Below are 55,334 nucleotides of genomic sequence, written 5' to 3' on the forward strand. Positions count from 1 at the left end.
TGGAGGTATCAGAAGTGCGAATGCTGACATGAGTAACGACAATGGGTGTGAAAAACACCCACGCCGAAAGACCAAGGTTTCCTGCGCAACGTTAATCGACGCAGGGTTAGTCGGTCCCTAAGGCGAGGCTGAAAAGCGTAGTCGATGGAAAACAGGTTAATATTCCTGTACTTCTGGTTATTGCGATGGAGGGACGGAGAAGGCTAGGCCAGCTTGGCGTTGGTTGTCCAAGTTTAAGGTGGTAGGCTGGAATCTTAGGTAAATCCGGGATTCCAAGGCCGAGAGCTGATGACGAGTGTTCTTTTAGAACACGAAGTGGTTGATGCCATGCTTCCAAGAAAAGCTTCTAAGCTTCAGGTAACCAGGAACCGTACCCCAAACCGACACAGGTGGTTGGGTAGAGAATACCAAGGCGCTTGAGAGAACTCGGGTGAAGGAACTAGGCAAAATGGCACCGTAACTTCGGGAGAAGGTGCGCCGGTGAGGGTGAAGGACTTGCTCCGTAAGCCCACGCCGGTCGAAGATACCAGGCCGCTGCGACTGTTTATTAAAAACACAGCACTCTGCAAACACGAAAGTGGACGTATAGGGTGTGACGCCTGCCCGGTGCCGGAAGGTTAATTGATGGGGTTAGCTAACGCGAAGCTCTTGATCGAAGCCCCGGTAAACGGCGGCCGTAACTATAACGGTCCTAAGGTAGCGAAATTCCTTGTCGGGTAAGTTCCGACCTGCACGAATGGCGTAACGATGGCGGCGCTGTCTCCACCCGAGACTCAGTGAAATTGAAATCGCTGTGAAGATGCAGTGTATCCGCGGCTAGACGGAAAGACCCCGTGAACCTTTACTATAGCTTTGCACTGGACTTTGAATTTGCTTGTGTAGGATAGGTGGGAGGCTTTGAAGCGCGGACGCCAGTTCGCGTGGAGCCAACCTTGAAATACCACCCTGGCAACTTTGAGGTTCTAACTCAGGTCCGTTATCCGGATCGAGGACAGTGTATGGTGGGTAGTTTGACTGGGGCGGTCTCCTCCTAAAGAGTAACGGAGGAGTACGAAGGTGCGCTCAGACCGGTCGGAAATCGGTCGTAGAGTATAAAGGCAAAAGCGCGCTTGACTGCGAGACAGACACGTCGAGCAGGTACGAAAGTAGGTCTTAGTGATCCGGTGGTTCTGTATGGAAGGGCCATCGCTCAACGGATAAAAGGTACTCCGGGGATAACAGGCTGATACCGCCCAAGAGTTCATATCGACGGCGGTGTTTGGCACCTCGATGTCGGCTCATCACATCCTGGGGCTGAAGCCGGTCCCAAGGGTATGGCTGTTCGCCATTTAAAGTGGTACGCGAGCTGGGTTTAGAACGTCGTGAGACAGTTCGGTCCCTATCTGCCGTGGACGTTTGAGATTTGAGAGGGGCTGCTCCTAGTACGAGAGGACCGGAGTGGACGAACCTCTGGTGTTCCGGTTGTCACGCCAGTGGCATTGCCGGGTAGCTATGTTCGGAAAAGATAACCGCTGAAAGCATCTAAGCGGGAAACTTGCCTCAAGATGAGATCTCACTGGGACCTTGAGTCCCCTGAAGGGCCGTCGAAGACTACGACGTTGATAGGTTGGGTGTGTAAGCGCTGTGAGGCGTTGAGCTAACCAATACTAATTGCCCGTGAGGCTTGACCATATAACACCCAAGCAATTTGCTGCTCCTAGTTGAAGAAACGAAAGAGGCCAGATTGCGGTGTGTGAAGACGAAACGAACCGAAAGTTCGAGATACTCACAAAACACCAAACTATCGCATACCCAATTTGCTGAAGCGAGGCCAACCGGCCACGACTCAGTACCCGAATTTCTTGACGACCATAGAGCGTTGGAACCACCTGATCCCATCCCGAACTCAGCAGTGAAACGATGCATCGCCGATGGTAGTGTGGGGTTTCCCCATGTGAGAGTAGGTCATCGTCAAGATTAAATTCCGAAACCCCAATTGCGAAAGCAGTTGGGGTTTTGTTTTTGTCCGCAGGAAATGAAATTACTGCCCCAACCGCTCCAGCGTGTGCTCCAGGGGATCCAGTGACACACAGATAAAACCATCAAGCGGTCGATTGAGTTCCTCTACCAGCAGGATGGTTGCCCCCGTCGACAAGGCACACATCAGCAATACGGCGACAATGGTGCCGTTGCAGGGTGCAAACAGACCGAACGAGCCGAAGATAATCCCCAGCCACGTCACCAGGATCACCAGCATCACCGGTGGAATCGATTGATTGGCCTGCAACAGGGTCAGCCAGCGGGCGGCAAACACGGTGTCCATGTCTTGCAATGCCGAGGCTTTCAGCGTGCGCTGATCATCGTTGCCAGGCGTCAGTGATTCGACCTGGCGTTGCAGGCCTTCGGAGCGACGGATCATTTCGGGGCTATCGAGTTCTGCAATCTGATGGTGGTCGCGGGTCGCGAGTACTCGGGTGACTTCGGCGTAGTTGTGCTTGAGTTCGGTGCGGATGCCCTGGGTGTCGGTGCCGTAGCGGGCCAGCAAGCGGTCGAATTGAACCACTTTCGCCGCAGCGCCCTCCAGTTCGGCATTGGCCGTATCGAATGTGCCTTTGGCAGAGGAAACGAGCAGGCCGAGAACCAGCGCCGACATCGTTGCGATGAGGCCGGTGGCCAGCTTCACCACCGCCACGGAGTCGTCGCTCAGATGATGGCTCGGTAATCGCTCCCTCACGTACGAGCCCAGCAGTGCGCTGGCGGACAGACACGCGAAAACGATGAGGGCGATCACCACGTCATTCAAATTCAACCTCCGTTGACGCTGTCTTCCAGGGGAGATATCTACTGGTACTTGATCACGATGCCCTTGAGTTTGCGTCCTTCGATGGTCGTCACGTCGCGAGCCCACAGCGGCCCGCTGGCATAGGCACCCACCGCCTGAATGTGGTCATAGACCACCACCACTGCATCGCCACCGAGTTTGGCGGACTCTTCCCGCAGCTTCTGTTCGACTTCGGTAATCGGCGGGGCGGGGTCGATGCTGGCGTCGATCAACACTTCACCCAGGCGCACATGCGGACGCAGAGGCTCCGAGCGCAGCACGACTACATGGTCCGGCGATGTCGGTGCTGGATGTTCTACGCCGACATACGCGGTGGTCTGTGCGTCGACAGTGGCGCAGCCATTGAGGGTCAGCAGGCCGGTGATCAGTCCACCGGCCAGTAGCAAGCATTTGAAACGGGTGGGCCAGGACAGGTCGTGGGCCGGCATAGTGGGTTCGCTCCTCTGGTTCGCTGCTATCCATGTGGCTAGTTGACGGTAGCAGACGGGCCGGGAGTTGCCAGAACGCCCAACCTTTTCAGGTTGGGCTTTTTAGTGCCTTGAAGACGGTCAATCGACTGAGGTCTTTCACTGATCCTTTTCGCAATTGACCATCCACGACACACCAAAGCGGTCGACCAGCATGCCGAAGCGCGCCGCCCAGAACGTGGTCTCCAGTGGCATTTGCACAGAGCCACCGTTCGCCAGCGCATTGAAGACCCGCTCGGCCTCGGCAATGCTGTCGACGTTGAGTGAAATCGAACAGGCACTCATTTTATCCACGGGGCGATCCGGTGTGGTGTCCGACCCCATGATCGCCTGATCGCCCACGATCAGACGGGTATGGATGATCAGGTTGTGCAGATCCTTGGGGAAATGTTCACCAGCCGGCGTTTCGCCGAAGGTCAACATGGCTTCGATCTGACCTTGCAGGCACTGCGCGTAGAACGTGAAGGCCGCTTTGCAGTCGCCGTTGAAGATAAGGTAGGGATTGATTTTCATGGTCGGCTCCAGGTGTTCGAGTACATACATCGGTTTGGACGCCGGTTTTTTCGGCGAATTCCGATTGTGTCGAGCCGACAAGCAAAGCGCTAAATCTTTGTCGAAGCTTGTGTTTCTTTAGATGTTTTTTCAATAGGACGCGCGAGGCTTATCGCCTCCGGCACGCGCCGTGGCGCCAGCACACGTTCGATGGCACCGCTGACCATGCTCTCGAGCAGCTCATCACGTTCCTGCTCGTCCAGCACATGTGGCGTCAGCCAGCTGGGAGCGCTGTTGAGCAGGGCGCCAATGGCATGCCCGGCCGCCAGCTGACCTTGCTCGCTGAAACGCGACTTCGCGCCCAGCATCCTCAGCAACGTGCGTTCGTATTGCTCGCGCAATTGCCGGACCCGAGCCTGCTGCTCTTCGTTCAGGCAACCGCTGTCGCGCTCCACCAGGCGGAAATGCCAAGGCATCTCCCGATACAGGTTCAGATGGGCGCGGATCAGGCTGTTGAGCTTGTCGCGCTTGCCCGGGGCTTTTTGCTGGATACGTCCCAGGGTAGCCAGCAGTTCCTCGTAGAATTCCTCGATCAGGTCGAGCAGCAGATGCTGTTTGCTGGGGTAATGGTGATACAGCGAGCCCGGGGAGAGCCCCAGGCACGTCGCGAGCTCGCGCATGCCGACCTGGCCGAACCCCTTGCAGGCAAACAGCTCCAGGACCTTGTCCCGGTACTCGGCAAAGCGCGAGCAACGCTCAGGCATAGGCATGGAAGCCGCGCCCCGTTTTGCGTCCCAGGTAACCGGCGGCGACCATTTCCTTGAGCAGTGGCGCCGGGCGATATTTGCTGTCGTTGAAACCGTCATAGAAGGCTTCGAGGATCGACAACAGGGTGTCCAGGCCGATCAGGTCCGCCAGGGCCAATGGGCCGATAGGCTGGTTGCAGCCCAGGCGCATGCCGGCGTCGATGTCTTCGGCGCTGGCCAGGCCTTCCTGGAACACCAGGATCGCTTCGTTGATCATCGGCACCAGGATCCGGTTGACCACGAATCCCGGACGGTTACCCGCCGTAATCGCGGTTTTGCCTAGAGTGGTCGCCATGTCCAGCGCCAGTTGGTGGGTCACGTCACTGGTTTGCAGGCCACGGATGACTTCGATCAGGCCCATCACCGGCACCGGGTTGAAGAAATGCAGGCCGATGAAGCGCTCAGGCTGGCTGACACTGGCGGCGAGTTGGGTGATCGACAGCGACGAGGTATTGGAGGCAATGACGCATTCGTTGCTGACCTGCGCGGCGATCTGTTGCAGCACACGCAGTTTCAGGTCCAGATTTTCAGTGGCCGCTTCGATGACCAGTTGCGCGTCACCCAGGACGCTGTAATCGGTGCTGATGCGAATTTTGTCGAGGGTGGCCTGTTTCTGCTCCACCGTCAGGGTTTGCCTGGCGATCTGCCGGTCCAGGTTTTTACCGACCGTTGCGACGGCTTTTTGCAAAGCGCTTTCGGATATGTCCAGCAAGGTCACGTTGAAACCGGCCATGGCGCAGACTTGCGCGATACCGTTGCCCATGGTGCCCGCACCGATCACTCCGATGTTTTGCAGATTCATCTTCCCATCCTTCGATCAAACCCTGCGATACCTTGGCCGCGACGGCGGCCGAAGGCGTACTATTGCCGCGAGTCTAGAGCCGGCAGGGCGGTTGTCCTATGCCAAAACTGTTCAACGGCACTGATGTTTTTTGCCATTCGGGTGATGAGAGAGAAGCGAACCAATGCGGGAAAAGGACTCGGTTGCCGCCTATTTCGTGCAGGCAATGATCCATGGGCTGAGGGATGATCCGCAGCGCGTGACGGCCGTGCTCGAACAGGCGGGCATTGATCCGGCGGTCATGCACCAACCCACGGCGCGGGTGCCGGCCAACGCGTTTGCGGCGTTGTGGCTGATCCAGATCCGCGAGCTCGACGATGAGTTTTTCGGGCTCGACTCCCATGGCATGCCGCCGGGCAGTTTCGCCCTGATTTGCCGTGCCCTGATTCAGGAGCCCGATCTGCACAAGGCCATGCGTCAATGCCTGGCCAACTTCGGCTTGTTCCTGCGAGACTTTCGCGGCTCGCTCGCGGTGCGTGGCAAGCGTGCGGTGATCAGCCTTGAAACCCGCTCGACGGACAACGACGCCAGCCGGTTTGGTGAAGAAACCTTCCTGGTGTTGATGATCAGTCTGCTGTGCTGGCTGGGCGGGCGGCGCATTCCCATTGATCGTGCGGACTTCCGCCATTCGCGCCTGTCGCTGGGTGACGACCGCCTGCTTTGGGGCCCCAACCTGACCTTTGGTGCCGAGCGCACCGAAATCGAATTTGCCAGTCACTACTTGCGCCTGCCAGTGGCTCAAGACCTGGCGTCGCTGAAAGTGTTCCTGCGTACAGCGCCACAATGGCTGGTGATCCGCTTCCGTAACCAGCACGGACTGGCATCCCAGGTCCATCAGCGCTTGCGCGGCAGTCATTACAGCGAGTGGCCGACGTTGCAGGCCTTTGCCCTGGAACAGCACCTGAGCCCCAGCACCTTCCGCCGCAAACTGGAGCGTGAAGGCTGTTCCTATCAGGAAATCAAGGACGAAGTACGCCGAGGCGTGGCCTTTGAACAACTGCGTCAGAGCGATGCGAGCATCAGCGATATCGCCGAGCAACTGGGGTTCCAGGAACCCAGCGCCTTCCATCGGGCGTTCAAGAAGTGGACCGGGGAAAGCCCCGGGCGCTATCGCGCCCGTTATCAGGGGGAGCAGGGCGCAGGGGCCGCCATCCTTCAGGAACCCTGCGAGCCCTGAGCCATTGTCGGTCCGGTAGCAGGACTTCAGGGCCACCGGGTTCGGTGATTTCGATCAGGGTCATGGTCTGCGGGAGTGTCATTTCATTTACCTGCATTGAGCGTCAAGGATTCGGTCGAGCGACTGAGCAGTCGGCTGCCCAGTTCCAGCAACAGCGCTACAACGATGGCGCCGGCGGCAATCACGAACATCAAGGCATGATGGCCGCCACTGGCGTTGAACAGCACCGAGTAAGCGAACCCCGAGAGCGCCTGGAAAGTAGCGAACGACACGGTGGCGCGACTCCAGGCAACCTGTTGCTGATGATGCCCGGGGATCAGTTCATGCACCCGCGCCAACGCCAGCGGCACGATGCCTGGGGGGAAGGAGCCGAGGATCACCGCCAGTAAAGCCAGCGCCACGAACGAACTGCTGATCGATAAAAGGCCGACTGCCAGCGCCTGCAGCACCAGCACGATGCGGATACCGGTTTTCGCGCCCAGATGGTCTGCCAGAAAGCCGTAGCTCACCGGCCCGATAATCGCGCCCAGGCCGTACATCACCCAGATCAGCGCGCCGACATGTGCCCCGGCATTGAGCCCACGGGCGACGTAATCCACCAGGAACACCATGGCCGGCACCAACCCGGCCGCCATGAATGCGTATTGGGCGAACAGCAGGTAAACGTTCGGGTCGGTGGGGGACGACGGTGCATTCGACGGCGTTGCGGTAGTCGGGTGCGCAGTTGTCGGCCAGCCAAACCAACTGGCAGCCGTGAGGATCAAGGCCAGCAGGCCCAGGCCGAACCAGGTTTGCTGCAAGCCGAGGCTCAGCAGTGGCGGTACGATCGTCCCCGACCCGGCGATGCCCAGGCCGATACCCAGGAATATCGCGCCGCTGGCCAGGCCTTTGCGGGCCGCCGGGACCCGGGGCAATACGGTGGCCGCCACCAACACCATGATCGCGCCACCGGCAATCCCCGACAGCAGGCGCCAGCCGAAGAACCAACTCACCGACAACGGAAAGCCACAGGCGAAAAACGCCAGGGTCACCGCCAGCATCATCAGGCGCAGGGCGGTCTTGTTCGAGGTCCGGCGTGCCAGGGGATGGCCGATCAGTGCGCCGATCAGGTACCCCACCAGATTGGCGGCGCCGAGGTACACCACGTCACTGGCGGAAAACCAGTGGGCCTGGATCAGCGAGGGAATCAGTGGCGTGTAGGCGAAGCGCGCCAGGCCGATGCTGACCAGGCTGGCGCAGAGGCCGGCGAAGATCGGCAGCCAGATCGCGCCGGGCGCCGGGGTAAGGGGAGGCGATGAACTGTGCATGTGCATTGTCCTGTAGGGTCACTCTGGCCTTCAGCATATCGAGGTTTTACGAAGCATTAATGCAGCGATTACGCGCTATGCTGATGCGTAATTGCATCGTCAGGAGAACGTGATGAATTGGGATGACGCCCGGGTATTTCTCGCGGTTTGCCGCGAATCCACGTTGCGTGGTGCGGCGCGGGTGTTGGGGGTCGACCAGGCCACGGTCGGCCGGCGCATCACGGCGCTGGAAAAGTCATTGAGTGCGACCTTGTTCCTGCGCACATCCGAAGGTTATGCGCTGACGGCTGTCGGCGAAGCGGCACTCAAGGCCGTGGAGAAAATGGAGCATTCGGCGCTGGAGCTGGAGCGCCAGATCCAGGGCCTGGACGATCGCTTGACCGGCACGGTTCGGGTCAGTACCACCGACTCCCTGGCGATTGATTTCCTGATCCCGGCGATTGCCCGTTTGCATCGGCAACACCCGGATGTACGGGTGCAACTGGACGCCACCACGCAGATTCTCAGCCTGGCAAAACGCGAAGCGGACATCGCCGTACGCAACACCCGGCCGGAAAACCCTGACCTGATTGCCCGGCGTATCGCCCGTTGGCCGGTAGGGCTGTTTGCCTCGCAAGCCTATGTCGACGCCCACGGCGTGCCGGAGCCGGACTCGGCGTTCGCCGGGCATGACCTGGTGGTGTATCAGCCGTACTTGCAGGGCAACAAGGACCTGACGCTGGTCTCGGAACCGGTGGCGCGCGGGCGGATTGTCGCGAGCCTCAGTTCCAGCCTGCTGGTGCGTCGGTCGATTGCGGCGGGGATCGGAGTCGGAGAGATTCCGGTGTACATCGGGGAGAAGGAGGGGTTGGTCAGGTTGTGGCCGGAACGCTCGCGTCCGATGCCCTATGACATCTGGCTGGTGACCCACGCGGACCTGCGGCATACGGCCAGGGTCCGGGCGGTGATCGATGAGATTGTCGCGGGGTTCGCCGGGACCGGCGAGTAATTCCAGGTGGCACAAATCCTGTGGGAGCGAGCAGGCTCGCTCCCACAAAGGTGTTATGGCATTTGCGGCAGTTCCTGTGGGCGCAGGTCGAACACCAGCACTTCAGCATCCACGCCGTTGCTCAAGGTCAGCATCTGTTCATCACGAACCCGCACACCGTCGCCTTCCTGCAACAGCACACCGTTGAGTTCGACGCTGCCCCGGGCCACGTGCACATACGCGTAGCGGTTGGCGGCGAGCTCCAGGGTGGCGCTTTCCTTGCCGTCGATCAGGCCGGCATACACCCGTGCATCCTGACGCACCTTGAGCGAACCCTTGGCACCGTCCGGCGAGATGATCAGTTGCAGGCGTCCGCGTTTCTTCTGGGTGCTGAAATGCTCTTGCTGATAACGCGGTTTGGCGCCGCTGACGTCGGGCACGATCCAGATCTGCAGAAAGTGCACCGCCCGGGTGCTCGAGTGGTTGAACTCACTGTGAGCCACGCCGCTGCCTGCGCTCATCAGTTGCACGTCGCCGGGGCGGATCACCGAACCGGTGCCCAGGGTGTCCTTGTGTTCCAGGGCACCTTCAAGCACATAGGAGAAAATCTCCATGTCGCGGTGCGGGTGCTGGCCGAAGCCTTTGCCGGCGGCCACACGGTCGTCGTTGATCACCAACAGGTCGGAAAAGCCCTGCTCTTTCGGGTTGCGATAGCTGGCGAAGGAAAAGGTATGGAACGACTTCAACCAGCCGTGATTGGCCAGGCCACGATCCGAGGCTTTGCGAAGAGTCAGCATGATGAAATCTCCTGTGGGGACGTGAATTCGTCCGAGTGAGGAGAAGGTTAATGGTTACTGGCTGGTGCAATAAGTAGATGAAAATTGAAATACTGTCTCGAACAGGTTGACAGTTTATGAGGGCGAATCAGCTATTCTTTTCCAACCTTTACGTTGTACTTAGCCATAATGCATGGCAAGAATCCTGTGGGAGCGGCGGTGCGACGATTCGACTTGCTCGCGAAGGCGTCGTGTCAGGCTAAATGATGGTGAATGACACACTGCCTTCGCGAGCAAGCCCGCTCCCACAAGGATTGGTGTGCCGACCCTATTGATCCCAGTGAATTCCAATCCATGAAAACCGTGGCAATGGTGCTGTTTCCCGACTTTCTCCTGCTCGACATGGCCGGACCCATGGAAGTGTTTTCCATCGCCAATCGATACCTGAAACCCGACGATCACTACGTGCTGTCGACCATCGGCACCGAGCCCGGCGCATTGCGGGCGTCCAATGGCGTGAGCGTGCACGCCGACCGGCACATCGACCAGGCCTGCGAGGGTTTTGATTTGCTGTTGGTGCCCGGTGGTCCCGGTGCCTACAACGAAAGGCATCCGCCATTGCTCGACTGGCTCCGGCACAACGTCAGCCGGTCCGCCGCTTTTGGCTCGATCTGCACCGGGGCGTTCGTGTTGGGGCATGCGGGTTTGCTCGACGGCTATCGCGTCACCACCCACTGGCACTACACCGAGCGGCTGATCAAGGGCTTTCCGAAGGCGACCGTCGAGACCGATCAGATCTTCGTCCAGGACCGCAACCTGATCACGTCCGGTGGCGTCACCGCGGGGATCGACCTGGCCTTGTCGGTGGTAGCCCAGGACCACGGCAAGAAAGTCGCCCAGGACGTGGCCAAGGTGTTGCTGGTGGTCATGAAACGCCAGGGTGGGCAGGCGCAGTTCAGCCCGTTGATGGCGGCGGTGGCCCCTCATGAAACGGCGATTACCCGAGTGCAGAACCATGTGCTCGAACATCTGGATGAGACCTACAGCATCGAACGCATGGCCGGTCTGGCCAACATGAGCCCGCGTCATTTCGCCAGGGTGTTCGCCCGGGAAGTGAACATGACGCCGATGGAGTTTCTGCAAAGCGCACGCATCGACTGCGCCAGGAACCTGTTGGAAACCAGCGAGTTGCCGCTCAAGACCGTGGCCTTCAAAAGCGGCTTCGGCAGCGTGCGGCACATGCGTTTTCTGTTCAGTGAGAAACTCGGCCTGACCCCGACCCAATACCGCGAGCAGTTCAGCTAGCGCGCGTGTCCGTCATGCGCACCGCAATGGCCGTGACGCTCCCTCCGTGGCAGTTGTACCGTCACCGAGGCCTGCCAAGATACCGCTGAACTCATTGCAAGGACGGTGCGGAGCCTGGGCTGGAAACCAGGATTGCCGCGGGTGACAGCCCATGAACAGCCTCAGAGATTTGAACAGCGAAGCGGTGCTGCAATTCGGACCCTACGCTTTCCACCTCAGTCAGCGACTGGTGCTGCAGGGCGATCGACCGCTGCGCCTGGGCGGCCGCGCCCTTGACGTGTTGCAGGTGCTGGTCGAGCACGCAGGCTCGGTGGTCAGCAAGCAAGAGTTGATTGCGCAGGTCTGGCCGTGCTCCGTGGTCGAAGAGATCAACCTGCGGGTGCACATTGCCGCCCTGCGCCGCGCCTTGGGCGACGGGCAGAACGGCCAGTGCTACATCGTCAATATTCCCCAGCGCGGCTACAGTTTTGTCGCCTCGGTACAGCATTCGCCGCAGCCCGTAGCGTTCCCGAGCGAGACCTTGAAAAAGCCCCTGCACAACTTGCCGGCGCGGCTCACGCCGATCACCGGGCGCGATGCGGTTGTCGGCAGCCTCGTGCGGCAGTTGCCGGTGCGCCGATTCATGACCCTGGCCGGGCCTTGCGGGATCGGCAAGACCACCGTGGCGCTGCGCGTGGCCGAACTGTTGTTGGAGCACTATCGGCACGGTGTGTGGCTGGTCGACCTGGCGGCGATCGAAGACCCGGCGCACGTGACCGATCACCTCACACAAACCCTTGGGCTGGAAGTCGGTACCACGCTGGAGGCGCTGGCGCAGCGGCATGCCTTGTTGGTCCTGGACAACTGCGAACACCTGCTCGAACGCTGCCGGACGTTGATCGAGACGCTGCTGGCTGCGCTGCCGCGACTGTCGATCCTCGCCACCAGCCGCGAGCCGCTCAAGGCAGCGGGCGAAACCGTCATGCGTCTGCCACCGCTGGCGGTGCCGCCGGCGTCCGCGCTGCGCAGTGTTGCCGAGGTCATGGGCTATTCGGCGGTGCAGTTGCTCGTCAGCCGTGCCCGAACTCGTCAGCAAGGGTTCACCCTGCGTGAGCAAGACCTCAAGACCGTACGGGAAATCTGCCGACGCCTCGATGGCCTGCCGCTGGCGATTGAGTTGGCGGCGGCGCAAATCGATGCGCTGGCGCTGGTGGGGTTGCAAGCGCAACTCGATAACTGTTTTCAGTTGCTGTCCCAGGGTCGCCGCACGGCCGTGCCCCGGCACCAGACGCTCAAGGCTGCGCTGGACTGGAGCTACGAACGGTTGACTGCCGTAGAGCAAACCGTGCTGCAGCGACTGGCGGTGTTCAAGATGGCTTTTACCCAGGATGCCGCGATAGGGGTGATCAGCTGCGACGCGTTGCCGGTCGCCGAACTGATCGAGGTGCTGGACAACCTCACACTCAAATCACTGCTGTCCCAGGAGCAGGGCGGTGGTGTGACCCGTTACCGATTCCTCAACACCACCCGCACCTACGCCCTGGAAAAACTCGAACACAGTGGTGAGTTGCGCGCCCTTGAAACGCGTTATGCCGGTTACGTCAGTCAAACGAGCCGGCCTTCAGGCGGGCAGGTGGCATTGCAACTCGTCGAGTAGCCGGCGAACGGACATCAAGTCGGGCGTGGCGAAACCTTCGGTGTAGCGCTGGTAGATCGGGGCCAGCAGGTCATACGCCCTTTGGCTGTGTCCCTGACGCTGCCACAGTTGCGCCAGCGAGGTGGCGCTACGCAGCTCCCAGGCCAGGGCACCCTGGGTCTTTGCCACGTTGAGTGCCTTGAGCAGCACGGTTTCTGCCGTCGCGGCTTTGACCGGGCAATCCGTTGCCAGCAACGTGCTGGCCCAGGCCCGCAGAATCTCCGCCGTGCTCCAGTCCGAAACACCGCTTTGCGCACGTTCGAGCAGATCATGGTCGACACAGGTTGAATCCAGCGTGACCATGATGTCCTTGATCAAACCGACGCTTTGTCGACCGATGGGCTGCACCTCGGTGCCGCCGATCACCCGCGCGTAGTGTTGCGCCCAGTCATGGAACAGCAGCACCGAGTGTTTCTGCGCCTGTTGCAGCAGCAGGCGCAGGAGTTCGCGGGCGCTGCGGGTGTCGCCGTTGTAGTGGGCGATCAGGCAGCCGGCGAGCGCCAGGGTGTAGCAGATCGACGTGCCGTGGTTGATCTGGAGCGCGATGTCCAGTGCCTGCCGGGCTGCGCGCCAGGCCTGTTCCGGTTGGCCTTGCAGCCAGAGGATGCGTGCGTGGATGGTCAGCGCCGCGACGCTCTGGTCGTATTGCACGCCGAAGCCATGGGTGAAACGGTTGAGATGACCGCTCTGGGCCATGCGTTGCAGCACCTGTTCGGCATGCTCGCCGGCTTGTTGCTGATCGCCGCAGAAGTGCAGGGCGAGCACCCGCAAACGATGCATGCTCAGGGACATCAGGGCGTCGTCATGCAGCCCCAGCCGATCGAATTGCCGGCTCTGTTCCAGGGCCATCTGGTATTGGCCGCAACTGAGATTGACCGTCAGGTGTCCGGAAATCGCCCGCAACTGACCGGCCACATCATTGAGTCGGCTGGCCAGGACTCTGGCACTGACAAACGCGCCAATGGTTTCGGCGCTGGCGCCTTGAGCGTGATAACAGGCACTGCCCAGGGCCAGCTTGAGAGCCATCTGCAAGCGCGGGCAAGGTTGGGCAGACTGTTCGAGCAGGGCCAGCGCCTTGCGCACATAACCGCCGTGTTCCTTGAGCAGTGACAGCTCCTGCCACAGGGGCGTGGACGCCGCGGCCAGGCGTATCGCCAGTGCCTGCGGCCCTTGCGCGTGCAAACCCCAATCGAGGGCCGCGCGGATGTCCTCCAGGGCCCGACCATAGCGTTCGAGCCACAGGCCGGTCGGGGTTTTCTCCCAGTCGTCCTGCGCCTGTTGCATCAGCGCCAGGCAACGTTCGGCATGCCGCTCCCGAGTGCCGGGCAGGTCGGTGGTTTGCCCGAGTTTTTCCAGGGCATAGCTGCGGGTGGTGTCGAGCTGGCGGTAGAAGACATCCTCGTCGCCCACCTCGACGTTCAACAGGGACTTGGCGACCAGTTGGGTGATCGAGCCGAACACTTCGCGGGGTTCGATGTGTTCGCCGACAATCACCGCCGCTGCCGACTCCAGGGTGAAGCTGCCGCGAAACACACTGAGTCGGCGCAGGCAGGTCTTTTCGCAGGCGCTGAGCAGCTCGAAGCTCCAGTCCAGTGTCGCGCGCAGGGTCTGATGGCGTGCCAGGGGCGTCTGGCAGGGCTGGGTCAACACCCGAAAGCTGCTTTGCAGTTGCGCCAGCAAGCCGGGCAATCCGAAGTTGCCCACCTGCGCCGCCGCCAGTTCGATGGCCAGTGGAATGCCATCCAGTCGGTGGCAGATCTCGATCAACAGCGGCAGCTCATCGTCCGTCAGTTCAAAGCTGTCATGGCTGGCCATGGCCCGCTCGACAAACAGTTGCAGGGCGGAAAAGGTCATGGCCTGGGCGCGGTCGAGGACGGCGATGGGCGGCGGGCAGTCGAGTGATTCCAGGCGCTGGACGAATTCCCCTTCGGCCCGCAGGCTCTCGCGGCTGGTGGCGAGAATATGCACGTGCGGCGCACTGCGCAGAATGTTTTCGCAGAGCTGGGCGATGGCGTCGACCAGGTGTTCGCAGTTGTCGATGACCAACAGCATTCGCCTGTCGCGCAGACAGTCGGCAAGACCGCCCAGGGGCTGGTCGTCGTGCAGGGCCAGTTCGAGCAATGTCGCCAGGTGGCCGTCGATCATCAGCGGGCAGTTGATCGGGGCCAGGTCCAGCAGGCGAATGCCGTCCGGGTAACGACCGATCATTTGCTCGGCGACTCGCAAGGCCACGGTGGTCTTGCCGATGCCGCCGGGGCCGACGAGGGTGATGAAGCGCTGGCGTGGCAGTTGCACCACCAGATTGTCGACCAGCGTCCGCCGGCCGATCATGCGCGTGCGACGCACCGGCAGGTTATGCCGGCCCGGTGTGGGGGCGGTGGGCGCCGACAGTTGCTCGGCCTGGTCCAGTGAGTGCGGTGCGACGAAGCTGTACCCGCGCTGGGCCACGGTGACGATGTAGCGCTGGCCGGCCTGACCGTCGCCGAGCGCCTTGCGCAACGCGGCCATGTGCACCCGCAGGTTGATGTCTTCGACCACGCTGTTGGGCCAGACCCGAGCGATCAGTTGCTGCTTGCTGACCACGTTGCCGGCGTGCTCAAGCAGGATCAACAGGATGTCCATGGCGCGTCGGCCCAGGCGTAGAGGCTGGTCGGCCTCCATCACCAGGCGTTGGTCGGGGTAGACCCGGTAGGGACCGAAATGCACAGCCTGTTCGGGGGAAAGGGTCAACGAGTCGCTCCTGCTGCATCCGTCTAGTACGCGGTTTTCGAGCATATTCCTCAGGTTTGTTACAGAGCGCAATGCGCCGCCCGGGTGACTGAAGGGGCAGGCATTGACTCTAGCGTATCGGCCAGTGGCTGTCGGTCCCGAAAACATTGGGTGCGACAGATGGGCAGGACGTGCCGGGGCTTTTTGCGCGCCAAGGAAAATTAACAACGTTTAACTCGTCCTGCGTCCGCTCTGCGTCCAAAACTCTCCTTCTTCAACTTCCACTGAAGGCAGGGATGAAATGTCAGTCAGCCGCGAGCCGCTCCCACTAAGGACACAGCAATGAGCAACGTGGTGGTGGTCTATCACAGTGGCTACGGGCACACCCGGGTCATGGCCGAAGCCGTTGCCGCGGGCGTGGAGCGGCACCTGGGCAGCACCTGCCAGTTGATCCCGGTCGAGGAAGTGGACGGGCACTGGGCGCGGCTGCACAGCGCCGACGCCATCATCTTCGGCGCGCCGACCTACATGGGCAGCGCCTCGGCGGCCTTCAAGGCGTTCATGGAGGCCACGGCGGCGTTCTACCTGACCCAGCCCTGGCGCGACAAACTCGCGGCGGGCTTCACCAATTCCGGCAGCCTGTGCGGCGACAAGCTCAACACCTTGCTGCAAATGGCGGTGTTCGCCGCCCAGCACTCGATGATCTGGGTCGGCCTCGACCTGCTGCCGGCACGCTCCAGCACCGGCGCGTTCAACGGCCAACTCAATCGCCTGGGCAGCTCGCTGGGCGCCATGGCCCAGTCGAATGTCGAGCAATCCCCCGACGATGCCCCTCCACCCGAGGATCGCTGCACCGCCGCGCACCTGGGCGAGCGTGTGGCGCGCCTGGCGGATCGCATGAACCCGCTACCGGTTTGATTCACCCCCCAACGTTAAGGAAGCATCACCCATGAGCACCTTCACTACCCGCGACGGCGTCGAGATCTACTACAAGGACTGGGGCACCGGTCAGCCGATTGTCTTTAGTCACGGCTGGCCGCTCAACGCCGACAGCTGGGAATCGCAGATGATCTTCCTGGCCTCCAAGGGCTTCCGGGTCATCGCCCACGACCGTCGTGGTCATGGGCGCTCCAGCCAGCCGTGGTCGGGCAATGACATGGACCATTACGCCGACGACCTGGCGCAGTTGATCGAGCTGCTGGACCTGCAAAACGCCGTGCTGTTCGGCTTCTCCACCGGCGGTGGCGAGGTGGCGCGTTACATCGGTCGCCATGGCACCGGCCGCGTGGCCAAGGCCGGGCTGATTTCCGCGGTACCGCCGCAGATGCTCAAGACCGAAGCCAACCCCGGCGGCCTGCCGCTGGAAGTGTTCGACGGCATTCGCCAGGCCTCGCTGGCCGACCGCTCGCAGCTGTACATCGACCTCGCCAGCGGCCCGTTCTTCGGCTTCAACAAACCCGACGCGAAACCGTCCCAGGGCATGATCGACTGGTTCTGGATGCAAGGCATGATGGCTGGCCACAAGAACGCCTATGACTGCATCAAGGCGTTCTCGGAAACCGACTTCACCGAAGATTTGAAGAAGTTCGACGTGCCGACCCTGGTGGTGCATGGCGACGCGGATCAGGTTGTGCCGTACGAAGCGGCGGGCGTCTCCTCCGCCAGGCTGGTGAAGGGCTCGACCCTGAAGATTTACCCGGGCGCCCCTCACGGTTTGACGGACACCCACAAGGACCAGCTCAATGCTGACCTGTTGGCGTTCTTGAAAGGTTAAAAAGCACAGATCAAGAGATCGCAGGCTTCGCCAGCGCCTACACGCCAGCGTGTATACCCGTAGGAGCTGCCGAAGGCTGCGATCTTTTGCTTTTAAGGCCATGCACCACCTGACAGCGCCAGGAAAACGGATTGATGCCTTCGCTGCGGGTGAAGATGTGGCAGAAGTGCGCCTGATCGCAGAAACCGCATTCGAGACTGATCTGCGTGAGGCTCAGGCCGGTGTATTGGATCAATTGCTTGGCCAGGGCAATGCGCTGCTGGCGAATCCAGTCCTGTGGCGAGAGGCCTGTGCTGCACTTGAACGCGCGCGAGAAGTGACTGCGCGACAGGGCGCAAGCCTGTGCCAGTTCAGTGACTTCCAGGCTGTCGCCCAGACGCTCGAGGATCAGTTGTTTAACCAGTTTTTCGCGTTGTGGGCTGAGGCCGCCGGTGTGGGGCTTGCGCGGTTCGCTGGCAGGTGCGCGGGCGGTGGTGTGCTGTGGGTAAGCCATGGCCATTGTCCGGTCGGGGAGGAAAAGCGCTGGCGCCCGGTTCGAGCGATCAGCACCGTTACTCTGGAAAAAAACAGTTCTGCGCTGAGGGCTTCATTGTTGGAGGCGGCCGATGCGGCTGACGAGTTAAACGTTGTTAATTCCATGCCCGAGGGTGTGAACACAGCACATCGTTGCAAGTGCGGGCAGCGGCGATTGGCACAAGATGCGCACAATGGAGCGGGCTATAACGGACCGCCGCTTGGCCTGGAAAGGTAATCAGATGAAACGGACATTGCAGGGAACGCTCGGCGCCATCGGCCTGGCGCTGATATCTGCCGGCGCACAGGCCCAGGCGCCCGCGCAGGTGGGCACGCAAGTACCCGGATACTTCCGCCTGGCGCTGGGGGATTACGAAGTGACGGCGCTGTTCGACGGCTACAACGATCTGTCGCCCAAGCTGTTGCAGGGCATGAGCCAGGACCGGATCCGCGCACTGCTGGCCCGTCGTTCGATTGAAACCCCGGGGGTACAGACCGCCTTCAACGCCTTTCTGGTCAACACCGGTAAACAGCTGATCCTGATCGACACTGGGGCAGGGCAGTGCATCGGCCCTACCGCCGGCCAGTTGCCGGCCAACCTGCAAGCGGCCGGCTACAAACCGGAGCAAGTGGACGCCATCCTGATCACCCACCTGCACCTTGATCATGTCTGCGGCCTGGTGGACGGCCAACAGCAACCGCTGTTCGCCAACGCCACGGTGTATGCCGCCAAGGCCGAGGCCGACTACTGGCTCGATCCGCAGGCATTGGCCAAGGCACCGGAAGCGGCCAAGGGCTACTTCAAAATTGCCCAGGATTCCACCGCGCCTTACGTGGCCGCCGGCCGTTTCAAGACCTTCACCCCCGGCCAGTCACCGCTACCGGGCGTGGTCGAGGCGCAACTGGAAGCCGGGCACACGCCGGGCAGCACCACGTACCGTTTCACGTCTCAAGGGCAAAGCATTCTGTTCATGGGCGACCTGGTGCACAACCTCGCCGTGCAGTTCCTGCATCCTGAGGTATCGATCGGTTTCGACGTCGACAGCCAGCATGCGATCAAAAGCCGCAACCAGGTGTTCAGTGCCGCTGCCGCCAGCAAGACCTGGGTGACGGCGGCGCACCTGCCATTTCCCGGTATCGGTCATATCACCGCCGAAGGCAAGCATTTCCAGTGGGTGCCGGTGGAGTACGGGCCGTACAAACGAGCGGCAAACGTACCGTTGATCGAGTAAAGTCGACAGCTCTCGCGCCTGGCCGAACATACAAGGAACCCGAGTCTATGAACCGTAACGATCTGCGTCGCGTCGACATGAACCTGCTGGTGATTTTCGAGGCCCTGATGTTCGAAAAGAACCTGACCCGCGTCGCGGAAAAACTGTTCATGGGGCAGCCGGCGGTGAGCGCCGCGCTGGGGCGTTTGCGCGACCTGTTCGACGACCCGTTGCTGCTGCGCAACGGTCGTGGCATGGAGCCGACGGCGCGGGCGCTGGCGATTCTCAAGGAGTTGCAACCGGCGATGGACACCATTTCCGGTGCGGTCAGCCGGGCCAAGGAGTTCGATCCGGCGACCAGTTGCGATGTGTTTCGCATTGGGCTGTCGGACGATGCCGAGTTCGGTTTGTTTCCGCCGTTGCTGCGTCAGTTGCAGGAGGAAGCGCCGGGCATCGTCGTGGTCGTGCGGCGGGCCAATTACCTGTTGATGCCGACGCTGCTGGCGTCGGGGGAAATCTCGGTGGGCGTGAGTTACACCACGGATCTGCCGGCCAATGCCAAGCGCAAGAAGCTGCGCGATATTCCCTGCAAGGTGCTGCGCGGTGACACCCGTCCCGGGACGCTGACCCTGGATGAGTACTGCGAGCGGCCCCATGCGATGGTGTCGTTCTCGGGGGATTTGAGCGGCAATATCGACCTGGATCTGGCGAAGGTCGGGCGCAGTCGTCGTGTGGTGCTGGGGGTGCCGCAGTTCAGTGGGTTGCGGGCGTTGCTTGCCGGGACCGAGATGATTGCCACTGTGCCGGATTATGCGGCGTGTGCTTTGGTCGAGGGGTGTGGGTTGCGGGCTGAGGATCCGCCGTTCGAGATTGAGGCGGCGCAGTTGTCGATGGCCTGGAGCGGGGTGCATGACAATGATCCGGCGGAGCGGTGGTTGCGGTCGCGGATTGGTCAGTTCATGTCTTTGGCTTTGGATATTCCCTAGTTGTTGACCTTGGCGGCCTCTGGGCCGACCAGGTTCTTGGGTGATTGAGTACATATCCGTTTCTGCGGTCACGGCCACTTATGGTTCCGCTCTTACAGCGGGTCACTTTGGCAAACGCCCCAAAGTAACCAAAGGTCTCGCCCCTTACGTACGGCCCCTCGCTAAGGCTCGGGGTTCCTTCGCTCCGGCATTCATCCGGGGGCATTGCCCTCCGGTCGGCTTCGCTTCGACCTACATGCAATGAGTTCGACTGCGTCGAACGGCGCTGCGCGCCCATCCCCGGATAAACACCTGCGCTCAGCCTTCCGAGGGGGCGGGTGGATCAAGATCAAGAGCTGCAGGCGAGCTAACGCTCGGCCTGATGAGTGGTGAGAAGCGGCGCGGTGTGGGCTGCTCTGCCTTTGCTCTTCTGTGGGAGCGACGGTGCGGCGATCCGACTTGCTCGCGATGACGGCCTGCCAGCCGACCAATCTCTCACAGATGTACTCAGTACCTGTGGGAGCGGGCTTGCCCGCGAAGACGGACTGCCAGCCAACCAATCTCTCGCAGATACACACAACTCAAACTGTGGGAGCGGGCTTGCTCGCGAAGGCGGCCTGACAGCCAACCAATCCCTCACAGATGTTGCCGATCCAATTGTAGGAGCGAGCCTGCTCGCGATAGCGGTGTATCAGTCAACACCAGTGCCGTATGTGATGCCGCCTTCGCGAACAGGCTCGCTCCCACAGGGAATGTGCCGCGTTCTGACAGCCCTGTTTAAAAGCCGTCAGCCTCTATTCCTGAAAGCCACACCGCCTTGCGTCGTTGCCTACAACTACGCCAGAATCCGCCGGCTTGTGAGTCTTGTACCCGGTCTTTATCGTTTCCCGGTCGCTGCAAATTCAGCGACCGGGTTTAGCGACCCGACCAGGTATAAGCGCAACAAGGCTCCAGTCTGCAATTTTCGACATGGTGGCTGTGCGCGGGAGACCTTCGGGTCTGCCGGGTCTTATACCTCCCGGTTCGCTAACCTGCGTACAGCTGCCACCCTTACTTGTTTAGCGACGGGTTTTGGTGGTTTCACCAGGTATAAAGGAGCTCCGCCATGTGCAAACCAACCCCCAATCCCCCGCAATCCGACGACGTTTCCCCCTACGACTCGCTCGACTCCAGAAAGCTCCACGAAGCCGCCGACCGCGCACTGGATCACTACCTCAACCCCGCAAAAGATCCGGCTCCATCGCACAAACCCAGCACGATGTTTGTCATCGCCCCCGACATCAACACCGAAACGCTATTGGCCCACGCCTGCGAATCCCTGGCCTCGGCCAGCATCATGGCCAGTGACCTTGCGGGATTTCTGCAAAGCCCTCATCGCAACGCGCTGCTGGGGATTGCGCAAATCATCATGTTGGGCGAACTGGCGGTGAACCGGGCGCTGGATAATCTCGACCCGCAGGAATAACCCGGTAGAAGCAACAACAAATAAACCTGTGGGAGCGAGCTTGCTCGCGATTGCGGTGGGTCAGTCAACATCCATGCTGAATGTGATGCCGCCATCGCGAGCAAGCTCGCTCCCACAGGGTTCTATGTCGTTTGGTCGATCTCGGTCTTCCCGCAAACAGAGCACGTACATTCAATTTTTCCTCCCCCCGTCCCGGCACTATCAAGTCCTGTCCCGGCGTATCGATGCCGGTGGTTTTTTATTTGTGCGGGTAGGCCATGGACGCTTCGCGACGCGATGATCGGGCGCAAGACTGGGGGCTGCTGTTCCTGCGGGTCAGCGGCGGGTTGTTCCTGTTGTGGGTACACGGTTTGCCCAAGCTGTTTCACTACAGTGCCGAGTTGCAGAACATCGAAGACCCTTTCCATCTGGGCGCGAACCTGACGCTGCTGCTGGCGATTTTCGCCGAGGTCGTGTGCCCGCTGCTCATCGTTGCCGGGTTGCTGGCGCGTATGGCGTGTTTGCCTATTCTGTTTTTGCTGTGTGTGTCGATGTTGGTCGTGCATCCGCAGTGGACGCTCTTCGAAGGCCAGTTCGGCTGGCTGCTGCTGATTGTCTTCACCAGTATTTTCATCGCCGGGCCGGGACGGCTGGCGCTCAATGTCCGTTTCGTCGGAGCCTTGCGTTATGTCTGATCTCAATCGCCGTGAGCCGGCCAGTCCCGGACCTGATGAGGTGGTGACCCTGATCGTCAAGCACCGGGTCAAGGCCGGTTTCGAAGTGCCTTATGAAGCCTGGCTGCGCAATATCGTCAAGGTGGCCGCGCAGAACGTCGGGCATCTGGGGGTGGACGTGGTGCGCGGCAAGAATGCCGGCCTCGATACCTACACCTGCGTGCTGCGCTTTTGCTCGACCGAGGCAATGCAGAACTGGCTCGACTCACCGCAACGCCAGGAACTGGTCAACGAAGCCGCGCCGATGCTGGCCGATGGCGACCAGACCGAGGTCAATCCGGTCAACGAGTTCTGGTTCTCGCCCCAGGCCGAGGCCGGTACGCCACCGCCGCGCTGGAAGCAGGCCGTGGTAACGCTGCTGGTGATCCTGCCGCACACCCTGCTGGTACCGTTGCTCTGGGGGCCGCTGCTACGGCTCAACGCCTTGCTCTCCAACTACGTGGTGGCCACGTTCCTGATCACCCTGACCATCGTGCTGTCGGTGGTTTACCTCTTCATGCCCATGGCGACGCGTCTGTTCGCGCCCTGGCTGTCTCCCGCTACTTTGCACGAGGAACCGTGATGAACGCCGATCTGATTCTGTTCAATGGTCAATTCCATACCGTTGACCGTGAGAAACCGCTCGCCAGCGCCGTGGCGATCAGCGACGGGCGTTTTGTCGCGGTCGGCAGCGATGCCCAAGCCATGGCACTGCGTGGTTCGGGCACACAAGTGATCGACCTCAAGGGCCGCTGCGTGATCCCCGGGCTCAACGACTCGCACTTGCACCTGATCCGTGGCGGCTTGAACTACAACCTGGAACTGCGCTGGGAAGGTGTGCCGTCCCTGGCCGATGCCTTGCGCATGCTCAAGGAGCAGGCCGACCGTACGCCGACGCCGCAATGGGTGCGGGTGGTCGGTGGCTGGAACGAATTCCAGTTCGCCGAGAAGCGCATGCCGACCTTGGCGGAGCTCAATCAGGCGGCACCGGATACGCCGGTGTTTGTGCTGCACCTGTACGACCGCGCCTTGCTCAACCGTGCCGCGTTGCGCGTCGCCGGTTATACCCGCGACACACCGAACCCGCCGGGGGGCGAGATCGTGCGTGACGCCAACGGCGAGCCGACCGGCATGCTGGTGGCGCGGCCCAACGCGATGATTCTGTACTCGACCCTGGCCAAGGGGCCGAAGTTGCCGCTGGAGTATCAGGTCAACTCGACCCGCCAGTTCATGCGCGAGCTCAATCGCCTGGGCCTGACCAGCGCCATCGATGCTGGCGGCGGTTTCCAGAATTACCCGGATGATTACCAGGTGATCGAGCAGTTGGCGAAGGACGAGCAACTGACCGTGCGCATCGCCTACAACCTGTTCACCCAGAAGCCCAAGGAAGAGTTGACCGATTTCAAGAACTGGACCGGCAGCGTGAAGCTGCACCAGGGCGACGATTTCCTGCGGCACAACGGCGCCGGGGAAATGCTGGTGTTCTCGGCGGCGGACTTCGAAGACTTCCTCGAACCGCGCCCGGACCTGCCGCAAACCATGGAAGCCGAGCTGGAGCCGGTGGTGCGCCACCTCGTCGAGCAACGCTGGCCGTTCCGTTTGCACGCCACCTACAACGAATCCATCAGCCGCATGCTCGATGTGTTCGAGAAGGTCAATCGCGACATTCCGTTCAATGGCTTGCCGTGGTTTTTCGACCACGCCGAAACCATCACCCCGCAGAACATCGAGCGGGTGAGGGCGCTGGGTGGCGGCATTGCGATCCAGGATCGCATGGCGTTCCAGGGTGAATATTTCGTCGAGCGTTACGGCGCGAAAGCGGCCGAAGCCACGCCACCGATCAAACGCATGCTGGCCGAAGGTGTGCCGGTCGGCGCCGGTACCGACGCGACGCGGGTGTCGAGCTACAACCCGTGGACCTCGCTGTACTGGATGGTCAGCGGTCGCACCGTCGGCGGTATGGAGTTGCACGCCGAAGGCCTTTCACGCCTGACGGCGCTGGAACTGTTCACCCACGGCAGCGCCTGGTTCTCGTCGGAGCAAGGCAAGAAGGGCCAGATCAAGGTCGGGCAACTGGCCGATGTCGCCGCCCTCAGCGCGGATTTTTTCAGCGTCGATGAAGAGGCGATCAAGTGGATCGAGTCGGTGTTGACCGTGGTCGGCGGCAAGGTGGTCTACGGTGCCGGTGACTTCGAGAAACTCGGGCCGGCCAGCGTGCCGGTACTGCCGGACTGGTCGCCGGTGGTGAAGGTGCCCGGTCACTGGCGCCCGACGTCGCCGATGCAGGCCCAGGTTCACCATTGCAGCGGCCCGTGCGCGGTGCATTCCCACAGTCATGAACGGGCGCGCCTGTCGAACGCGCCGGTCAGCGATTTTGCCGGTTTCTGGGGTGCCTTTGGCTGCTCGTGTTTTGCCTTCTGACTCTTTTAAAAAAGCGCCGGCCCAACAGGTCGGCGCTGACTGCGACAACCATCCATCAAGGAGTTTCCAATGAGCAACGTTCCGTACAAACGCCTGAACAAAGACGATGCCGTGGTTTTGCTGGTCGACCACCAGACCGGTCTGATCTCGCTGGTACAGGATTTCTCGCCCAACGAGTTCAAGAACAACGTGCTGGCGCTGGGCGACATCGCCAGGTTCTTCAAGCTGCCGACCATCCTCACCACCAGTTTCGACAGCGGTCCGAACGGCCCGATCGTGCCGGAGCTCAAGGCGCAGTTCCCGGACGCGCCGTTCATTGCTCGCCCGGGCCAGATCAACGCCTGGGACAACGAAGACTTCGTCAAGGCGATCAAGGCCACCGGTCGCAAGCAACTGATCATCGCCGGTGTGGTGACCGACGTGTGCGTGGCGTTCCCGACCCTGTCGGCCATTGCCGAGGGCTTTGAGGTGTTTGTGGTGACCGACGCTTCCGGCACCTTCAACACCACCGTGCAACAAGCGGCCTGGGCACGCATGTCGGCTGCCGGTGCGCACCTGCTGAACTGGTTCTCGGTCGCCTGCGAGCTGCAAGGCGACTGGCGCAACGACATGGAAGGCCTGGCCAACCTGCTGTCCGAGCGCCTGCCGAACTATCGCAACCTGATCAACAGCTACATGAAATTTACTGCGCAGTAATGGTTGTGGCTGCTGGCTTTGGCCAGCAGCCTTTAAAAGATCGCAGCCTTCGGCAGCTCCTACTTCGGAATGTGTTTCCCTGTAGGAGCTGCCGAAGGCTGCGATCTTTTTCTTTCAACGGTTTTGTAGCCAACTCAAAAACCCACCTTTCCTGACCGCCACCGGCTTGGCCATCAACGCCATCCGGCTGTTCTGCTGGCGCACTGCTTGCAGCTTGTTCAACGCCCGGTCGACTTCCCGTCGTTGCGCCATGCAACTGCGGGTCAGGGATTTGTCGAGGCGGTAAATGATGCTTGAAGTCATGGCGGTGAACCGTGCCTGGGATGGCGTGTCGGCGAGGATGCTTTGTTCGCCCATGACTTCGCTCGGCCCCATGCGCCCGGCTTCGATCTGCGTGCTGCCGTCGGGGACGGTGGCGCTGACCACGCCAGTGGCGATGACGAACAGGCTGTCCGGTACTTCTTCCAGATCCAGCACCACTTCACCGGCCGTGTATTGTTGCGCCACCATGTTCTGGGCCAGGCGATCACGCTCCTCGGCGCTCAGGGAACGGAAGATTTTCACTTCATCGAGCAAGGCCCGTGCGCGGGTCGACGGTTCGATCACGCCATCGGGTTGCCGGGAAATGCCTGCCGCTTCGAGGTGCCGATGGGCCAGGTCGAACAGTTGATTGCGCACTTCACCTTTTTTGCCCAACTCGGCGATAAAGCCGCTGGCCACGTATTCGGACATGGTTTCGCCGGCTTCCTTGAGCACGGCTTTCGGCGCCGGATCGAGCAGCAGGCTGCTGCTGCCTTGCAGAGTGCGGTCCAGGGCGTCGAGTACCCGACGCGGGCGGATGTGGTTGGGCACTTGAATGCTGATGGACACACCGTGCAGGTTGAACGGGCGGCTGAGGTTGACGATCTTCGCCTTGGCCGCCACCGAGTTCGGCACCACCGCGGTGCTGCCGGCGCTGGTCAGCAGGTGGGTGGCACGCCAGTCGATGTCCAGCACCTTGCCTTCAATTCCGTCGATGGAAACCCGGTCATCGACCTGATACGGCTTGGTGGTGTTGAGCACGATGCCGGAGAACACGTCGCTCAAGGTGCTCTGCAATGCCAGGCCCACCACGATGGCGACGACGCCGGAGGTCGCCAGCAAGCCTTTCACCGGCAGCTCCAGCACGTAGCCGGCGGCGGCCACCACGGCAATCAGGAACACCAGTGCGCCGATGACATCCTGCAACAGCCGGCCGCTGTGGCCGATGCGCTGCATCAGGGCCAGGCCGATCACTTCGGTGAGCACCCGCGCGGCGTACAGCCACCAGAGAATCCCCAGTGCCGTGGCCCCCAGTTGTGCCACGGGATCTTCGGCAAACAAGGGTGCCTGCAACGGGCTGACACCGGCGTTGATGAGCACCGCGCTGAACAGCACAAACAGCGCCAGGCGCACACCGACCCGGCTGACGCGATGCTTGAATGGCGCGAGGTGCCAGAGCAGGGCGTCGACTACCAACAGCAGTGCGCTCAGGGAAAGCAAATGCTCAAGGAGCAAGGACATGGGGAACTCCATTTAAATGCTTGCGGCAAACAGATCGCAGATCCTTCGGGGAAGGTGATTTCAGTGCGGTGAACGAAGATTAATGGTGTGCCATGAAGGGAAAAAGCGGCTATAAAGTGTTTGACTGTCAACCGGGAGGTGACAATGAACCCCTTCGAAGATATGCGCATTTTTTGCCAGGTCATGGACTCCGGCAGCTTCACGGCGGCCGCCGATCAATTGGGGCTGTCCAAGCAGTTTGTCAGCCGCCGCTTGATGCAACTCGAAGAGCGCCTGGGCGTGCGCTTGCTCAATCGCTCGACCCGGCGCCTGGACGTTACGCCCCTGGGGCAGAGCTATTACGAATCAGCCTTGCGCCTGCTCAGCGAAGTCGAACAAGTGGAGCAGGGCATCGCCGGCCAGACCACCGAGCCACGGGGAACCATTCGGGTGAGTGCGCCGCTGTCGTTCGCACTGGCCCATCTGGGCTGCCTGTTGCCGGTGTTTTTGCAGCGCTATCGCGACGTGACGGTGGAGATGGATTTGAGCGATCGCCCCGTGGATTTGCTCGGTGAGGGCTACGACCTCGCGCTGCGCATCGGCACACTGGAGGACTCGACACTGATCGCCCGACGCATTGCCTCCATTGAGCGGGTGTACTGCGCAAGCCCGGCGTACCTGGCCGAGCGCGGTACACCGCTCAAGCCTGAAGACTTGCACAGTCACGACTGCCTGCCGTATGGCCATGGTCGACAGGTGCAATGGCGGTTTGCGGGGCAGGGCAAATCATTGAGCGTCAATGTCAGCGGGCGGATGCGCGTCAACAACGGTGAACTGCTCAAGGATGCGGCGATCGCCGGGCTGGGGATCACGTATTTGCCTACGTTCATTGTCGGCTCGGCGTTGAAGGATGGGCGACTGGTGGAGGTGCTGGAGGATTTGCGCCCCGAGCCGCTGACGTTATCGGCGGTCTATCCGCAACACCGGCAGAGTTCGCGGCCGGTGCAGGCGCTGGTTGAGTTCTTGCGCGAGGAACTGGATCAGTCTGAGGGTGGGTTGTAATGAGATGGTTCACACAATCTATTGTGGGAGCGGCGGTGCGCCGCTCCCACAGGGTTTTGTGTTGTATGGGAATCAGCTGGGATCAGCTCCTTTTGTCATCACCGGGTTCGGCATGGACACCACGGTCATCACCGGGCTCGCCATTGGCATGGACGCCACGGTCATCGCCGGGCTCGCCATTGGCATGCACGCCACGGTCATCACCGGGCTCGCCATTGGCATGAACCCCATGGTCATCGCCGGGCTCATCATGGGTGCCGCTGCGACCTGAGGACGAGGCCGTTCCGGAGTGACTCGAACCGCTGTTGGCACTGCCATGGCCGCTGTTGCTGCCATGATCGCCACTGTGGCCGCTGCCGCTGTTGCCGCCACTGCCGCTTCCACCGTGACTACCGCCACCACCACTGCCGCCGCCACCACCGCTACCGCCACCTCCACCACCACTTCCTCCGCCACCACCGCTACCGCCGCCTCCACCACCACTTCCTCCGCCACCACCGCCACTACCCCCACCATCCTTGGCCTGAGCACTGGAAACTCCGGACAGGCTGTCCGGAATCAATACGGTAGACGCCGACAGAACCGCGCCAATAGCTACTGCCAGTAAAAGCTTATTGATGAGCATGTCGTTCTCCGTCTTTTTTATTCAGATTGGAACGTTGATGAACATTGCAATGTGCTGCCTTTTTCCCCATGGGAACTAGATGAACAGTTCAACGCACCGATTTATTCGGCTGGAACGTTGAAAAAGAATGCGATGCACGGCCGGACCTGCTTCTAAAGGGTCAACTCCAAAGGGTCAGTGAATGCTCGAGGCCAGTTCGAAAATCGGGATGTACATCAGGATCACGATCACCCCGATCAGCAGGCCGATGAAGGTCATCAGCAAGGGTTCGAACAGCCGCACGAACCATTCGATCCAGCGGCTGATTTCTTCGTCGTAGAAGTCGGCGCTGCGCTCCATCATTTGCCCGAGGTTGCCGGACTGTTCGCCGGCACGCAGCAGGCGCAGGGACACGGGGGTCACCAGGTGATTGAGTTCCAGCGCGGCAGAGAGTGATTGCCCTTCGCGCACCCGGTCGCAGGCCTGGTCCAGGCGCGTGCGGGAGGCGACGCTGAGCAGGCCACGGACCATGCCCATGGCAGTGACCAGAGGGATGCCACCTTGTAGCAGAATCCCCAGCGAACGGTAGAAGCGCGCCAGTTCATACATGAAGATGCGCTGGTGCACCGCGGGGAGTTTTTCGATCAGTCGGTCCAGCCCCCGACGAAACGCCGGCTGGCGCTGGAGCAGGGTGAGGGCGACGATGATGGCCAGCAAGCCACCGAAGAATTCACCCTGGTGGGCGTGCAGGAACATGCCGCTGCTCATCAGGATCTGCGACATCCACGGCAGGTTCGACCCCAGCCCTTCAAACACCAGGCTGAAGCGCGGTACGACATACCCCATCAAAAACAAAACCACGCCACCGCCCACCACCAGCAACAGCAAGGGGTAGATCGAAGCGCTGATGATCTTCTGGCGAACCTCGTCCATGCGCTGGCGATAACTGACATAGCGGCCCAGGGCATCGCCCACGGCGCCGGTCTTCTCGCTGGACTGCACCAGCGCCACGTACAGCGGAGGAAAAACCGCCGACAACTGGCTCAGGGCCTGGGAAAACGATTTACCCTCGTAAAGCAGGCGAACCAACTCGTTCAAGGTCTTGCGAGCCTGTGGCGCGTTTTCCTTTTCCGCCAGGCTTTCCAGTGCATCGATCAACGGCAGGCCTGCGTTGAGCAGGGTGGTCAGTTCCTGGCTGAACAACACCAGGTTGAACGTCTCGCGCTTGTGCAGGCGCAACGCGCGCCAATGTCGCTCGGCGTGCAGGCTGACCACCCGCAGGCCCTGGTCTTCGACGATGCGCCTGGCTTCGCTGTGCCCCGGTGCTTCGACGGTCATCGAGACGACACCGGCCTTGCCAACGGCCTTGAGATGAAAGCGCATGGTCGCCATTCCCGTCAGTTCCAGTTGGTGACTTCGGCGTTCTCGCCTTCGCCACCGGGCTGCCCGTCCTTGCCCATGGACAACAGGTCGTACTCGCTGTTTTCACCGGGATAGCGATAGGCGTAGTTGCGGCCCCAGGGGTCTTGCGGGAGTTTTTTCTGCAGGTACGGGCCGGTCCAGCGCGGTTCGTCGGCGGGGGCGGTGACCAGCGCCTGCAAGCCTTGTTCGGTCGATGGGTAATGGCCGACTTCCAGGCGGTAAAGGTCCAGGGCTTTGCTCAAGCCCTCTATTTGCGCCTTGGCCACTTTCACTTCGGAACGGCCCAGTTGGGCGAAATACTTCGGCGCCACGATGCCGGCCAACAGCCCCAGTACCACCAGCACTACCAACAGTTCGAGCAAGGTGAACCCGCCTTGGGGTCGCCGGGCATAAGACAGTCGCTGATTCATGATGACCTCACTCAGTCGGCAGCAGAGTTGCCATGTAGTTGCATGCAATTGCCATGCTCACGATTGCTGACCCTGGCGCGCCCCCCGTACTACGGGCCTTCTCGCTTACGGCACAGTGCTTGCGTATGGCTGGTGCACGACTGGCCATTGGGGCAATTGCCCCAATTTTCGGGGCCGGAAGGGGAGGTATAACAATGAAAACACTCACCACCGGATTACTGGGTCTGCTTGTACTGGCCGGCGCCGCACAGGCCGATGTGTTTGTTTCCGTGGACGCCAATGGCAGCTACGTCCTGTCCAACGTCCACCGCCCCGGACGCCACTATGAACGGGTGATTCGTGAGCCCGATGCGGCGGTGGTCAGCCTCGATCAGCAACCGCAGATGATCGCCGCGCAACCCTATGCCGAGCTGGTGGCGGCGGCAGCCACGGCCAACGAACTGCCGGCGGCGCTGATTCACGCAGTGATCAAGACCGAATCGAGCTACAACGCCCGCGCCACCTCACCCAAGGGTGCTCGCGGGCTTATGCAGTTGATGCCCGACACAGCCCGCGAAATGGGTGTGACCAATGTCTACGACCCCAAGGCCAACATCCAGGGCGGCGCCCGCTATCTCAAGCGCCTGATGACGATGTTCGACAACGATATCCGCCTCGCCGTGGCGGCCTATAACGCCGGCCCGCAAGCGGTGCTCAGCCGGGGCAACGTGGTCCCGCCGTTCGCCGAGACCCAGCGTTATGTGCCCAGCGTGCTGAACCAGTATCGGCGTTTGCAGGGGTTGCCCGCGGATGCGCCGCTGTGATCGAAACCCCCGGGGGATTTTTCCCCAATAGTGGGGAATGATGGCCCCGGCGAAAAAGTGGGGGGATTGGGTGGGGTAAATCCCCCGACCTATCAAGTCGTAATTATAACAAGCTGATTAATAACGTATTTTTTTGTGGCATGCGGATTGCTCCGGTCGATTTGTCGAGAAGTGGCAATACACCACCAAGAGGAAACAGACATGGACCGATTCGCGCATCGCGGCCTGCTGACGTTCTGCCTGTTGGTCTTCGGTATCGACCAGGCGCCGGCACACTCGGTGGACGAGCACACCGGGCACGATATGTCGGCCAGCACCGCCAACCCGGAGACCGCCCGGATCAGGTTTGCCGACGTGACCCTGCTGGACCAGAACGGCAAGGTCGTCAGCCTGGAAAAAGACCTGGTGAGCAACAAGATCGTGGTCATGGGTTTCATCTACACCAACTGCACCACGGTCTGCCCGGTGGTGTCCTCGATTATGGGCAGGGTGCAAAAACAGTTGGGCGCGCGGGTCGGCACCGAGGTGCAACTGGTGTCGATCAGCATCGACCCGCAGCGTGATGATCCCCAACGGCTGAATGACTACGCCCGCACCTTCCAGAAGGGGCCGGGCTGGAGCTGGCTGACCGGTTCGCCGCAGTCGGTCGATGCCACCCTCAAGGGCCTTGGCGCCTACAGCGGTGGCTTCGAGAACCACTCGCCGCTGATTCTGGTGGGGGACGGCAACAACCGTTCCTGGACCCGCTACTACGGTCTCACCGACCCGACGGAGCTGGCCCGGGCCGTCGAGAGGCTCAGAGGCGAACGCAACGCCCACGCCAAGCACACCGCCATCGCCATGGAGCATCAGCCATGAGCGCCCTCGACAGGAAAACCTGCTTGCCCTGCACACCCTTGCAGGGCCAGAACGGCAGCACCTTTATCTCCCTTACCAGTGATCCGCTGCGTAACACTGTGGCGGTACTCAAGGCTTGCACCTTGAAACAGGGCATCGATGGGCCCCACTGGTTTTTTCTTACCGAAGACAAGGTGCAAATGGACCTTGTATGGGGGCGCATCGACCAGATCCTGCCGACCCCCGCGCAACACTCCACCCGGTGGATCGTCGGTGACGCGGCGAACAGACGCTGGAGCAAAATCCGTCCCGTTGCCCCGGTCGCGGAGCCACGGCCATGAATACTGCCCTCGTCCTTGGCCTGCTGCTCTTCGGCGGCATCGCGTTCACCGCCCAGGCACTGCCGCTGAGCCTCAGCGAAAGTGCCGGGAAACGGTTGTACCACGAAGGCGTGTCGGCCAACGGCGATCCGGTCATGGTCCGGGTCGGCGCAGCGGGCATGCTGCTGCCGGCCAGCCGCCTGCCGTGCGCCAGTTGTCATGGTGAAGATGGCCTCGGGCGCCCGGAAGGCGAGGTGCGCCCGCCAGACCTGCGCTGGTCGAGACTGGCCAGCAGCCAGGGCCAACAGCACATCAACGGCCGCAGTTACCCGGCCTACAGTGAAACCACCCTGGCGCGGGCGGTGCAGGAGGGGCGCGATCCGGGCAACAACCAGCTCGATCCAACGATGCCACGGTTCGTGTTGTCGATGATCGATCAACGCAACCTCACGGCGTACCTCAAGCACCTGGCCGCCGACAGCGACCCGGGCCTGGCCCCAGACAGTCTGCACCTGGGCACGTTGTTGCCGGGTTCCGGACCCTTGGGCGAGGAGGGCATCACGGTGGCGGCGGTGCTCAACGGCTGCGTGGCGCGCATCAACGAGGCGGGCGGAATTCATGGCCGGCAGTTGCGCCTGACCATCCTCGACCCCGGTGCCGACCGCGCCAGTGCCGAAAAGGCGCTGGATCGGTTGATCGACGAAGAGCAGGTGTTTGCCCTGATCGCACCGCTGGCGCCGGCATTGGACGGGAGCTTCGCCGTACGTCTGGAACGGGCCGGCATTCCCCTGATCGGGCCGCTGTCCTTGCAAGGCACGCCCTATACCAGCCCGCAGATATTCGAACCGCTGCCGGGCCTTCGCGAGCAATTGATCGCCCTGGCCGACTACGCCAGGGCCAGCCTGCGGGTGCTTCAGGGGCCGACGCTGATCGCCTACCCGGACGAACCCGGCCAACGTCTGGCGGCGCAAGACCTCAGCAAATACTTGCAGGGGCACGCCTGGCAAAAGGTCAGCCTGCAAGCCTACGACCCGGCCGGGGATGATTTTCCCTTGGGGTCGCGCTCGGTATTTTACCTGGGCAGCAGCAGCGGCTTCAGTCGCCTGGCCGAGCGCTTGCAAACGGCGGGACAGGTGCCCTACCTGTTCGCAGCCTCGAACCAGGTAGCGGGCAATCTGACGCAGATGCCCAGCGGATTTTCCCGGCGGGTGTTCCTGGCCTATCCGTTCGTGCCCAGCGACTGGACCCTGGCCGGGCGCCTGGCCCTGACCCAGCTGCGCGAACATCAGGGCCTCGGTGGCCAGCACGCGGTGCTGCAAGTGGGCGCGTTCAGTTCGATGATGCTGCTCAGCGAAGGCATGAAGCAGGCCGGGCGCAATGCCAGTCGCGAGAAGCTGGTCAGTGCTCTGGAAGGCCTGCGTGACTTCGATACCGGGCTGACGCCACTGATGAGCTTTGGTCCGGGCCGACGCCTGGGCCTGAGCGGTGCCCATATCGTCACGGTGGATCTGCCGGATCAGCGTTTCTTCCTGGTCGCGCCCTATAAACCCATTGCTGCCAAGCCCTGACCGGAGGCCGATCATGAAACTCGATACCACCCGGTGCAGACGCTTTCACTGTCGAAATCGCACGGCTACGCTTAACCGGGAAGAGGGCGTCGGCGCCATTGCGCTCGCGCAATCGAATCGAACGGATTGACGATCAATAGGGGGTTTCCCCAACAGTGGGGGAAATAAATCAGTGCCAATCAGGTCGCTTTCCCCGTTTCTGGGGGATGGAGTTACGGTACGAAAAGGCATTGTTTTTAAATTCAAGGACATGAAGTCCTAAAATTACCGGCGCCCAGCCTGGCATGAAGTATGCGTTAGTCCTGTCAGGGCGCGCACTCCGTCAGGTTCAAATCCCGGACCTGCGGTTTCAAGGAGTCCACCTTGTTAAACAAAGTACTGGTTGTTGATGACGAACAGTTGCTGGCGGAGAACCTCCAGGGTTACCTGCAGGCGCAAGCACTGGAAGTCCGGATTGCCCACGACGGTGCGCAAGGAATCGCTGAAGCTGACGATTTCGCGCCCGATGTGATGGTGTTCGATTACCGCTTGCCCGATATGGAAGGCTTTCAGTTGCTCGATGCCGTCCGCCAGAACAGGAAGTGTCATTTCGTGCTGATCACAGGGCACCCCACCGCGGAAGTTTGTGAGCGGGCCCGGCAACTGGGCGTCAGCCATATCCTGTTCAAGCCGTTTCCATTGGCGGAATTGGCCCGTGCAGTGCTTGATCTTCTGGGCAGGCAACGCGAACCCAAAGCGGGAGTGAGCACTTGCGAAGGCTTTGTCGAACGACGCCAGAGCAGGACCGAGAGTTTCCCGTTGCAGTTGTACGACGGTAGTTGGGTGCTGGCAGATCGCCGAAAAAGTACATCGGCCACCAAGGCGCCAGACGACGAACAATTGCTCACCGGGGAGTAGTGGCGCGACAAGACGTTTCGGCCTGCGCCGAAATGGCTCGCCGCGCCGACAGGGCCCAAAGCCCCGGGCGTTGGAGAGCAAGCCATGGACCGTCTATCCCTTGCCGTAGAACCGGCGCAACCGGAATGTGCACCGACTCGTTTCAGCAGTGAGCAACTGGCCCAGGCCCGGGCCCCGGCCACCAGTTCCGGCGAGCGGATGCTGGACGCCCTGGGGGGACTGTGCGAACTGGCTCCCATGCCCTTCATTCAATGCCTCGGCGTAACCCTGCACTACCCGGTGCTCGACACCGACAGCCTGTTCAATTCCACCCCGGTGTTCGACCGGGTCACCCTGGCTCAATGCCTCAAGCGCGAATTCACTCTGCTGCGTCATAACGATGCGGTCATCGGTGTGTTCGCCGACCCTTTCGACAGTGCGCGCCTGGCCTGGATCGATGAATGCCTGCAAGGCGCGCCGCTGTATCTGGTGCATGCCGATGACCTGAAGGCCTACCTGGCGCGTCACGAAGAAAGCTTCCATGCGGTGGAGTCGCTCAACGCCCAGAGCGACGCCGGCGCCGAGATCGATAACCTGCAAAGCCTGTCCCTGACCAGCATCAGCGAAGATTCCAGCGTTGTCGTCAAACTGGTCAACTCGACCCTGTACGACGCGCTGAAAATGCACGCCAGCGACATCCACCTCGGCACCACCGGCAGCGGCCTGGTGATCAAGTACCGGATCGACGGTGTGCTCAACAACATCAGCAAGATCCAGGGCAACGAATTCGCCGAACAAGTGATTTCCCGGGTCAAGGTCATGGCCGAACTGGACATCGGCGAAAAACGCGTGCCTCAGGATGGCCGCTTCAAGATCGGCATCAGCGGCCGGCAGATCGACTTCCGGGTGTCGATCATGCCGAGCATTTTTGGGGAAGACGCGGTGCTGCGGGTCCTCGATAAACAGGACCTGGCGGACAAGGTCTGCGGTGTGCAATTGCAGGCCCTGGGTTTTGAAGAAGAAACCTTGCGCCAGTTGCGACGGCTGGCCGCCGAACCCTATGGCATGGTGCTGGTGACCGGGCCGACCGGTAGCGGCAAGACCACCACCCTGTACGCGATGATCACCGAGATCAACCACGGCGTGGACAAGATCATCACCATTGAAGACCCGGTGGAGTATCAACTGCCGGGCGTGCTGCAGATCCCCGTCAACGAGAAGAAAGGCCTGACCTTCGCCCGGGGCCTGCGCTCGATCCTGCGCCATGACCCGGACAAGATCATGGTCGGTGAAATCCGCGACCCGGACACCGCACAGATCGCCGTGCAATCGGCGCTCACCGGTCACCTGGTGTTCACCACCATTCATGCCAACAACGTGTTCGACGTGATCGGCCGTTTCACCCAGATGGAAATCGATCCCTACAGCCTGGTCTCGGCTCTCAATGCCGTGCTGGCCCAGCGTTTGATCCGCCTGGTCTGCACCAGTTGCAGCAGCCCCTACAGCCCGACCCAAGAAGAACTGGAGGTCTCGGGGCTCGATCCGCAAAAGGTCGCTCACTACCAGTTCGTCCACGGCAAGGGCTGCGGGCATTGCCGGGGCACCGGTTATCGCGGGCGTAGCGCGATTGCCGAATTGCTGCATCTGGACGACGAATTGCGGCAAATGATCGTCGAGCGCCAGCCCATTTCGAAAATCAAGGCGCACGCCTGCAAGCGTGGCTTGCGACTGTTGCGCGAGTCGGCGCTGGAGATGGTGGAACAAGGCCGGACGACGCTCGAGGAGATCAATCGTGTCACTTTTATCTCGTGAGCAATTTGTCGCCGTGCTCGGCGCCAACGGTGTTGGCCTGGGGCAACGGCAGGGTGCTGCAACCCACTGGCTGGGCAGCGTCGGCTACATCGACGAAGGCTTCCAGGCCTGGACGGTGGCCCTCGATACCCTTGACCGCTTGCTGGCCGAACACAGCGTTGCCAGGGCGGAACTGACCGTGGTGATCTCCGGGCACTTCAGCCGCTATTGCCTGGTGCCCTGGAGTGAGCAGATCAGCAGCCCGGCCGAATTGCTCGGCTTCGCCCACCTGTGTTTCGAAGACCTCTACGGTGCCCCGACGCAGCCCTGGAGCCTGGTGCTCTCGGCCGAACCCGCCGGTTACGATCGCATCGCCACCGCGCTGCCACAGGACTTGCTCGAACGCCTGCGCGCCCTGGTCCGTGCTCGCGGTTTGCGCCTGCGTTCGGTGCAGCCGTATCTGATGGTGGCGTTCAACCATTTCGATAAAAGCTTTGAAGCCGGGGACTTCCTGTTCGTGGTCGCCGAACCGGTGCGCAGCGTGTTGCTGCTGGCCCGGGAAGGACGCTGGACCTCGGTGCGTTCGGTGGGCAGCAGCGACAGCGATGCCGCGCTGACCGCGCTGATCGGTCGTGAAAACCAGTTGCAGGCTTCCACCAGCGAACGGCCGTTGAATGTCTACCTGCATGCACCGGCGCGCATCGATTCGCCTCCCGACGTGCCCGGCGTGCAGCTGCGCAGCCTCGAAGAAGACCGGACAGCCGCACGCGATTGCCTGTACCTCATGTCTCGGGCGGTGGCCTGACATGCGCCCCCTGATGCTCGACTTTCAGCCGCGCCGCCGTGCAGGCCCCTTGGGCTGGAGCCTGCTGGCCGGTGGCGTGGTGCTGACATTGACTTGCCTGATGGTGCAACAGCACCTGAGCAACGAGGCCGAACAGCAGCAGGGGCATCTGCAAACCACGCAGCGAGTGCTCACCGGCGATACCGGCAGCAAACTCAGCCTGACCCCGGCGCAAATTCGCGAGCAGGCGCATAACCTGGCGGAAATGCGCAAGGTCTCCCAGCAGTTGCGCCGCCCCTGGGAGCGCCTGTTCGCCACCCTTGAAGCCATGCCGCGGGACAACATTGCGCTGCTGACCCTGACCCCGGACGCCCGCAAGGGCCAGGTGCGTATCAGCGCCGAGGCGCTGGACCTGGAAGCCATGCTCGATTTCCACCGTCGCCTCGAAGCCAGCGACGAGCTGTCCGACGTGTCGCTGCTGAGCCACGAAATTGTCGCCAACGTGCCGGAACACCCGGTGCAGTTCAACCTGTCGGCCACCTGGGAGATCGGCGATGCAAATCCATAAATTGATCGTCCACGAATACCTGCAAGGCCTGGGCGTTCCGGGGCTGGCAGGGATGACCATGCTGGTGCTGGCGCTGAGCTATGGCCTGGTAGGTTTGCTGCCGGACTGGGAGTCGCTGCAAAGTCTCAGCCAGCAGACTCGCGAAGCCACCGAGTACCTGGCCAAGGTCGAAGACGGCAGCGTGGCCGCACCGGTGGTGCCGCAGCGCCAGCTCGACGACTTCCGCAGCAAGTTGCCATCCCAGCCCCAGGCCACCGTGGCCATCGACAAGATCTATGCCCTGGCCGCCCAGGAGCGCATCACCTTGTCCCGGGGTGAATACTCCCTGGGCGTGGACCCCAAGACGCACCTGGCCCGTTATCAGATTCTGCTGCCGGTACGTGGCAGCTACCCGCAACTGCGGCGTTTCCTGCACGCCTTGCTCGGCCAGTTGCCGGCAGTGGTGCTCGAGGATGTGGAGCTTTCGCGCAAGAATATCGCCGATACCGACCTGACCGGGCGGATCCGCATGACCCTTTACCTGTCGAGGTCATGATGAATACCAAACGCGTGGCGGGTTGGGTGGCGTTCTTCGGTGTAGCGGCAGCGCTCGCCTGGCTCCCCGAATACTTCAATCAGGCCGACGACAGCGACCTTGCGGTGGCCACCGTGGCTACCCCAGTCAAGGGCAAGACCCCGGGCGCACCGACGGCTGCATCGAGTGCCGCTGCGCTGACGCCGATCAAGGACCTGAGCCCGGCAGGCGACCTGTTCGCCGCCCGCAGCTGGATAGCGGCGCCGGCCCCTGGCACCGTCACTGAACAACCGGTAGTCGTTACTCCGGTGGTGCAAGTCCCCACGGCACCACCGTTGCCCTTCCAGTTTGTCGGCAGGCTGCATGACCATTCCGATCTGCAGGTGTTCTTGCAGAGCGGCGAAAAAATATACGTCGTGCGCAAGGGGGATGTCATCGACGAAACCTGGCGGATCGAGCGGATTTCCGAGAAGGAACTGAGCCTGGTCTACCTGCCTCTGCGTTTGGCGCAGACTTTGTCTGTGGGGAGTACGGAATGAACAAATCCCGTTTGTTGATGAGCCTTTGTCTCTGCGCTGGGCTGGCCGCATGCAGTTCCGCGCAGCTCGCCAAGGATGAAGCTTCGGCCCTGATCGAATCGGGCCAGTACGAAGCCGGTCTGGCCCGCATCGAAGAGGGATTGCGGGAAAACCCTCGCGATACCGATTTGCACATGGCCCTCAACAACGGACGGGCCCTCGCCGTGAAGTCGCTGCTGAGCCAGGCCGACATGGACCGCACCCAGCGTAATTTCGCCGGGGCCCGCATGACTTACAGCCGGGTCTTGAATATCGAGCCGAACAACCGTCGCGCCCAGGACTCCCTGCGCCAGCTCGACTACCTGCGCAGCATGGATGAGAAACTCGAACTGGCCCGTGGCGACCTGCGTCGCGGTGACATCTACGGTGCCGACCGCCAGGTCAAGCAGACTCTCGAACTGGACCCGAAGAACGAAGGCGCCCTGGAACTGCAAGACAGCATCCGCCTGGTGCAGAGCCGCAACGTGGTGCAGTACCCCCAGCTGCGCACGCGCCTTGACCGGCCGGTGACTCTGGAATTTCGCGATGCCAACCTCAAGACCATTTTCGAAGTGCTGTCCCAGGTCGCCGGCCTGAACTTCATCTTCGACAAGGACCTGCGCCCGGACATGAAAGCCACGATCTTCGTACGTGACGTGCGTATCGAAGACGCCGTGGATCTGCTGCTGCAACAGAACCAGCTGCATCAGAAAGTGGTGAATGAAAACACCGTGCTGATCTACCCGGACTCGCCGCAGAAGATCAAGGATTACCAGGAACTGGTGATGCGTACCTTCTACCTGACCAGCATCGATGCCAACACGGCGTTGAACATGATCAAGACCATGCTCAAGACCCGCGACGTGTTCGTCGATGAGCGCCTCAACACCCTGACCATGCGCGATACCGGCGACGCGGTGCGCATGGCGGAAAAACTCCTGCAATCGCAGGACCAGTCCAACCCGGAAGTGGTGCTGGAAGTGGAAGTGATGGAAGTCGCCCGCCAGCGCATTCTCGACCTTGGCCTGCAATGGCCCAACACCTTTGGCGTGGTCAACAGCGACGGCTCGGCGGTGACCCTTCTCGATCAGCTAAAAGGCATCAACTCCGGCCGCATCACGATCTCGCCATCGCCCCAGGCCAAGATCAATGCCCAGGACAAGGACATCAACACCCTGGCCAGCCCTGTGATCCGGGTCAGCAACCGCGAACAGGCGCGCATCCACATCGGTCAGCGTGTGCCGATCATCAGCGCCACCTCGGTGCCTTCGACCCAGGGCCCGGTGATCACCGAAAGCGTGACCTACCTCGACGTCGGTCTGAAGCTCGAAGTGCAACCCATCGTGCACCTGAACAACGAAGTGGCGATCAAGATCGCGCTGGAAGTCAGTAACGCCACGCCGCTGACGCCGACCGCTCAGGGCACCATTCCGGTCCAGGTCGATACGCGCAACGCCCAGACCACTCTGCGCCTGCATGACGGAGAAACCCAGATCCTCGCCGGGCTGGTGCGCAACGACCATGGCAGCACCGGCAACAAGATCCCCGGCCTGGGTGACATTCCCGGCCTGGGTCGCCTGTTCGGCAGCAACAAGGACGACGTCAGCAAATCCGAACTGGTGTTGTCGATCACCCCACGGATCGTGCGCAACCTGCCGTACCAGAGCCCGTCGGACATGGAATTCCAGACCGGTACCGAAACCAGCATGCACATCCAGGCACCGGACCGTTCGATGAGCACGACGGTTCAGACCAACCCCATGAACGCACCGATCGCCACCACCGTTACCGTTGGGAAGCCTTGATCATGAACGCCTCGCAACGCGGTTTTACCCTGGTCGAAGTGGTGGTGACGCTCGCCTTGGTCGGCCTGCTGGCCGGCATGGCCGCACCGCTGACCGAGACCGTGGTGCGCCGGGGCAAAGAGCAGGACCTGCGGACCGCGCTGTACCAGATCCGCGATGCCATCGATGCTTACAAGCAGGCCTTCGACGCCGGCTACATCGAGAAGTCGATCGACAGCAGCGGCTACCCGCCGAACCTGCAAGTGTTGGTCGAGGGTGTGCGTGACACGCGCAGCCCCAAGGGCGCCAAGTTCTACTTCCTGCGGCGCATCCCCCGTGACCCGCTGGCAGTCGTCAAGCGTGACGACGAGGGCGGCTGGGGCCTGCGTTCCTATGACAGTTCGGCTGAGAACCCGCGGGAGGGCCAGGACGTCTTTGACGTTTACTCCAAGGCACGCGGCAAGGGTCTCAATGGCATCGCCTACCGAGAGTGGTGAGCATATGCGTCGGCAAAAGGGCTTTACCCTGATTGAACTGATGGTGGTCATGGCGATCATCGCGACCTTGATGACGATCGCCTTGCCACGCTACTTCGGCAGCCTGGAGGCCTCCAAGGAGACCACCCTGCGCCAGAGCCTGTCGTCCATGCGCGAGGCACTGGATCACTATTACGGGGACACCGGGCGTTATCCCGACTCCATCGAACAGCTGGTCGAACTGCGCTACCTGCGCAACCAGCCGCTGGATCCGATTGCCGAGCGCAAGGACACCTGGGTCATGGTCGCGCCACCGGATGGCGTGGCGGGCGGGGTGTCCGATATCAAGAGTGGGGCCAGCGGGAGGGCGCGCGATGGCAGCCTTTATTCCGAGTGGTAAACCTGCGAACCAGGATGGCTTTACCTACCTGGGTGTGCTGTTTCTGATCGTCGTGCTGGGCATGGGCCTGGCCAGTGCCGGCGAGTTGTGGGCCACCGCTTCTCGCCGTGATCGGGAAATGCAGTTGCTCTGGGCCGGTACGCAGTATGCCCAGGCGTTGCGCAGCTATCACCGCAGTTCACCCGGTATGGCCCAGTATCCGAAAGAGCTCAAGGACCTGTTGCAGGACGAGCGTTTCCCGACGGCCAGGCATCACCTGCGGCAGTTGTACCCGGAGCCGATGACGGGTGGCGAGTGGGAGCTGATGCGCGATTTGGACGGGCGGATCAGCGGTGTGTATTGCCCGTCCGAGCAGAAGCCGCTCAAGCAAGAGAACTTCCCCAGCCAGTGGGCGGACTTCAAGGGCATGGCCAGTTACAAGGACTGGCAGTTCGTGGCCGAGAAAGTCGTTCTCGATGGCACCGACGGGCCGCCGAAAGAACAGTCCACCGGGCCCCAGGCATTGCAGCCTTGAACCTCGGGAGCGGGTTTGACAGGCAACACATTTCCGCCAAATGTACCCGGTCCAATTGTGGGAGCGGGCTTGCTCCGGGCGGCGTTCCGACGAAGGCGGCCTGACAGCCGACCTGTCTTTTGTTGACCGTGTACATATCCATTGCTGCGGTAACGGCGGCTTATGGTTTCGCCCTTACGGCGAGTCACTTTTTTTACAAGCGCCTAAAAAAAGTAACCAAAAAAACGCTCGCCCCGAACGTACGGCCCCTCGCTAAGGCTCGGGGTTCCTTCGCTGCGGTATTCATCCGGGGGCATTGCCCTCCGGTCGGCTTCGCTTCGACCTACATGCAATGAGTTCGACTGCGTCGAACGGCGCTGCGCGCCAATCCCCGGATAAACACCTCCACTCAGCCTTCCGAGGGGGCGGGTGGATCAAGATCAAGAGCTGCAGGCGAGCTAACGCTCGGCCTGATGAGTGGTGAAAAGCGTGGTGTACGCCGCTCTGCCTTTGCTCTTCTGTGGGACCGAGCTTGGTCCGGGCGGCGTTCCGACGAAGGCGGCCTGACAGCCGACCAACCTCTTGCAGTCATACCCGGATCAACTGTGGGAGCGAGCTTGCTCGCGATGGCGGCCTTACAACCAATGATAATCCTTTGGTTCATACCAACAATGTGGCGAGGGAGCTTGCTCCCGCTCGGCTGCGCAGCAGTCGCAAATCCATTCAGCGGGGGCTGACTCGCAAACCGCACTGTCTGATCTCGGGGCCGCTTCGCAGCCCAGCGGGAGCAAGCTCCCTCGCCACAGGATTTGTGTACGCCCTTCAGACGTTTTCCAGCATCGTGATCAACTGCTCCGGCCACACCGTTTCTCGGGTCTCTCGCAGTTCGGCTACGGACCACCATTTATGGTCCGCCATTACCCGGACTTCGTTAGCCGTCCATCCCTCACGGGACAGGCGTTCACTGTCGGTATGAACCACAAAATACCGTTCAACCGACAGCACCGTTTCACCACTGGGCAGCATCATCGGAAAACGCCGCTCTGCAACGCTGGCTCCCACGGCAGCGACATTCAGTCCGGTTTCTTCAAACAGTTCACGAACCGCCGCAGCCTCGAAGGATTCTCCTTGCTCAAGACCTCCACCGGGTGTCGCCCAGTGGCTTTGGCCAGCGAGGGCATCGTTTTTGTGTTGGAAGTGAAACAGCAGAACCTGTTGCGAGGGATTGATCACCAGCAGTCTGGCGGAATTGCGCTGGCGCATTTTTTCTTTCCATAGAGTGCCGCGAATCGCAGCTTTCACTGCGGTTCGCGACGGTAAAGCTCATGTCGGCATTTCTACACCGAATTAGTTACGCAACGACTCGATAACACGGCACATAAGCCGCGCCGCCCGGCAGTTTCATGCGGTGCTGGGCGACGAAGGCTTTGAGCAGCAGGTCCAGCGGTTGCATGATCGCCGCGTCGCCACGGATCTGGTACGGCCCGTGGTCTTCGATCAGGCGGATGCCCTTGTCCTTGACGTTACCGGCGACGATGCCGGAGAACGCACGGCGCAGGTTGGCCGCCAGTTCGTGGGCGGGCAGGTCGAGGCTCAGTTTCAGGTTGGCCATGTTTTCGTGGGTCGGGTCGAATGGGCGCTGGAAGCCTTCGTCGATTTTCAGCAGCCAATTGAAATGGAACGCATCGTTGCGCTCGCGGCGGAACTGCTTGACCGCCTTGAGGCCCTGGGTCATTTGTCGCGCCACTTCGGCCGGGTCATCGATGATGATCTGGTAGTGCTGCTTGGCGGCGTCGCCCAGGGTGGCACCGACGAACGCGTCCAGTTGTTCCAGGTACGGCGCAGCGTGTTTCGGCCCGGTGAGGATGACCGGGAAGGGCAGGCCTTCATTGCCCGGATGCATCAGGATGCCCAGCAGGTACAGGAACTCTTCGGCCGTACCGGCGCCGCCGGGGAAGATGATGATGCCGTGGCCGACGCGGACGAAGGCTTCCAGGCGCTTTTCGATGTCCGGCAGGATCACCAGTTCGTTGACGATCGGGTTCGGCGCTTCGGCGGCGATGATCCCGGGTTCCGTCAGGCCCAGGTAGCGGCCGCCGTGGATGCGTTGCTTGGCGTGGGCGATGGTCGCGCCTTTCATCGGGCCTTTCATCACACCGGGGCCGCAACCGGTGCAGATGTCCAGGCTGCGCAGGCCCAGTTCGTGGCCGACTTTCTTGGTGTATTTGTATTCTTCGGTGTTGATCGAGTGCCCGCCCCAGCACACCACAATCCTCGGCTCGACCCCGGGACGCAGGGTGCGGGCGTTGCGCAGCAGGTGGAAGACGTAGTCGCTGATGCCCTGGGAGGTGCTCAAATCGATGCGTTGGCTGTCGAGTTCATTTTCGGTGTAGACGATGTCGCGCAGGGCGCTGAACAGCATTTCCCGGGTGCTGGCGATCATTTCGCCGTCGACGAAGGCGTCGGCCGGGGCGTTCAGCAATTCCAGGCGCACGCCGCGGTCCTGCTGGTGAATGCGGATTTCAAAATCCTTGTAGGCTTCAAGGATGGTCTTGGCGTTGTCGACATGGGCGCCGGTGTTGAGGATGGCCAGGGCGCACTGGCGGAAGAGGGTGTAGGTGCTGCCGGAACCGGCTTCGCTCAATTGCTGGACTTCCCGTTGCGAGAGCGTTTCCAGGCTGCCTTTGGGACTGACGGAGGCGTTGATAACTTGGCGTTGGGTCATTCAATGATCCTTAAAACGATGTCATTCACACAGCAACTACGAATGGCATCCGAATAATGTGTATTCATGAAAGAAGATGGCACGAACTGCGCGGTCTTGCCACGTCCCCCGCTTGACGATGAAAAGATGAAAAGGCGCCCCAGCATAGCTAAATCCCGCGCAGAGGCGATAATGGCCCGCTGTCTTTTTGCCTCAGACCCCTTTCAAGCTCAGGAAACCCGACGCAATGTTCGAAATCCAGCCGATGAACGCCCAGACCTACCGGCAACAGACACGGCGTAGCACGCTCATCATTGCCCTGATCTTTCTGGCGCTGGCGATGGTGCTGTCCACGGCGGCGGTGGCCCTGTTCGGCACGCCGGGGGGCGACAACCTGCGCTTCAACATTGGTGGCGTGTTTGTTGCGGTGCTGGCAATGGCGGCGTTGATGCGCAAAGTGTTCTGGCGCCAGGAGTGGATGGCGCCGGCGGTCTACAGTTGGCAACTCAAGCGCAGCCTGATGAGCGTTACCAATGTCATGCATCATGTAACGGCGGCCGTGGAAAAGGGTGATCCGGTGGCGATGAAGCTGTTGCGTTTCTACCATTTGGGGTTGAACCAGATGCATCAGCTCGATGGCAACTCCAGCGACCATGGCCAGTTGCTCCGCGAAATGGATCAGCACAGGGAACGAATGCAGGCGCTGGGTATCGATACCGAACAGACGCGCCTGGATCCGGCATGGCTGGAGGCGGTAAAGCCGGCCAGGGGCTAACATCATGGCGAGCCTGGATCAGGCATAGTAAGCAAACGCGGCGATCAGGAAGGCTCGTCCGTCATAGACCCTCAGGGAGCAACATGGGACAACCATCGATCCACGATCATATTGAAATGCTCCGGCCAGTCGTGCCCCGTCTCAAGGTCCGCTCGGCGGTGATCCTGCTGGTGGCGGTGTGCCTGTCGATGGTGGTTATCGTGATCTGGGAAGCCTGGAGCTCTCGCCAGTACCGCCTGCATGACAAGGAAGTGGCGATGTCCAACCTTGCGCAGACCCTGGCATCGCAAGCGCAGGCCACGATCAAGCAGGCCGACACGCTGCTGTTCACCCTGGTCGATCGTCTGGAACACGACGGCGTGGATAAATCCCGGCTGCCGCTATTGCTCAACGCCCAGCGCAGTGAGTTGAGCCAACTCCATGGTGTCTTTGTTTTCGACGAAAATGGGCAGTGGGTCGCCAATTCCAATGGCGCCGGCCAGACCGGTGTCAACAATTCCGACCGCGAATACTTCATCTTCCATCGCGATAACCCCAGCCGGGGGCCGCACATCGGGCCGTCGATCAAGAGCCGTTCGAGCGGTGAATGGATCGTGACGGTTTCGCGCCGGGTCAATCATCCCGACGGCAGCTTTGCCGGGGTGGCGCTGGCGTCAATCTACCTCAGCCATTTCCTGCAGCTCTACGACAGCATCGACATGGGCAGTAACGGCGTGATCAACCTGATCGCCGACAATGCCAGCGTTGTCATTCGCCGACCCTTCAAGGAGGCGGACATCGGCACCAGCCTCGCCAAAAGTCCGTTGTTCACCCAGTTGTTGCCAAAGGGTGACGCGGGTACGGCCACGATCAAGTCGATCATCGACGGTGTCGAGCGGGTAATAGGGTATCGCCGGGTCGAGGGTTATCCGCTGATCGTTTTTACCGCGTTGAACAAGGATGAAGTGCTCGGCAGCTGGCGCAAGGAGACGCTGCTCAGCACCGGCATCGTCACGCTGTTGCTGGGTTTTATCGGGGTACTGGGGTTTCGCCTGATCAAGCTGATGAGGCAGCAGAACCTGGTGCAGGTCGAGTTGCTGGACACCCAGGACAAGCTGCTGGAGGTCAATCGCAACCTCGAAGGCCTGGCCCTCAAGGACGCACTGACGGGGCTGGCCAACCGTCGTCAGCTCGACGCTTTCATCGATGCCGAAATGGGCCGTGCCCGACGCAACCAGTCCGAATTGGCTTTGCTGATGATTGATGTCGATCATTTCAAACCCTTCAACGACCGCTACGGCCACCTGGTCGGTGATGAGTGTCTGCGCAAGGTCAGTGCGATCATCACGGAAAACATCAAGCGCCCCGGTGACCTGGCCGCCCGCTATGGTGGCGAAGAGTTTGCCGTGGTGCTGCCCGGCACCGACTACGTGGGGGCATTTCTGGTGGCGGAGAAAATCCGCCGCGCGGTACTGCAGGCCGACATTGCCCACAGTGACAGCCCGGAAGGTAGCGTAACCGTCAGCGTCGGCGTGTGTGCCAGCAATGCCGCGTCCCAGATCCGCCCCGAAGACCTGATCGGTGCGGCAGACAAGGCGCTATATGTGGCCAAGGCCAGTGGGCGCAATATGAGCGTGATTGCCAACTGAGGGGCGGGCGCCAGTCTAACCGGTCCGTTCCCTGGACCAGCCACCAGCCCAGGACGCGACCGTCGGGTGGTTGAAGATTCAGGCGGCCCATCGCTTGATCAATCGAAGATAGACCAGCACATTGATCAGCAACACCACGGCGCCCAATCCCAACTGAATGTCGGGGGTCAGTCCCGCCGGGTAAATCACCGGCCAAATGTAATGCTCGACGAACCCACCGCCATAGCCGGTTTGCCCGGCTTCATGGCGCATGTGGTTTTCCCAGTCGGTCAGCGGGCAGGGCAGGTGGAAGAATTCCACCGCCATACCCCACAACGCAGCGGGCGGATGCCACCAGATCAGGTGGCGCCATTTGAGCACCAGCAACCCGCCGAACAACACGAACACAATGAACAGCAAGTGGAACAGCATCAGCCCATCGGCGGCGATTCGGTACAGCATGTCGGTGCCCCTGAAGGCTGAACGAATCGCTCCATGGTACTCGGGCCGCAGGCCGGCGCTCTATCGATGGTCGCGATCCAATGCCCTGAGCACGTCCTTCAAATGCTCGGTCATCGATTCACTGCTGCGTTGCATGGGCGCGCGCAGTTCGTCTCCGATCAAGCCTTGCAGGGCCAGCGCGGTTTTCACCGGGGCGGGGTTGGGCTCCAGGAACAGGCTATTGATCAGCGCCAGCAAACGGAAAAACGTGGCGCGGCCCTCAGCCAATTGGTTGTCGCGGATCTGCCGGTACAACTGCACGAACAGTTCCGGATGGACATGCGCCGACGCGGCAATCGCGCCTTTGGCGCCCAGGCACAGGGCGTTGAAGATCTGGTTGTCTTCGCCGCACAGCACGTCGACAAGGCCGCTATTGAGCAGGGCGAGGGTGTTCGAAAAATTGCCGCCGCAATCCTTGATGGCGACGATCCGTTCGTGGGCGACGATGTTGAGCAGGGTCGCCTGTTCGAAGGCCACGCCGGTACGGTAAGGGATGTCGTAAAGGATCAGCGCAACGCTGGAGGCATCGGCGACCGTGCGGAAAAACGCCTCGAGGCCGGCCTGGGAGGGGCGGATGTAATACGGCGCCGGCACCAGCAGGCCAGCCACCGGGCGCTTGAGGATCTCGCTCTGGAACTGCAACATCTCGGTCAGGTTGTTACCGGCCAGGCCCATGACCACCCGTTGCGCCGGCACCAGCTCCAGCACCGCATCGAGCACCGCCAGTTGCTCATGCTTGCCCATCGCCGCCGGTTCGCCGGTGGTGCCGCAAACGATGAGGCCGTCGACGCCTTTTTCCAGCAGATGGCTGACCAGCCGGCGCAAGCCGACGAAATCGATGGCGCCGTTGTGGAAGGGTGTGACCAGTGGAACCCAGATACCTTGAAACGCTGACATGCACTTTCTCCTGATGGTTGACCGATTTCGTCACCGTCAGGGGCATGGAAGGAGAGTAAGCAAGGGGAGGGTGGTCCGTCGCGCTCAATGTCCTGTCAGCTCATCTGACGGGACAGCGCGCCCCGGTCACATGAGCGACTGTTTCTTCGATTTGAGGGCGTGCGCAACGCAACCTTGCGCCTTGGCAATCAAGCCAATGACGGAAGAGTCGAGATTGAAGGTTGCGGACATACTTGCTTACACCCTGAGTGAGGCGCTCAGTTTTAAAAGCCGGAGCGCCATTTGTCAATCACGAAAATCAGCGTACTCGGCGCGCATCCGGCCATTGTGCTTGGCCTTGTAGAGCAGATGATCGACCTGTTCGACGAATTCCAGGGCCGTCGCATGCATCGACGCCAGGGTGGTGCCGACGCCGAGGCTGATACTCAGCAGCTTCGACACGTTCGAGAATTCATGGGGGATCTGTTGCTGGCGAATCAGGTGCAGGCATTTGTGCGCCACCAGCCGCGCAGACTCGGCATCGGTTTCCGGCAGCAGCCAGACAAATTCTTCACCGCCGATCCGCGCGATGAAGTCCCGTGGCCGGTTGGCCGCCAGGGACAAGGTTTGCGCGACGCGGCGCAGGCATTCGTCGCCCTTGATGTGGCCGTAATGGTCGTTGTACTGCTTGAAGTAGTCGATATCCAGCACGATCACCGACAACGGCAAGCCGGTGCGCTGGGCCGTGTTCCACTCGCGCTCGAGCACTGTGTCGAACATGCGCCGGTTGGCGATGCCGGTCAGGCCGTCCTGGAAGGAGTACTCCTCAAGCTGCTTTTGCAGGCGGATCAGGTGCTCTTCGGTTTTCTTGCGCTCGCTGATATCGAACATGAAACCCACCAGCGCCTCGACTTCGCCGTCCTTGCGCACCACATGCACCACATCGCGGATCCAGACGTACTCGCCGCTTTCGGTGAGTGCGCGATAGTCGGCCTCGTGATCGATACCGGCGCGCGACTGCGAGACACAGAAGTCCATCACGTAGTCGCGGTCATCCGGGTGCATGCGCTCGACCCAGTCATTGACCGAGGCCCAGCTGTGCTGCTTCCAGCCCAGCAGCTCTTCGATCTGTGGCCCGATGTAGCTGAACGTCATGGTTTTCCAGTCGATGCGCCAGGGAATCGCCCGGGTTGACTCCAGCAGGGTTTTATAAACGTCGCTGTCGGTTTCCACTGAACTCATGAAGGGCCTGCCTCGAGGAAAATGCAGGGCCATCATGTTGCTAGCACTTTGGCGAATCAAGCGGGCAGCCGATGAATGGCACGCCGCGTATCAGTGAGCAAGATTGTTCAAGCCTTCGGCAGCGACTGCTGGCACAGTCCGGGGTCTTTCCCTGTCTGTAGAATGTTATGTCCAACTCAATCATGCCGCGCAGTGCCTTTTTGCGTGGCGCAGCGGCGATCATGCCGTTGTCCCTGGCCACCGCGCCCTGGGGTTTGCTGGCCGGTTCCATGGCCATCGAAGCCAATCTCACGCCCCTGCAAGGCCAGGGCCTGTCGAGCATTGTGTTTGCCGGTGCGGCGCAACTGGTGGCCATCGGCATGCTCAAGGGCGGGGCCGGGATCTTTTCGATCCTGCTGACCACGTTGCTGCTGACTTCGCAGCATTTGCTCTACGGAATGAGCATGCGCTCGGTCATTTCGCCCTTGCCGGGGCGCTGGCGCGCGGGCCTGGGGTTCTTGCTCACCGATGAGTTGTTCGCCCTGACCAGCCAGCACGACAAACAGCAGTTCAACCGCTGGTACGCCCTGGGTGTGGGCCTGACGTTCTACATCGCCTGGAACCTGTTCAGCCTGGCGGGCATTGTGCTTGGCAGCAGTATTCCCGGCCTTGAACACCTGGGCCTGGACTTCTCCATCGCGGCGACCTTCATCGCCCTGATCACCCCGGTGGTGCGCAATGTGCCGACCGTGGTGTGTGTGGCGGTGTCGCTGTTCTGTTCGGTGCTGTTCAGCTACTGGCAATGGGGCTCGGCGCTGGTGCTGTCGGGACTGGCGGGCATGACCGCCGGGTTTGTCTGCAATAAATTCTACGGTGGCCGCATATGATGGTCTGGGCAGTGATTATCGGAATGGGCGTGTTGGTGTTCCTCAACCGCTATGTTTTTCTGGAACCGCGACTGCCGCTACGCTTGAGTAGCAATGCCCGGCAGTTCCTGGGGTTTGCCGTACCGGGCATGTTGACCGCCATCTGCGGGCCGATTGTGTTCATGCCGGAAAAACAGCTGAATCTGCACTGGGACAATCCCTATCTGATCAGCTCGCTGGTGGCTGTCGTCCTGGTGCTCTACACCCGTAATACGTTGCTCAGCATGCTGTTGAGCATGGGCTTCTTCTTTTTGCTGCGCTGGTGGCTTTGAGCAGGGCAGGGGAACTGATCTAAGCTTAAGTTGATGACCGATCCCTTCAGGAAGAGAGGTGAACATGGCCAATGAACCCAAGCAACCGGACCTGGAAGAAGACGAGGACGAACCCACGGAAGAAGAGATTGAGCAACAGAAGCGTTCGATACCGGACTGGAAGCATCCTGACGACGGTAAGGAACTGTCAGAGCCTGATCGCAAGTTCTGACCGGCACGGGAATACAACGAAGCCCCGCCTTTGAGCGGGGCTTTGTCGTTATTGACAGGTTCATGGAACTTCCTTGATCAGCGCGGCGCCCTGGTTCCTGACATTGCCAACGGCCCTGTCAACCTTGTACCACTCGAACACATCACTGACCTCGCCCTGGGATAACGCCATTTCCTCGGCTCGTTCCTTGGGCGTGGCAGGGTCCAGCCATTCCCGCGCCAGCTCGGGCGAGAACACCACCGGTCGGCGGTCATGCACGTCAAGCAGGCCGCCTGCGCTGTCGGCCGTCAGGATGACGAAACCGTCGTGCTCCCTGTGAGGCGCTCCGCCGATGGGGTACTGGCCGATGGCCGCGCAGAAAGCCGGGGCGCGATTGCGTCGTCGAATCAACCACGGTTGTTTGTTGCCGTCGCCGGCGTCGACCCATTCGAACCAGTTATCAATCGGGCAGATCGCGCGATGGGGCCAGATCGCCCGGAAGTACGGGCCGTGGGCGACTTTCTCGACCCGGGCATTGACCGGCTCCGTGCGATCCGTTGCCCAGTGCGGTCGCCAACCCCAACGCACGGCGTCAGCGTGCAGCCGCTCGTTCTCCAGGTGCAGCAGGGCGAGTTGCGTGGTGGGGGCGGCGTTATAGTGCCCCAGGGGTTCGTTGCCGACGTGATTGATCAGCGCGTCGGGGATGCTCAGCACCGCTACGAAGTCGTGGATTCCACGGTATTGCGACAGTCGTCCGCACATGGCCTGACACTCCGGTTAAGACGCTCCGACCGAAGCTTTGAGTTTAGTAGCTCGTGACGAAACGGGCCTGGCAAGCACCGGAACCAAACCCTGTGTACCCTATCCAACCTCGACCCGTCGTCTCGATGCGGGCCGACGACGGATGAGCGATCGAAGGATCCTTGCCCTTTGAAGTATCGACCGTGATGGTCTGGCCCAAGGCATAAGATGAAACCATTGTTCAAGTGTTTAACGGTGTGTGCCCTGGCAGTGGGTCTGCTGGGCTGTATCGCCGCACCGATCGAAATGACTCCCCGGACCGAACAGCGTTTGCAGGCGCAACCCCCCATCCGGTTTCTGCTGACCTTCGATGACGGTCCCAGTGCATCGAGCTGGTGGAACCCGACCGTCACGGTATTGGAGAGCCTGGCGCGAAATCCGCTGCAGCCGGACATCAAGGCCGTGTTCTTCGTGCAAACCCGCGCTCCGCGAGCCGGTGGCAGCGAATTGGGCCGGGACATCATGCGTCGTGAACATGCCGAAGGTCATATCCTGGGCTTTCACACGGCGACACCCTGGCACACCAATCATCGCTCCCTTGACCCGCCAGCGTTGGAGCAGGCCCTCACCGATGGCAGCGCCGACATCGCCGCGATTACCGGCGCCCGGCCAACCCTGCTGCGCCCGCCATTCTGGAACTACGACAAGCGTACCTTCGCCGCTTATCAGCAGCATGGCCTGCATGTACTGCTGACAGATTTGAGCGCCAATGACGGCAAGATCTGGGGCTTCAATGCCAGCCCCCGGCGCCGGTCGCACATGCTGCGTTCGATGTCCGAAGTTCGCGAACGCATTGCCCGCGGTGAATTGCCGGTGGTCGATGGCGTGATTCCGGTGGTGGTGACCTTCCACGACCTCAACCGCTATACCGCCCGGCATACCCGTGAGTACCTGCAGATTCTGCTCGACAGCGCCCGGGAGACCGGGGTGAAAACCGCCGACAAGCCGTTTTACGACGATCAGGCCGCGCTACAGCGGGCGGCCATGGCACGAACCGTGCGCGACGGTTCGCAGCCGGTCGAATTGCCGGGGTTCTGGAACTGGATCTGGGGGGGTAATTCCCACTGAAAGGCTGGAAATGCGAGGGGTATAACAAAATTGACGGCAATTTACTGGCGCAAAATCGGCAAAGTGTAACTATGCTGAAACGGCTCCAATCGAATTGACTGTCGCCCGAGGGACCGGCCATGCTTCCGATTTCAGTGCTTTGCAACATCGTAGAGTCCGGTTTTGAGCCGCTGTCGTGCGAGTGCACGGAGAATCTCGGACTGCTGCGCATCGAAGTCTGCGACCCCGTCACCAAGCGAGTGGAGCTGTTGATCAGCGGCGTGTCGACGGCGGAGCTGACCAGCGTGCGCGCCATTTCTGACTTTGTCGGCGAATTGCGTACCGAGATGAAGGCGGGGCGCCGGGCGTTTGCCGGCTGATTGTTGTCAGCCTCGCGGCAACAGCTCATCAATCATCCGCAAACAATGGTTCAACCCCGGCGAGACATCGCCCACCCGTCGGCTGAGAATGATCGGCGAAGTGGCGTTGTCCTCCAGCAGCGGGGTGAAGCCGATGTCGTCGCGGTGCAGCAACTGCACCGAGGCCGGTACCAGCGTGACCCCGATTCCTGCCCCCACCAGCCCGATCGCCGTTTGCAGTTCGTTGGTCCATTGCGCGACGTGGATGCTCACGCCGTAGGATTCGAACAGGGCAATCACATGGTCGGCGTAACTCGGCCGTGGATTGCCGGGGTACAGCACAAAGGGTTCCCTGGCCAGATCCCGCAGGCTGATGGGCCCTGCAAGTAATGGATGACCGGCGGGCAGGGCGGCGACCAGGCGGTCCTCGGTGAGCACGGTCTGGATGATGGCCGGGTCGTCGATACGGATCCGGCCGAAACCGATGTCGATGCGCCCGGCCTTCAACGCCTGCACCTGTTGCAGGGTGGTCATTTCCGAAAGCCCCAGCTCCAGTTCCAGCGGTTCTCCACTGCGTAACCGCCGGATCAGTTCCGGCAGCACGCCGTACAGTGTCGACGGCGCAAAACCGATACCCAGCCAGGTTTTCTCACCCAGCCCGATGCGGCGTGTGTTGTCGCAGACCTTGTTCAGTTGTTCGAGCAGGGCGGTGGAGTGTTCATGGAAAAACCGCCCGGCGTCGGTCAGCTTCAGCGGCCGGCCGCGCTCGAGCAGCATCACCCCCAATTCGTCCTCCAGCTGCTGGATCTGCCGGCTCAAGGGCGGCTGGGCGATGTGCAGCAACTCGGCCGCGCGGGTGAAGTTGAGGGTTTGAGCCAATACCTGGAAGTAACGCAGGTGCCGCAGTTCCATGGAGCCTCCAGCCAATCAGTTGCATACCTTTAAGGTATCAAGTCAGACCAATTCTATATTGGCTTCAGGAAAAAAGCCGTACGAGAATCGATTCCAGAACTTCAAGAACCTGACGGGTATCGAAATGCTTGCAACAGCCATTGAGTCGATCGAGACGATCATCGTCGATCTGCCGACCATCCGCCCGCACAAGCTGGCGATGCACACCATGCAGAACCAGACCCTGGTGATCATCCGCGTGCGTTGCGCCGACGGCATCGAAGGCATCGGCGAATCCACCACCATCGGTGGCCTGGCCTACGGCAATGAAAGCCCGGACAGCATCAAGACCAACATCGACACGCATTTCGCACCGCTGTTGATCGGCCAGGACAGCAACAACGTCAACGCGGCCATGTTGCGCCTGGAGCGCAGCATTCGCGGCAACACCTTCGCCAAATCCGGTATCGAAACCGCACTGCTCGATGCCTTGGGCAAACGCCTCGGTCTGCCGGTCAGCGAATTGCTCGGCGGCCGTGTTCGCGATGCACTGCCGGTGGCCTGGACACTGGCCAGCGGCGACACCGAAAAAGACATCGCCGAAGCGGAAAAAATGCTCGACCTGCGTCGCCACCGCATCTTCAAACTGAAGATCGGTGCCGGTGAGGTCAACCGCGACCTGGCCCACGTCATCGCCATCAAGAAAGCCTTGGGTGACCGCGCCAGTGTGCGGGTTGACGTCAATCAGGCCTGGGACGAAGCGGTCGCGCTGCGGGCCTGCCGGATTCTCGGCACCAACGGCATCGACCTGATCGAACAACCGATCTCGCGCAACAACCGCGCCGGCATGGCTCGCCTCAACGCCATGAGCCCGGCGCCGATCATGGCCGACGAATCCATCGAATGCGTGGAAGATGCGTTCAATCTGGCCCGCGAAGGCGCGGCTTCGGTGTTCGCCCTGAAGATCGCCAAGAATGGTGGCCCCCGTGCCGTATTGCGCACCGCCTCGATCGCCGAAGCGGCCGGCATCGCCCTGTATGGCGGCACCATGCTTGAAGGCGGCCTGGGCACCATGGCCTCGGCCCATGCCTTCGTCACCCTGAACAAACTGGCGTGGGACACCGAACTGTTCGGCCCGCTGTTGCTGACCGAAGACATTCTCAGCGAACCGCTGGTGTATCGCGATTTTGAACTGCACGTGCCGAACACCCCGGGTCTGGGCCTGAGCCTGGATGAAGAGCGCCTGGCGTTCTTCCGCCGCGACAAGACCATTCATCAAGCCTGAGGAGAGCAT

The 55,334-nt window shown here is 61.2% G+C and carries 55 protein-coding genes, 2 rRNA genes and 1 pseudogene (1 of these 58 running past the window's edge); 38 read left to right on the forward strand and 20 right to left on the reverse strand.

What is annotated here, in order from left to right; translation table 11 throughout:
• Both AB4O40_RS28225 and rrf read left to right on the forward strand, forming a co-directional pair.
• A 23S ribosomal RNA gene (locus AB4O40_RS28225) occupies positions 1-1,671 on the forward strand; it begins 1,223 nt to the left of the window's first position.
• 169 nt (positions 1,672-1,840) lie between these two features.
• Positions 1,841-1,956: ribosomal RNA gene (rrf, locus tag AB4O40_RS28230) — 5S ribosomal RNA — on the forward strand.
• A 64-nt stretch (positions 1,957-2,020) separates the two neighbouring features.
• Here rrf and AB4O40_RS28235 read toward each other — a convergent pair.
• From AB4O40_RS28235 to AB4O40_RS28255, 5 genes are all read right to left on the reverse strand, one after another.
• Entirely contained in the window at positions 2,021-2,773 is a 753-nt protein-coding gene (locus tag AB4O40_RS28235; protein ID WP_223542235.1) for a bestrophin-like domain, read from the reverse strand.
• A 47-nt stretch (positions 2,774-2,820) separates the two neighbouring features.
• Positions 2,821-3,249, reverse strand: coding sequence for a hypothetical protein (locus AB4O40_RS28240; RefSeq protein WP_056723439.1), 429 nt, complete (start codon positions 3,247-3,249; stop codon positions 2,821-2,823).
• Between the two features lie 138 nt (positions 3,250-3,387).
• Positions 3,388-3,801, reverse strand: coding sequence for a VOC family protein (locus AB4O40_RS28245; RefSeq protein ID WP_056723442.1), 414 nt, complete (start codon positions 3,799-3,801; stop codon positions 3,388-3,390).
• An 89-nt stretch (positions 3,802-3,890) separates the two neighbouring features.
• On the reverse strand, positions 3,891-4,550 hold the full coding sequence (locus AB4O40_RS28250) for a TetR/AcrR family transcriptional regulator (RefSeq protein ID WP_056723444.1): 660 nt from the start codon (positions 4,548-4,550) through the stop codon (positions 3,891-3,893).
• Positions 4,537-5,388 carry a 3-hydroxybutyryl-CoA dehydrogenase gene (locus AB4O40_RS28255; RefSeq protein WP_056723446.1) on the reverse strand — a complete coding sequence of 284 codons (852 nt, stop codon included), beginning with the start codon at positions 5,386-5,388 and terminating at the stop codon, positions 4,537-4,539. The genes AB4O40_RS28250 and AB4O40_RS28255 overlap by 14 nt, the downstream gene beginning before the upstream one ends.
• Before the next feature lie 163 nt (positions 5,389-5,551).
• Here AB4O40_RS28255 and AB4O40_RS28260 point away from each other — a divergent pair, with 163 nt between their 5' ends.
• Entirely contained in the window at positions 5,552-6,604 is a 1,053-nt protein-coding gene (locus AB4O40_RS28260) for an AraC family transcriptional regulator (protein ID WP_056723448.1), read from the forward strand.
• Positions 6,605-6,687: 83 nt separating this feature from the next.
• Here AB4O40_RS28260 and AB4O40_RS28265 read toward each other — a convergent pair whose 3' ends face one another.
• Positions 6,688-7,911 carry a YbfB/YjiJ family MFS transporter gene (locus AB4O40_RS28265; RefSeq protein ID WP_409079460.1) on the reverse strand — a complete coding sequence of 408 codons (1,224 nt, stop codon included), beginning with the start codon at positions 7,909-7,911 and terminating at the stop codon, positions 6,688-6,690.
• Between the two features lie 112 nt (positions 7,912-8,023).
• Here AB4O40_RS28265 and AB4O40_RS28270 point away from each other — a divergent pair, with 112 nt between their 5' ends.
• On the forward strand, positions 8,024-8,899 hold the full coding sequence (locus AB4O40_RS28270) for a LysR family transcriptional regulator (protein WP_460056954.1): 876 nt from the start codon (positions 8,024-8,026) through the stop codon (positions 8,897-8,899).
• Positions 8,900-8,952: 53 nt separating this feature from the next.
• On the opposite strand, the gene AB4O40_RS28275 is transcribed toward AB4O40_RS28270, so the two are convergent.
• The gene (locus AB4O40_RS28275; RefSeq protein WP_409079459.1) at positions 8,953-9,675 is read right to left on the reverse strand and encodes a pirin family protein; all 723 of its coding nucleotides are present in this window, start codon (positions 9,673-9,675) and stop codon (positions 8,953-8,955) included.
• 333 nt (positions 9,676-10,008) lie between these two features.
• Here AB4O40_RS28275 and AB4O40_RS28280 point away from each other — a divergent pair, with 333 nt between their 5' ends.
• On the forward strand, positions 10,009-10,959 hold the full coding sequence (locus tag AB4O40_RS28280) for a GlxA family transcriptional regulator (RefSeq protein ID WP_056723455.1): 951 nt from the start codon (positions 10,009-10,011) through the stop codon (positions 10,957-10,959).
• A 151-nt stretch (positions 10,960-11,110) separates the two neighbouring features.
• A complete protein-coding gene (locus AB4O40_RS28285; RefSeq protein WP_460056950.1) occupies positions 11,111-12,595 on the forward strand; it encodes an ATP-binding protein in 1,485 nt (494 codons plus the stop codon).
• Here the strand turns inward: AB4O40_RS28285 and AB4O40_RS28290 are convergent.
• Positions 12,560-15,364 carry an ATP-binding protein gene (locus AB4O40_RS28290; protein ID WP_223542231.1) on the reverse strand — a complete coding sequence of 935 codons (2,805 nt, stop codon included), beginning with the start codon at positions 15,362-15,364 and terminating at the stop codon, positions 12,560-12,562. The two genes, AB4O40_RS28285 and AB4O40_RS28290, sit on opposite strands and share 36 nt — an antisense overlap.
• 321 nt (positions 15,365-15,685) lie before the next feature.
• Here AB4O40_RS28290 and AB4O40_RS28295 point away from each other — a divergent pair, with 321 nt between their 5' ends.
• Positions 15,686-16,261 (forward strand): flavodoxin family protein, encoded by a 576-nt coding sequence (locus AB4O40_RS28295; protein ID WP_056723461.1) that lies wholly within the window; start codon positions 15,686-15,688, stop codon positions 16,259-16,261.
• A gap of 31 nt (positions 16,262-16,292) precedes the next feature.
• Positions 16,293-17,117 carry an alpha/beta fold hydrolase gene (locus tag AB4O40_RS28300; protein WP_046043440.1) on the forward strand — a complete coding sequence of 275 codons (825 nt, stop codon included), beginning with the start codon at positions 16,293-16,295 and terminating at the stop codon, positions 17,115-17,117.
• Positions 17,118-17,154: 37 nt separating this feature from the next.
• Here AB4O40_RS28300 and AB4O40_RS28305 read toward each other — a convergent pair whose 3' ends face one another.
• Positions 17,155-17,610 (reverse strand): helix-turn-helix domain-containing protein, encoded by a 456-nt coding sequence (locus tag AB4O40_RS28305; RefSeq protein ID WP_056723463.1) that lies wholly within the window; start codon positions 17,608-17,610, stop codon positions 17,155-17,157.
• A gap of 262 nt (positions 17,611-17,872) precedes the next feature.
• On the opposite strand from AB4O40_RS28305, the gene AB4O40_RS28310 reads away from it, so the two are divergent.
• From AB4O40_RS28310 to ycaC, 7 genes are all read left to right on the forward strand, one after another.
• On the forward strand, positions 17,873-18,862 hold the full coding sequence (locus tag AB4O40_RS28310) for an MBL fold metallo-hydrolase (protein WP_056723464.1): 990 nt from the start codon (positions 17,873-17,875) through the stop codon (positions 18,860-18,862).
• 47 nt (positions 18,863-18,909) lie between these two features.
• On the forward strand, positions 18,910-19,827 hold the full coding sequence (locus tag AB4O40_RS28315; RefSeq protein ID WP_056723466.1) for a LysR family transcriptional regulator: 918 nt from the start codon (positions 18,910-18,912) through the stop codon (positions 19,825-19,827).
• A gap of 1,084 nt (positions 19,828-20,911) precedes the next feature.
• Positions 20,912-21,271 (forward strand): DUF6124 family protein, encoded by a 360-nt coding sequence (locus tag AB4O40_RS28320; protein WP_056723467.1) that lies wholly within the window; start codon positions 20,912-20,914, stop codon positions 21,269-21,271.
• 257 nt (positions 21,272-21,528) lie between these two features.
• Complete coding sequence (locus tag AB4O40_RS28325) at positions 21,529-21,945, forward strand: DoxX family protein (protein WP_223542232.1); 417 nt, start codon at positions 21,529-21,531, stop codon at positions 21,943-21,945.
• Entirely contained in the window at positions 21,938-22,546 is a 609-nt protein-coding gene (locus tag AB4O40_RS28330) for an antibiotic biosynthesis monooxygenase (RefSeq protein WP_223542233.1), read from the forward strand. The genes AB4O40_RS28325 and AB4O40_RS28330 overlap by 8 nt, the downstream gene beginning before the upstream one ends.
• Entirely contained in the window at positions 22,546-24,384 is a 1,839-nt protein-coding gene (locus AB4O40_RS28335; protein WP_056723474.1) for an amidohydrolase, read from the forward strand. Before AB4O40_RS28330 ends, AB4O40_RS28335 begins: the two co-directional genes overlap by 1 nt.
• A 69-nt stretch (positions 24,385-24,453) precedes the next feature.
• Complete coding sequence (ycaC, locus tag AB4O40_RS28340) at positions 24,454-25,080, forward strand: isochorismate family cysteine hydrolase YcaC (RefSeq protein WP_056723476.1); 627 nt, start codon at positions 24,454-24,456, stop codon at positions 25,078-25,080.
• Between the two features lie 114 nt (positions 25,081-25,194).
• On the opposite strand, the gene AB4O40_RS28345 is transcribed toward ycaC, so the two are convergent.
• Positions 25,195-26,622 carry a mechanosensitive ion channel family protein gene (locus AB4O40_RS28345; RefSeq protein WP_223542234.1) on the reverse strand — a complete coding sequence of 476 codons (1,428 nt, stop codon included), beginning with the start codon at positions 26,620-26,622 and terminating at the stop codon, positions 25,195-25,197.
• Between the two features lie 144 nt (positions 26,623-26,766).
• On the opposite strand from AB4O40_RS28345, the gene AB4O40_RS28350 reads away from it, so the two are divergent.
• On the forward strand, positions 26,767-27,663 hold the full coding sequence (locus tag AB4O40_RS28350) for a LysR family transcriptional regulator (RefSeq protein ID WP_056723480.1): 897 nt from the start codon (positions 26,767-26,769) through the stop codon (positions 27,661-27,663).
• Positions 27,664-27,745: 82 nt separating this feature from the next.
• Here the strand turns inward: AB4O40_RS28350 and AB4O40_RS28355 are convergent, their stop codons facing one another.
• The 3 genes from AB4O40_RS28355 to gspG form a co-directional block, all read right to left on the reverse strand.
• A complete protein-coding gene (locus AB4O40_RS28355) occupies positions 27,746-28,288 on the reverse strand; it encodes a hypothetical protein (protein WP_460056937.1) in 543 nt (180 codons plus the stop codon).
• 174 nt (positions 28,289-28,462) lie between these two features.
• On the reverse strand, positions 28,463-29,650 hold the full coding sequence (locus tag AB4O40_RS28360; RefSeq protein ID WP_223541484.1) for a type II secretion system F family protein: 1,188 nt from the start codon (positions 29,648-29,650) through the stop codon (positions 28,463-28,465).
• A gap of 14 nt (positions 29,651-29,664) precedes the next feature.
• Positions 29,665-30,099, reverse strand: coding sequence for a type II secretion system major pseudopilin GspG (gspG, locus tag AB4O40_RS28365; RefSeq protein ID WP_056723485.1), 435 nt, complete (start codon positions 30,097-30,099; stop codon positions 29,665-29,667).
• A 194-nt stretch (positions 30,100-30,293) separates the two neighbouring features.
• Between gspG and AB4O40_RS28370 the strand changes: the two genes are divergently transcribed.
• The 14 genes and pseudogenes from AB4O40_RS28370 (at position 30,294) to AB4O40_RS28435 (ending at position 41,891) form a co-directional block, all read left to right on the forward strand.
• The gene (locus AB4O40_RS28370) at positions 30,294-30,902 is read left to right on the forward strand and encodes a lytic transglycosylase domain-containing protein (protein WP_056723487.1); all 609 of its coding nucleotides are present in this window, start codon (positions 30,294-30,296) and stop codon (positions 30,900-30,902) included.
• A gap of 201 nt (positions 30,903-31,103) precedes the next feature.
• A complete protein-coding gene (locus tag AB4O40_RS28375) occupies positions 31,104-31,760 on the forward strand; it encodes an SCO family protein (protein ID WP_056723488.1) in 657 nt (218 codons plus the stop codon).
• 50 nt (positions 31,761-31,810) lie between these two features.
• Positions 31,811-32,080: pseudogene (locus tag AB4O40_RS28380) on the forward strand (thioredoxin domain-containing protein); the annotation flags it as partial.
• Positions 32,077-33,627 (forward strand): ABC transporter substrate-binding protein, encoded by a 1,551-nt coding sequence (locus AB4O40_RS28385; protein WP_223541485.1) that lies wholly within the window; start codon positions 32,077-32,079, stop codon positions 33,625-33,627. The pseudogene AB4O40_RS28380 and the gene AB4O40_RS28385, both read left to right, overlap by 4 nt.
• 363 nt (positions 33,628-33,990) lie before the next feature.
• Positions 33,991-34,524, forward strand: a complete 534-nt coding sequence (locus AB4O40_RS28390; protein WP_056723493.1) for a response regulator — start codon at positions 33,991-33,993, stop codon at positions 34,522-34,524.
• A gap of 84 nt (positions 34,525-34,608) precedes the next feature.
• Positions 34,609-36,315 carry a GspE/PulE family protein gene (locus AB4O40_RS28395; protein WP_460160116.1) on the forward strand — a complete coding sequence of 569 codons (1,707 nt, stop codon included), beginning with the start codon at positions 34,609-34,611 and terminating at the stop codon, positions 36,313-36,315.
• The gene (locus AB4O40_RS28400; protein ID WP_056723498.1) at positions 36,296-37,099 is read left to right on the forward strand and encodes a hypothetical protein; all 804 of its coding nucleotides are present in this window, start codon (positions 36,296-36,298) and stop codon (positions 37,097-37,099) included. Before AB4O40_RS28395 ends, AB4O40_RS28400 begins: the two co-directional genes overlap by 20 nt.
• Before the next feature lies 1 nt (position 37,100).
• Positions 37,101-37,646: a PilN domain-containing protein gene (locus AB4O40_RS28405; RefSeq protein ID WP_056723500.1), complete on the forward strand. Its 546-nt coding sequence runs from the start codon at positions 37,101-37,103 to the stop codon at positions 37,644-37,646.
• Positions 37,633-38,181 carry a type IV pilus inner membrane component PilO gene (locus AB4O40_RS28410; protein ID WP_056723501.1) on the forward strand — a complete coding sequence of 183 codons (549 nt, stop codon included), beginning with the start codon at positions 37,633-37,635 and terminating at the stop codon, positions 38,179-38,181. The genes AB4O40_RS28405 and AB4O40_RS28410 overlap by 14 nt, the downstream gene beginning before the upstream one ends.
• A complete protein-coding gene (locus AB4O40_RS28415) occupies positions 38,181-38,699 on the forward strand; it encodes a hypothetical protein (RefSeq protein WP_056723503.1) in 519 nt (172 codons plus the stop codon). Before AB4O40_RS28410 ends, AB4O40_RS28415 begins: the two co-directional genes overlap by 1 nt.
• On the forward strand, positions 38,696-40,522 hold the full coding sequence (locus tag AB4O40_RS28420; protein ID WP_460056928.1) for a secretin N-terminal domain-containing protein: 1,827 nt from the start codon (positions 38,696-38,698) through the stop codon (positions 40,520-40,522). The genes AB4O40_RS28415 and AB4O40_RS28420 overlap by 4 nt, the downstream gene beginning before the upstream one ends.
• A 2-nt stretch (positions 40,523-40,524) precedes the next feature.
• Complete coding sequence (locus AB4O40_RS28425) at positions 40,525-40,998, forward strand: type II secretion system protein (RefSeq protein ID WP_056723508.1); 474 nt, start codon at positions 40,525-40,527, stop codon at positions 40,996-40,998.
• Positions 40,999-41,002: 4 nt separating this feature from the next.
• On the forward strand, positions 41,003-41,377 hold the full coding sequence (locus AB4O40_RS28430; RefSeq protein ID WP_056723510.1) for a type II secretion system protein: 375 nt from the start codon (positions 41,003-41,005) through the stop codon (positions 41,375-41,377).
• Complete coding sequence (locus AB4O40_RS28435; RefSeq protein ID WP_056723512.1) at positions 41,352-41,891, forward strand: type II secretion system protein; 540 nt, start codon at positions 41,352-41,354, stop codon at positions 41,889-41,891. The genes AB4O40_RS28430 and AB4O40_RS28435 overlap by 26 nt, the downstream gene beginning before the upstream one ends.
• 801 nt (positions 41,892-42,692) lie before the next feature.
• On the opposite strand, the gene AB4O40_RS28440 is transcribed toward AB4O40_RS28435, so the two are convergent.
• Positions 42,693-43,133: an NUDIX hydrolase gene (locus AB4O40_RS28440; RefSeq protein ID WP_223541487.1), complete on the reverse strand. Its 441-nt coding sequence runs from the start codon at positions 43,131-43,133 to the stop codon at positions 42,693-42,695.
• An 88-nt stretch (positions 43,134-43,221) separates the two neighbouring features.
• A complete protein-coding gene (gene ppnN, locus AB4O40_RS28445) occupies positions 43,222-44,595 on the reverse strand; it encodes a nucleotide 5'-monophosphate nucleosidase PpnN (RefSeq protein WP_056723516.1) in 1,374 nt (457 codons plus the stop codon).
• A gap of 226 nt (positions 44,596-44,821) precedes the next feature.
• Here ppnN and AB4O40_RS28450 point away from each other — a divergent pair, with 226 nt between their 5' ends.
• A complete protein-coding gene (locus AB4O40_RS28450; RefSeq protein ID WP_056723518.1) occupies positions 44,822-45,349 on the forward strand; it encodes a DUF3087 domain-containing protein in 528 nt (175 codons plus the stop codon).
• An 83-nt stretch (positions 45,350-45,432) separates the two neighbouring features.
• On the forward strand, positions 45,433-46,977 hold the full coding sequence (locus tag AB4O40_RS28455) for a sensor domain-containing diguanylate cyclase (RefSeq protein WP_056723521.1): 1,545 nt from the start codon (positions 45,433-45,435) through the stop codon (positions 46,975-46,977).
• Between the two features lie 78 nt (positions 46,978-47,055).
• Here AB4O40_RS28455 and AB4O40_RS28460 read toward each other — a convergent pair whose 3' ends face one another.
• From AB4O40_RS28460 to AB4O40_RS28470, 3 genes are all read right to left on the reverse strand, one after another.
• Positions 47,056-47,418 carry a DUF2784 domain-containing protein gene (locus tag AB4O40_RS28460; RefSeq protein ID WP_056723522.1) on the reverse strand — a complete coding sequence of 121 codons (363 nt, stop codon included), beginning with the start codon at positions 47,416-47,418 and terminating at the stop codon, positions 47,056-47,058.
• Positions 47,419-47,478: 60 nt separating this feature from the next.
• Entirely contained in the window at positions 47,479-48,354 is an 876-nt protein-coding gene (dapA, locus tag AB4O40_RS28465; protein ID WP_056723524.1) for a 4-hydroxy-tetrahydrodipicolinate synthase, read from the reverse strand.
• A gap of 285 nt (positions 48,355-48,639) precedes the next feature.
• Complete coding sequence (locus tag AB4O40_RS28470; RefSeq protein ID WP_056723526.1) at positions 48,640-49,575, reverse strand: sensor domain-containing diguanylate cyclase; 936 nt, start codon at positions 49,573-49,575, stop codon at positions 48,640-48,642.
• Between the two features lie 167 nt (positions 49,576-49,742).
• Here AB4O40_RS28470 and AB4O40_RS28475 point away from each other — a divergent pair, with 167 nt between their 5' ends.
• From AB4O40_RS28475 to AB4O40_RS28485, 3 genes are all read left to right on the forward strand, one after another.
• A complete protein-coding gene (locus AB4O40_RS28475) occupies positions 49,743-50,441 on the forward strand; it encodes an AzlC family ABC transporter permease (protein ID WP_460056918.1) in 699 nt (232 codons plus the stop codon).
• Positions 50,441-50,752 (forward strand): AzlD domain-containing protein, encoded by a 312-nt coding sequence (locus tag AB4O40_RS28480; RefSeq protein WP_162252411.1) that lies wholly within the window; start codon positions 50,441-50,443, stop codon positions 50,750-50,752. Before AB4O40_RS28475 ends, AB4O40_RS28480 begins: the two co-directional genes overlap by 1 nt.
• Before the next feature lie 64 nt (positions 50,753-50,816).
• Entirely contained in the window at positions 50,817-50,963 is a 147-nt protein-coding gene (locus AB4O40_RS28485) for a hypothetical protein (protein ID WP_177336464.1), read from the forward strand.
• A gap of 60 nt (positions 50,964-51,023) precedes the next feature.
• Here the strand turns inward: AB4O40_RS28485 and AB4O40_RS28490 are convergent, their stop codons facing one another.
• Positions 51,024-51,704 (reverse strand): SOS response-associated peptidase family protein, encoded by a 681-nt coding sequence (locus AB4O40_RS28490; protein WP_223541491.1) that lies wholly within the window; start codon positions 51,702-51,704, stop codon positions 51,024-51,026.
• A gap of 207 nt (positions 51,705-51,911) precedes the next feature.
• On the opposite strand from AB4O40_RS28490, the gene AB4O40_RS28495 reads away from it, so the two are divergent.
• Together AB4O40_RS28495 and AB4O40_RS28500 are read left to right on the forward strand one after the other, a co-directional pair.
• On the forward strand, positions 51,912-52,811 hold the full coding sequence (locus tag AB4O40_RS28495) for a polysaccharide deacetylase family protein (protein WP_223541492.1): 900 nt from the start codon (positions 51,912-51,914) through the stop codon (positions 52,809-52,811).
• Between the two features lie 119 nt (positions 52,812-52,930).
• Entirely contained in the window at positions 52,931-53,170 is a 240-nt protein-coding gene (locus tag AB4O40_RS28500) for a DUF1652 domain-containing protein (protein WP_056723537.1), read from the forward strand.
• Between the two features lie 6 nt (positions 53,171-53,176).
• Here the strand turns inward: AB4O40_RS28500 and AB4O40_RS28505 are convergent, their stop codons facing one another.
• Positions 53,177-54,061, reverse strand: a complete 885-nt coding sequence (locus AB4O40_RS28505; RefSeq protein WP_056723539.1) for a LysR family transcriptional regulator — start codon at positions 54,059-54,061, stop codon at positions 53,177-53,179.
• 124 nt (positions 54,062-54,185) lie between these two features.
• Here AB4O40_RS28505 and AB4O40_RS28510 point away from each other — a divergent pair, with 124 nt between their 5' ends.
• Positions 54,186-55,325: a muconate cycloisomerase family protein gene (locus AB4O40_RS28510; RefSeq protein ID WP_056723540.1), complete on the forward strand. Its 1,140-nt coding sequence runs from the start codon at positions 54,186-54,188 to the stop codon at positions 55,323-55,325.
• The last annotated feature ends 9 nt before the right edge of the window (positions 55,326-55,334 follow it).

This window comes from Pseudomonas sp. S2_F07, from assembly GCF_054668325.1.

Coding starts and splice junctions, on each gene's coding strand:
- AB4O40_RS28240 (WP_056723439.1), bottom strand. CDS start 3,249: ATGCCGGCCCACGACCTGTCCTGGCCCACCCGTTTCAAATGCTTGCTA.
- AB4O40_RS28245 (WP_056723442.1), bottom strand. CDS start 3,801: ATGAAAATCAATCCCTACCTTATCTTCAACGGCGACTGCAAAGCGGCC.
- AB4O40_RS28250 (WP_056723444.1), bottom strand. CDS start 4,550: ATGCCTATGCCTGAGCGTTGCTCGCGCTTTGCCGAGTACCGGGACAAG.
- AB4O40_RS28255 (WP_056723446.1), bottom strand. CDS start 5,388: ATGAATCTGCAAAACATCGGAGTGATCGGTGCGGGCACCATGGGCAAC.
- AB4O40_RS28260 (WP_056723448.1), top strand. CDS start 5,552: ATGCGGGAAAAGGACTCGGTTGCCGCCTATTTCGTGCAGGCAATGATC.
- AB4O40_RS28265 (WP_409079460.1), bottom strand. CDS start 7,911: ATGCACAGTTCATCGCCTCCCCTTACCCCGGCGCCCGGCGCGATCTGG.
- AB4O40_RS28270 (WP_460056954.1), top strand. CDS start 8,024: ATGAATTGGGATGACGCCCGGGTATTTCTCGCGGTTTGCCGCGAATCC.
- AB4O40_RS28275 (WP_409079459.1), bottom strand. CDS start 9,675: ATGCTGACTCTTCGCAAAGCCTCGGATCGTGGCCTGGCCAATCACGGC.
- AB4O40_RS28280 (WP_056723455.1), top strand. CDS start 10,009: ATGAAAACCGTGGCAATGGTGCTGTTTCCCGACTTTCTCCTGCTCGAC.
- AB4O40_RS28285 (WP_460056950.1), top strand. CDS start 11,111: ATGAACAGCCTCAGAGATTTGAACAGCGAAGCGGTGCTGCAATTCGGA.
- AB4O40_RS28295 (WP_056723461.1), top strand. CDS start 15,686: ATGAGCAACGTGGTGGTGGTCTATCACAGTGGCTACGGGCACACCCGG.
- AB4O40_RS28300 (WP_046043440.1), top strand. CDS start 16,293: ATGAGCACCTTCACTACCCGCGACGGCGTCGAGATCTACTACAAGGAC.
- AB4O40_RS28305 (WP_056723463.1), bottom strand. CDS start 17,610: ATGGCTTACCCACAGCACACCACCGCCCGCGCACCTGCCAGCGAACCG.
- AB4O40_RS28310 (WP_056723464.1), top strand. CDS start 17,873: ATGAAACGGACATTGCAGGGAACGCTCGGCGCCATCGGCCTGGCGCTG.
- AB4O40_RS28315 (WP_056723466.1), top strand. CDS start 18,910: ATGAACCGTAACGATCTGCGTCGCGTCGACATGAACCTGCTGGTGATT.
- AB4O40_RS28320 (WP_056723467.1), top strand. CDS start 20,912: ATGTGCAAACCAACCCCCAATCCCCCGCAATCCGACGACGTTTCCCCC.
- AB4O40_RS28325 (WP_223542232.1), top strand. CDS start 21,529: ATGGACGCTTCGCGACGCGATGATCGGGCGCAAGACTGGGGGCTGCTG.
- AB4O40_RS28330 (WP_223542233.1), top strand. CDS start 21,938: ATGTCTGATCTCAATCGCCGTGAGCCGGCCAGTCCCGGACCTGATGAG.
- AB4O40_RS28335 (WP_056723474.1), top strand. CDS start 22,546: ATGAACGCCGATCTGATTCTGTTCAATGGTCAATTCCATACCGTTGAC.
- ycaC (WP_056723476.1), top strand. CDS start 24,454: ATGAGCAACGTTCCGTACAAACGCCTGAACAAAGACGATGCCGTGGTT.
- AB4O40_RS28345 (WP_223542234.1), bottom strand. CDS start 26,622: ATGTCCTTGCTCCTTGAGCATTTGCTTTCCCTGAGCGCACTGCTGTTG.
- AB4O40_RS28350 (WP_056723480.1), top strand. CDS start 26,767: ATGAACCCCTTCGAAGATATGCGCATTTTTTGCCAGGTCATGGACTCC.
- AB4O40_RS28355 (WP_460056937.1), bottom strand. CDS start 28,288: ATGCTCATCAATAAGCTTTTACTGGCAGTAGCTATTGGCGCGGTTCTG.
- AB4O40_RS28360 (WP_223541484.1), bottom strand. CDS start 29,650: ATGCGCTTTCATCTCAAGGCCGTTGGCAAGGCCGGTGTCGTCTCGATG.
- gspG (WP_056723485.1), bottom strand. CDS start 30,099: ATGAATCAGCGACTGTCTTATGCCCGGCGACCCCAAGGCGGGTTCACC.
- AB4O40_RS28370 (WP_056723487.1), top strand. CDS start 30,294: ATGAAAACACTCACCACCGGATTACTGGGTCTGCTTGTACTGGCCGGC.
- AB4O40_RS28375 (WP_056723488.1), top strand. CDS start 31,104: ATGGACCGATTCGCGCATCGCGGCCTGCTGACGTTCTGCCTGTTGGTC.
- AB4O40_RS28385 (WP_223541485.1), top strand. CDS start 32,077: ATGAATACTGCCCTCGTCCTTGGCCTGCTGCTCTTCGGCGGCATCGCG.
- AB4O40_RS28395 (WP_460160116.1), top strand. CDS start 34,609: ATGGACCGTCTATCCCTTGCCGTAGAACCGGCGCAACCGGAATGTGCA.
- AB4O40_RS28405 (WP_056723500.1), top strand. CDS start 37,101: ATGCGCCCCCTGATGCTCGACTTTCAGCCGCGCCGCCGTGCAGGCCCC.
- AB4O40_RS28410 (WP_056723501.1), top strand. CDS start 37,633: ATGCAAATCCATAAATTGATCGTCCACGAATACCTGCAAGGCCTGGGC.
- AB4O40_RS28415 (WP_056723503.1), top strand. CDS start 38,181: ATGAATACCAAACGCGTGGCGGGTTGGGTGGCGTTCTTCGGTGTAGCG.
- AB4O40_RS28420 (WP_460056928.1), top strand. CDS start 38,696: ATGAACAAATCCCGTTTGTTGATGAGCCTTTGTCTCTGCGCTGGGCTG.
- AB4O40_RS28425 (WP_056723508.1), top strand. CDS start 40,525: ATGAACGCCTCGCAACGCGGTTTTACCCTGGTCGAAGTGGTGGTGACG.
- AB4O40_RS28430 (WP_056723510.1), top strand. CDS start 41,003: ATGCGTCGGCAAAAGGGCTTTACCCTGATTGAACTGATGGTGGTCATG.
- AB4O40_RS28435 (WP_056723512.1), top strand. CDS start 41,352: ATGGCAGCCTTTATTCCGAGTGGTAAACCTGCGAACCAGGATGGCTTT.
- AB4O40_RS28440 (WP_223541487.1), bottom strand. CDS start 43,133: ATGCGCCAGCGCAATTCCGCCAGACTGCTGGTGATCAATCCCTCGCAA.
- ppnN (WP_056723516.1), bottom strand. CDS start 44,595: ATGACCCAACGCCAAGTTATCAACGCCTCCGTCAGTCCCAAAGGCAGC.
- AB4O40_RS28450 (WP_056723518.1), top strand. CDS start 44,822: ATGTTCGAAATCCAGCCGATGAACGCCCAGACCTACCGGCAACAGACA.
- AB4O40_RS28455 (WP_056723521.1), top strand. CDS start 45,433: ATGGGACAACCATCGATCCACGATCATATTGAAATGCTCCGGCCAGTC.
- AB4O40_RS28460 (WP_056723522.1), bottom strand. CDS start 47,418: ATGCTGTACCGAATCGCCGCCGATGGGCTGATGCTGTTCCACTTGCTG.
- dapA (WP_056723524.1), bottom strand. CDS start 48,354: ATGTCAGCGTTTCAAGGTATCTGGGTTCCACTGGTCACACCCTTCCAC.
- AB4O40_RS28470 (WP_056723526.1), bottom strand. CDS start 49,575: ATGAGTTCAGTGGAAACCGACAGCGACGTTTATAAAACCCTGCTGGAG.
- AB4O40_RS28475 (WP_460056918.1), top strand. CDS start 49,743: ATGTCCAACTCAATCATGCCGCGCAGTGCCTTTTTGCGTGGCGCAGCG.
- AB4O40_RS28480 (WP_162252411.1), top strand. CDS start 50,441: ATGGTCTGGGCAGTGATTATCGGAATGGGCGTGTTGGTGTTCCTCAAC.
- AB4O40_RS28485 (WP_177336464.1), top strand. CDS start 50,817: ATGGCCAATGAACCCAAGCAACCGGACCTGGAAGAAGACGAGGACGAA.
- AB4O40_RS28490 (WP_223541491.1), bottom strand. CDS start 51,704: ATGTGCGGACGACTGTCGCAATACCGTGGAATCCACGACTTCGTAGCG.
- AB4O40_RS28495 (WP_223541492.1), top strand. CDS start 51,912: ATGAAACCATTGTTCAAGTGTTTAACGGTGTGTGCCCTGGCAGTGGGT.
- AB4O40_RS28500 (WP_056723537.1), top strand. CDS start 52,931: ATGCTTCCGATTTCAGTGCTTTGCAACATCGTAGAGTCCGGTTTTGAG.
- AB4O40_RS28505 (WP_056723539.1), bottom strand. CDS start 54,061: ATGGAACTGCGGCACCTGCGTTACTTCCAGGTATTGGCTCAAACCCTC.
- AB4O40_RS28510 (WP_056723540.1), top strand. CDS start 54,186: ATGCTTGCAACAGCCATTGAGTCGATCGAGACGATCATCGTCGATCTG.